Origin of the sequence: Sphingopyxis yananensis (assembly GCF_020687785.1) — a bacterium.
In the GTDB taxonomy this organism is placed as follows: Bacteria; Pseudomonadota; Alphaproteobacteria; order Sphingomonadales; family Sphingomonadaceae; genus Sphingopyxis; species Sphingopyxis yananensis.
In genome coordinates, this window is sequence record NZ_JAJEWI010000005.1 from 911,069 (window position 1) to 966,094 (window position 55,026).

The 55,026-nt window shown below is 56.9% G+C and carries 59 protein-coding genes and 1 tRNA gene (1 of these 60 running past the window's edge); 38 read left to right on the forward strand and 22 right to left on the reverse strand.

The genetic code is table 11. The annotated features are described in order from the left end of the window. From thiS to LKO31_RS06820, 3 genes are all read left to right on the forward strand, one after another. On the forward strand, positions 1–49 hold the end of the coding sequence (thiS, locus tag LKO31_RS06810) for a sulfur carrier protein ThiS (protein WP_227689479.1). Its footprint begins 155 nt before the window's first position; the window shows 49 of its 204 coding nt (coding positions 156–204); the start codon falls outside the window, past its left edge; its stop codon occupies positions 47–49. Beyond that, complete coding sequence (locus LKO31_RS06815) at positions 46–816, forward strand: thiazole synthase (RefSeq protein ID WP_227689480.1); 771 nt, start codon at positions 46–48, stop codon at positions 814–816. Before thiS ends, LKO31_RS06815 begins: the two co-directional genes overlap by 4 nt. A gap of 142 nt (positions 817–958) precedes the next feature. Beyond that, positions 959–1,141, forward strand: a complete 183-nt coding sequence (locus LKO31_RS06820) for a CsbD family protein (RefSeq protein ID WP_227689481.1) — start codon at positions 959–961, stop codon at positions 1,139–1,141. 47 nt (positions 1,142–1,188) lie between these two features. On the opposite strand, the gene LKO31_RS06825 is transcribed toward LKO31_RS06820, so the two are convergent. Next, positions 1,189–1,731 (reverse strand): GNAT family N-acetyltransferase, encoded by a 543-nt coding sequence (locus tag LKO31_RS06825; RefSeq protein WP_227689482.1) that lies wholly within the window; start codon positions 1,729–1,731, stop codon positions 1,189–1,191. A gap of 197 nt (positions 1,732–1,928) precedes the next feature. After that, complete coding sequence (locus LKO31_RS06830; protein ID WP_227689483.1) at positions 1,929–2,345, reverse strand: glycine zipper 2TM domain-containing protein; 417 nt, start codon at positions 2,343–2,345, stop codon at positions 1,929–1,931. Positions 2,346–2,619: 274 nt separating this feature from the next. Here LKO31_RS06830 and LKO31_RS06835 point away from each other — a divergent pair, with 274 nt between their 5' ends. Together LKO31_RS06835 and rarD are read left to right on the forward strand one after the other, a co-directional pair. Then, entirely contained in the window at positions 2,620–2,841 is a 222-nt protein-coding gene (locus LKO31_RS06835) for a hypothetical protein (RefSeq protein ID WP_227689484.1), read from the forward strand. Between the two features lie 65 nt (positions 2,842–2,906). Continuing rightward, entirely contained in the window at positions 2,907–3,827 is a 921-nt protein-coding gene (rarD, locus tag LKO31_RS06840) for an EamA family transporter RarD (RefSeq protein WP_227689485.1), read from the forward strand. An 80-nt stretch (positions 3,828–3,907) separates the two neighbouring features. Here the strand turns inward: rarD and pyrC are convergent, their stop codons facing one another. Further along, positions 3,908–4,930: a dihydroorotase gene (gene pyrC / locus LKO31_RS06845; protein WP_227689486.1), complete on the reverse strand. Its 1,023-nt coding sequence runs from the start codon at positions 4,928–4,930 to the stop codon at positions 3,908–3,910. 69 nt (positions 4,931–4,999) lie between these two features. Here pyrC and ygfZ point away from each other — a divergent pair, with 69 nt between their 5' ends. The 4 genes from ygfZ to LKO31_RS06865 are packed head-to-tail and all read left to right on the forward strand — an operon-like array spanning position 5,000 to position 7,893. Further along, on the forward strand, positions 5,000–5,707 hold the full coding sequence (gene ygfZ / locus LKO31_RS06850) for a CAF17-like 4Fe-4S cluster assembly/insertion protein YgfZ (protein ID WP_227689487.1): 708 nt from the start codon (positions 5,000–5,002) through the stop codon (positions 5,705–5,707). After that, complete coding sequence (locus tag LKO31_RS06855; RefSeq protein WP_227689488.1) at positions 5,704–6,627, forward strand: hypothetical protein; 924 nt, start codon at positions 5,704–5,706, stop codon at positions 6,625–6,627. The genes ygfZ and LKO31_RS06855 overlap by 4 nt, the downstream gene beginning before the upstream one ends. Further along, positions 6,627–7,148, forward strand: coding sequence for a retropepsin-like aspartic protease family protein (locus tag LKO31_RS06860; RefSeq protein ID WP_227689489.1), 522 nt, complete (start codon positions 6,627–6,629; stop codon positions 7,146–7,148). The genes LKO31_RS06855 and LKO31_RS06860 overlap by 1 nt, the downstream gene beginning before the upstream one ends. Positions 7,149–7,200: 52 nt before the next feature. Next, a complete protein-coding gene (locus LKO31_RS06865) occupies positions 7,201–7,893 on the forward strand; it encodes an MBL fold metallo-hydrolase (RefSeq protein WP_320443481.1) in 693 nt (230 codons plus the stop codon). Positions 7,894–7,931: 38 nt separating this feature from the next. On the opposite strand, the gene LKO31_RS06870 is transcribed toward LKO31_RS06865, so the two are convergent. Then, positions 7,932–8,384 carry an MAPEG family protein gene (locus LKO31_RS06870; protein ID WP_227689490.1) on the reverse strand — a complete coding sequence of 151 codons (453 nt, stop codon included), beginning with the start codon at positions 8,382–8,384 and terminating at the stop codon, positions 7,932–7,934. Positions 8,385–8,725: 341 nt separating this feature from the next. Here LKO31_RS06870 and rpmF point away from each other — a divergent pair, with 341 nt between their 5' ends. The 5 genes from rpmF to LKO31_RS06895 all read left to right on the forward strand — a co-directional run bounded on the left by rpmF (position 8,726) and on the right by LKO31_RS06895 (position 12,049). Further along, on the forward strand, positions 8,726–8,905 hold the full coding sequence (rpmF, locus tag LKO31_RS06875) for a 50S ribosomal protein L32 (protein ID WP_227689491.1): 180 nt from the start codon (positions 8,726–8,728) through the stop codon (positions 8,903–8,905). A gap of 22 nt (positions 8,906–8,927) precedes the next feature. After that, complete coding sequence (gene plsX, locus LKO31_RS06880; RefSeq protein ID WP_227689492.1) at positions 8,928–9,962, forward strand: phosphate acyltransferase PlsX; 1,035 nt, start codon at positions 8,928–8,930, stop codon at positions 9,960–9,962. Then, positions 9,959–10,936 (forward strand): beta-ketoacyl-ACP synthase III, encoded by a 978-nt coding sequence (locus LKO31_RS06885; RefSeq protein WP_227689493.1) that lies wholly within the window; start codon positions 9,959–9,961, stop codon positions 10,934–10,936. Before plsX ends, LKO31_RS06885 begins: the two co-directional genes overlap by 4 nt. A 337-nt stretch (positions 10,937–11,273) precedes the next feature. Beyond that, the gene (locus LKO31_RS06890) at positions 11,274–11,567 is read left to right on the forward strand and encodes an integration host factor subunit alpha (protein ID WP_227689494.1); all 294 of its coding nucleotides are present in this window, start codon (positions 11,274–11,276) and stop codon (positions 11,565–11,567) included. 11 nt (positions 11,568–11,578) lie between these two features. Continuing rightward, positions 11,579–12,049, forward strand: a complete 471-nt coding sequence (locus LKO31_RS06895) for a MerR family transcriptional regulator (RefSeq protein ID WP_227689495.1) — start codon at positions 11,579–11,581, stop codon at positions 12,047–12,049. A 198-nt stretch (positions 12,050–12,247) separates the two neighbouring features. Here LKO31_RS06895 and LKO31_RS06900 read toward each other — a convergent pair whose 3' ends face one another. Further along, on the reverse strand, positions 12,248–12,802 hold the full coding sequence (locus tag LKO31_RS06900; RefSeq protein WP_227689496.1) for a SixA phosphatase family protein: 555 nt from the start codon (positions 12,800–12,802) through the stop codon (positions 12,248–12,250). A gap of 27 nt (positions 12,803–12,829) precedes the next feature. Beyond that, on the reverse strand, positions 12,830–15,595 hold the full coding sequence (locus LKO31_RS06905; protein ID WP_227689497.1) for an ATP-dependent DNA helicase: 2,766 nt from the start codon (positions 15,593–15,595) through the stop codon (positions 12,830–12,832). A gap of 230 nt (positions 15,596–15,825) precedes the next feature. Between LKO31_RS06905 and LKO31_RS06910 the strand changes: the two genes are divergently transcribed. Together LKO31_RS06910 and LKO31_RS06915 are read left to right on the forward strand one after the other, a co-directional pair. Further along, positions 15,826–17,445, forward strand: coding sequence for a lysine--tRNA ligase (locus LKO31_RS06910; RefSeq protein ID WP_227689498.1), 1,620 nt, complete (start codon positions 15,826–15,828; stop codon positions 17,443–17,445). 80 nt (positions 17,446–17,525) lie between these two features. After that, positions 17,526–18,008 (forward strand): asparaginase domain-containing protein, encoded by a 483-nt coding sequence (locus LKO31_RS06915; RefSeq protein ID WP_227689499.1) that lies wholly within the window; start codon positions 17,526–17,528, stop codon positions 18,006–18,008. A gap of 15 nt (positions 18,009–18,023) precedes the next feature. On the opposite strand, the gene LKO31_RS06920 is transcribed toward LKO31_RS06915, so the two are convergent. The 4 genes from LKO31_RS06920 to LKO31_RS06935 all read right to left on the reverse strand — a co-directional run bounded on the left by LKO31_RS06920 (position 18,024) and on the right by LKO31_RS06935 (position 21,637). Continuing rightward, the gene (locus LKO31_RS06920) at positions 18,024–19,067 is read right to left on the reverse strand and encodes a fatty acid desaturase family protein (RefSeq protein WP_227689500.1); all 1,044 of its coding nucleotides are present in this window, start codon (positions 19,065–19,067) and stop codon (positions 18,024–18,026) included. Positions 19,068–19,262: 195 nt separating this feature from the next. Continuing rightward, positions 19,263–20,138 (reverse strand): RcnB family protein, encoded by an 876-nt coding sequence (locus LKO31_RS06925; RefSeq protein ID WP_227689501.1) that lies wholly within the window; start codon positions 20,136–20,138, stop codon positions 19,263–19,265. A gap of 158 nt (positions 20,139–20,296) precedes the next feature. Further along, entirely contained in the window at positions 20,297–20,845 is a 549-nt protein-coding gene (locus LKO31_RS06930) for a (2Fe-2S)-binding protein (protein WP_227689502.1), read from the reverse strand. 27 nt (positions 20,846–20,872) lie between these two features. Continuing rightward, positions 20,873–21,637 (reverse strand): class II aldolase/adducin family protein, encoded by a 765-nt coding sequence (locus tag LKO31_RS06935; protein WP_227689503.1) that lies wholly within the window; start codon positions 21,635–21,637, stop codon positions 20,873–20,875. Positions 21,638–22,080: 443 nt separating this feature from the next. Here LKO31_RS06935 and rpsU point away from each other — a divergent pair, with 443 nt between their 5' ends. Together rpsU and LKO31_RS06945 are read left to right on the forward strand one after the other, a co-directional pair. Continuing rightward, a complete protein-coding gene (gene rpsU / locus LKO31_RS06940; protein WP_003047635.1) occupies positions 22,081–22,287 on the forward strand; it encodes a 30S ribosomal protein S21 in 207 nt (68 codons plus the stop codon). 351 nt (positions 22,288–22,638) lie between these two features. Then, positions 22,639–23,151: an FKBP-type peptidyl-prolyl cis-trans isomerase gene (locus LKO31_RS06945; RefSeq protein ID WP_227689504.1), complete on the forward strand. Its 513-nt coding sequence runs from the start codon at positions 22,639–22,641 to the stop codon at positions 23,149–23,151. A gap of 344 nt (positions 23,152–23,495) precedes the next feature. Here LKO31_RS06945 and lepB read toward each other — a convergent pair whose 3' ends face one another. Genes lepB through pyrE form a run of 4 tightly spaced genes read right to left on the reverse strand, consistent with a single transcriptional unit; the run spans position 23,496 to position 26,081 of the window. Beyond that, a complete protein-coding gene (lepB, locus tag LKO31_RS06950) occupies positions 23,496–24,335 on the reverse strand; it encodes a signal peptidase I (RefSeq protein WP_227689505.1) in 840 nt (279 codons plus the stop codon). Beyond that, positions 24,335–24,739 carry a holo-ACP synthase gene (gene acpS / locus LKO31_RS06955; protein ID WP_227689506.1) on the reverse strand — a complete coding sequence of 135 codons (405 nt, stop codon included), beginning with the start codon at positions 24,737–24,739 and terminating at the stop codon, positions 24,335–24,337. The genes lepB and acpS overlap by 1 nt, the downstream gene beginning before the upstream one ends. Next, positions 24,736–25,497 carry a pyridoxine 5'-phosphate synthase gene (locus LKO31_RS06960; protein ID WP_227689507.1) on the reverse strand — a complete coding sequence of 254 codons (762 nt, stop codon included), beginning with the start codon at positions 25,495–25,497 and terminating at the stop codon, positions 24,736–24,738. The genes acpS and LKO31_RS06960 overlap by 4 nt, the downstream gene beginning before the upstream one ends. After that, positions 25,494–26,081, reverse strand: coding sequence for an orotate phosphoribosyltransferase (gene pyrE / locus LKO31_RS06965; protein WP_227689508.1), 588 nt, complete (start codon positions 26,079–26,081; stop codon positions 25,494–25,496). The genes LKO31_RS06960 and pyrE overlap by 4 nt, the downstream gene beginning before the upstream one ends. 230 nt (positions 26,082–26,311) lie before the next feature. Between pyrE and coxB the strand changes: the two genes are divergently transcribed. From coxB to LKO31_RS07015, 10 genes are all read left to right on the forward strand, one after another. Beyond that, the gene (coxB, locus tag LKO31_RS06970; protein ID WP_227689509.1) at positions 26,312–27,385 is read left to right on the forward strand and encodes a cytochrome c oxidase subunit II; all 1,074 of its coding nucleotides are present in this window, start codon (positions 26,312–26,314) and stop codon (positions 27,383–27,385) included. A 15-nt stretch (positions 27,386–27,400) separates the two neighbouring features. Further along, the gene (gene ctaD / locus LKO31_RS06975; RefSeq protein WP_227689510.1) at positions 27,401–29,074 is read left to right on the forward strand and encodes a cytochrome c oxidase subunit I; all 1,674 of its coding nucleotides are present in this window, start codon (positions 27,401–27,403) and stop codon (positions 29,072–29,074) included. Positions 29,075–29,131: 57 nt separating this feature from the next. Next, positions 29,132–30,043, forward strand: coding sequence for a heme o synthase (locus LKO31_RS06980; protein ID WP_227689511.1), 912 nt, complete (start codon positions 29,132–29,134; stop codon positions 30,041–30,043). Next, positions 30,040–30,189 (forward strand): hypothetical protein, encoded by a 150-nt coding sequence (locus tag LKO31_RS06985; RefSeq protein ID WP_227689512.1) that lies wholly within the window; start codon positions 30,040–30,042, stop codon positions 30,187–30,189. The genes LKO31_RS06980 and LKO31_RS06985 overlap by 4 nt, the downstream gene beginning before the upstream one ends. Beyond that, on the forward strand, positions 30,186–30,746 hold the full coding sequence (locus tag LKO31_RS06990; RefSeq protein ID WP_227689513.1) for a cytochrome c oxidase assembly protein: 561 nt from the start codon (positions 30,186–30,188) through the stop codon (positions 30,744–30,746). Before LKO31_RS06985 ends, LKO31_RS06990 begins: the two co-directional genes overlap by 4 nt. Before the next feature lie 83 nt (positions 30,747–30,829). Further along, on the forward strand, positions 30,830–31,705 hold the full coding sequence (locus LKO31_RS06995) for a cytochrome c oxidase subunit 3 (RefSeq protein WP_227689514.1): 876 nt from the start codon (positions 30,830–30,832) through the stop codon (positions 31,703–31,705). After that, positions 31,665–32,069 carry a DUF983 domain-containing protein gene (locus LKO31_RS07000; RefSeq protein WP_227689515.1) on the forward strand — a complete coding sequence of 135 codons (405 nt, stop codon included), beginning with the start codon at positions 31,665–31,667 and terminating at the stop codon, positions 32,067–32,069. Before LKO31_RS06995 ends, LKO31_RS07000 begins: the two co-directional genes overlap by 41 nt. A 21-nt stretch (positions 32,070–32,090) precedes the next feature. Continuing rightward, positions 32,091–32,783, forward strand: coding sequence for an SURF1 family protein (locus LKO31_RS07005; protein WP_265104544.1), 693 nt, complete (start codon positions 32,091–32,093; stop codon positions 32,781–32,783). Between the two features lie 27 nt (positions 32,784–32,810). Further along, entirely contained in the window at positions 32,811–34,208 is a 1,398-nt protein-coding gene (gene thrC, locus LKO31_RS07010) for a threonine synthase (RefSeq protein ID WP_227689516.1), read from the forward strand. Next, the gene (locus tag LKO31_RS07015; protein ID WP_227689517.1) at positions 34,201–35,091 is read left to right on the forward strand and encodes a class I SAM-dependent methyltransferase; all 891 of its coding nucleotides are present in this window, start codon (positions 34,201–34,203) and stop codon (positions 35,089–35,091) included. Before thrC ends, LKO31_RS07015 begins: the two co-directional genes overlap by 8 nt. Before the next feature lie 100 nt (positions 35,092–35,191). On the opposite strand, the gene LKO31_RS07020 is transcribed toward LKO31_RS07015, so the two are convergent. Both LKO31_RS07020 and LKO31_RS07025 read right to left on the reverse strand, forming a co-directional pair. Next, the gene (locus tag LKO31_RS07020) at positions 35,192–36,331 is read right to left on the reverse strand and encodes a GGDEF domain-containing protein (RefSeq protein WP_227689518.1); all 1,140 of its coding nucleotides are present in this window, start codon (positions 36,329–36,331) and stop codon (positions 35,192–35,194) included. A gap of 123 nt (positions 36,332–36,454) precedes the next feature. Beyond that, positions 36,455–37,195 carry a helix-turn-helix transcriptional regulator gene (locus LKO31_RS07025; RefSeq protein ID WP_227689519.1) on the reverse strand — a complete coding sequence of 247 codons (741 nt, stop codon included), beginning with the start codon at positions 37,193–37,195 and terminating at the stop codon, positions 36,455–36,457. 146 nt (positions 37,196–37,341) lie between these two features. Between LKO31_RS07025 and LKO31_RS07030 the strand changes: the two genes are divergently transcribed. Genes LKO31_RS07030 through LKO31_RS07040 form a run of 3 tightly spaced genes read left to right on the forward strand, consistent with a single transcriptional unit; the run spans position 37,342 to position 41,527 of the window. Then, on the forward strand, positions 37,342–39,819 hold the full coding sequence (locus LKO31_RS07030; RefSeq protein ID WP_227689520.1) for a TonB-dependent receptor: 2,478 nt from the start codon (positions 37,342–37,344) through the stop codon (positions 39,817–39,819). A 26-nt stretch (positions 39,820–39,845) separates the two neighbouring features. Then, a complete protein-coding gene (locus LKO31_RS07035) occupies positions 39,846–40,778 on the forward strand; it encodes an oxygenase MpaB family protein (protein WP_227689521.1) in 933 nt (310 codons plus the stop codon). Positions 40,779–40,837: 59 nt separating this feature from the next. Beyond that, positions 40,838–41,527 carry a Crp/Fnr family transcriptional regulator gene (locus tag LKO31_RS07040; RefSeq protein WP_227689522.1) on the forward strand — a complete coding sequence of 230 codons (690 nt, stop codon included), beginning with the start codon at positions 40,838–40,840 and terminating at the stop codon, positions 41,525–41,527. A 97-nt stretch (positions 41,528–41,624) separates the two neighbouring features. On the opposite strand, the gene LKO31_RS07045 is transcribed toward LKO31_RS07040, so the two are convergent. After that, the gene (locus LKO31_RS07045) at positions 41,625–42,296 is read right to left on the reverse strand and encodes an OmpW/AlkL family protein (RefSeq protein WP_227689523.1); all 672 of its coding nucleotides are present in this window, start codon (positions 42,294–42,296) and stop codon (positions 41,625–41,627) included. A 182-nt stretch (positions 42,297–42,478) separates the two neighbouring features. Here LKO31_RS07045 and LKO31_RS07050 point away from each other — a divergent pair, with 182 nt between their 5' ends. From LKO31_RS07050 to LKO31_RS07065, 4 genes are all read left to right on the forward strand, one after another. Continuing rightward, positions 42,479–43,690, forward strand: coding sequence for an HAD family hydrolase (locus tag LKO31_RS07050; protein ID WP_227689524.1), 1,212 nt, complete (start codon positions 42,479–42,481; stop codon positions 43,688–43,690). A 44-nt stretch (positions 43,691–43,734) separates the two neighbouring features. Continuing rightward, positions 43,735–45,051 carry an oxygen-independent coproporphyrinogen III oxidase gene (gene hemN, locus LKO31_RS07055; RefSeq protein ID WP_227689525.1) on the forward strand — a complete coding sequence of 439 codons (1,317 nt, stop codon included), beginning with the start codon at positions 43,735–43,737 and terminating at the stop codon, positions 45,049–45,051. 595 nt (positions 45,052–45,646) lie between these two features. After that, positions 45,647–46,588, forward strand: coding sequence for an ABC transporter ATP-binding protein (locus tag LKO31_RS07060; protein WP_227689526.1), 942 nt, complete (start codon positions 45,647–45,649; stop codon positions 46,586–46,588). Then, positions 46,585–47,352, forward strand: a complete 768-nt coding sequence (locus LKO31_RS07065) for an ABC transporter permease (RefSeq protein WP_227689527.1) — start codon at positions 46,585–46,587, stop codon at positions 47,350–47,352. The genes LKO31_RS07060 and LKO31_RS07065 overlap by 4 nt, the downstream gene beginning before the upstream one ends. Positions 47,353–47,553: 201 nt before the next feature. Here LKO31_RS07065 and LKO31_RS07070 read toward each other — a convergent pair whose 3' ends face one another. Further along, positions 47,554–47,838, reverse strand: a complete 285-nt coding sequence (locus tag LKO31_RS07070) for an integration host factor subunit beta (RefSeq protein ID WP_227689528.1) — start codon at positions 47,836–47,838, stop codon at positions 47,554–47,556. A 208-nt stretch (positions 47,839–48,046) separates the two neighbouring features. Next, complete coding sequence (gene rpsA, locus LKO31_RS07075) at positions 48,047–49,759, reverse strand: 30S ribosomal protein S1 (protein WP_227689529.1); 1,713 nt, start codon at positions 49,757–49,759, stop codon at positions 48,047–48,049. Between the two features lie 443 nt (positions 49,760–50,202). On the opposite strand from rpsA, the gene LKO31_RS07080 reads away from it, so the two are divergent. Next, positions 50,203–51,501, forward strand: coding sequence for an adenylate/guanylate cyclase domain-containing protein (locus LKO31_RS07080; RefSeq protein ID WP_227689530.1), 1,299 nt, complete (start codon positions 50,203–50,205; stop codon positions 51,499–51,501). Between the two features lie 90 nt (positions 51,502–51,591). On the opposite strand, the gene cmk is transcribed toward LKO31_RS07080, so the two are convergent. Together cmk and aroA are read right to left on the reverse strand one after the other, a co-directional pair. Continuing rightward, positions 51,592–52,248 (reverse strand): (d)CMP kinase, encoded by a 657-nt coding sequence (gene cmk, locus LKO31_RS07085; protein WP_227689531.1) that lies wholly within the window; start codon positions 52,246–52,248, stop codon positions 51,592–51,594. Further along, entirely contained in the window at positions 52,245–53,573 is a 1,329-nt protein-coding gene (gene aroA / locus LKO31_RS07090; protein WP_227689532.1) for a 3-phosphoshikimate 1-carboxyvinyltransferase, read from the reverse strand. Before aroA ends, cmk begins: the two co-directional genes overlap by 4 nt. A 125-nt stretch (positions 53,574–53,698) precedes the next feature. On the opposite strand from aroA, the gene LKO31_RS07095 reads away from it, so the two are divergent. Beyond that, positions 53,699–54,025, forward strand: a complete 327-nt coding sequence (locus tag LKO31_RS07095) for a TIGR02300 family protein (RefSeq protein WP_227689533.1) — start codon at positions 53,699–53,701, stop codon at positions 54,023–54,025. Between the two features lie 145 nt (positions 54,026–54,170). After that, a tRNA-Ala gene (locus tag LKO31_RS07100) sits at positions 54,171–54,246 on the forward strand. A gap of 147 nt (positions 54,247–54,393) precedes the next feature. Here the strand turns inward: LKO31_RS07100 and LKO31_RS07105 are convergent. Continuing rightward, complete coding sequence (locus LKO31_RS07105; protein ID WP_227689534.1) at positions 54,394–54,687, reverse strand: GNAT family N-acetyltransferase; 294 nt, start codon at positions 54,685–54,687, stop codon at positions 54,394–54,396. Positions 54,688–55,026 lie beyond the last annotated feature (339 nt).

Genomic DNA, 55,026 nt, shown 5'->3' on the forward strand with positions numbered 1-55,026 from the left:
CGAAAATGATGTGTTGGAAATTGTGCATTTTGTAGGAGGCGGCTGTTGACCGACCAATGGAGCGTTGCGGGACGGACTTTTTCGTCGCGCCTGATTGTGGGCACCGGAAAATACAAGGATTTTGAACAAAATGCGGCGGCGGTCGCGGCGTCTGGGGCGGAAATCGTCACGGTGGCGGTGCGGCGGGTCAATGTGTCGGACCCCAGCGCGCCGATGCTGACCGATTATATCGACCCCAAGAAAATTACCTATCTGCCCAATACGGCGGGCTGTTTTAACGCCGATGACGCCATTCGCACGCTGCGTCTGGCGCGCGAGGCGGGCGGTTGGGATTTGGTTAAGCTGGAGGTGTTGGGCGAAGCAAAGACGCTATACCCCAATATGCGCGAGACGCTCTATGCAACCGAAGTGTTGGCCAAAGAAGGCTTTTTGCCGATGGTTTACTGCGTCGATGATCCGATTGCCGCCAAGCAATTGGAAGACGCAGGCGCCGTGGCCGTCATGCCGCTGGGCGCGCCCATTGGGTCGGGGCTGGGTATTCAGAACCGCGTGACCATTCGCTTGATTGTCGAAGGGGCCAATGTTCCCGTGTTGGTGGATGCCGGTGTGGGCACGGCCAGCGACGCGGCTGTGGCGATGGAGTTGGGCTGTGAAGGCGTGCTGATGAACACCGCCATCGCCGAGGCCAAGGATCCCATTTTAATGGCGCGTGCCATGAAGTTGGCTGTTGAGGCTGGACGCGATGCTTATTTGGCGGGGCGTATGGCGCAGCGCCGTTATGCCGACCCGTCCAGCCCCTTGGCGGGTTTGATCTGAGGCTGGGCAGGCCGCAGCATGGAAGAAATTAGGGAATGGGATGAGCCGTTCCCTTCTGCGGTGAGCCGAGGAACAGTGCCCTTGGGGTCTGCGTTGATTGGATATGAAGCGATTTTGCTTCAGCCAATTTCAGGAGGTCCCGATGGGTGAACTGACAGACAAAGCCAAAGGTTATGCCAATGAAGCCGCTGGTAATGCAAAGCAGGCCATAGGTAAGGCGACCGATAATCAAGAGCTTCAAGCCAAGGGCATTGCCCAAGAAGCCAAAGGCGAGGCGCAAAAGGCCGCTGGCGCCGTGAAAGGCGCATTGGGCGACAAGATTTAGTCTGGCCCTGTCCGATGATAAAAGGCCCCGATGTCGGGGCCTTTTTTTTATGATTTTTTCTGGCCGGGCTGAACGGCTTGGCGTTGTTTCCATTGCTGGGCGCTTTGCATCCACAGGTCGACACGGCTGTCTTGGACTGGCGCGGGAAGCTGTGTGGGGCCGTGGTTGGTCGCGCCCAATCGCTGTGCCAGTGCGATGGAGGCGGCATTGTCGGGGTGGATAGTATGGGCGATTTTGTCCCATTTTAAAATATCGACGGCAAAATCGATGGCGGCCACGGCGGCTTCATAGGCAAAGCCTTGGCCCGCAAATTCGGGACGTAAGCTGTACGCGATTTCGGGTTGGGGCCAACCGTCGGGCCCCCAAGGGCCGACTTGACCAAGCCAGGCGCCGCTGCTGCGTTCGATGATTGAAAAGAGAGAGTAGCCGGATATCTGCCATGCGCCGACTTGGCTGGTGAATTGTCGCCATGCCACGGAACGCGGCACCGCCCCGCCCAAAAAGGACATGGTGTCGGCGTCGGCCCGCATCGCGGCGAAGGCGTCAAAGTCTTGGGCAATAGGGGGGCGCAAGATGAGGCGGGATGTCACAAGAAAAGGTCCGGAAAACATAGGGCGAACTTTCTGATTTAGTGGGCCTTTGGTATGCAAGGGATATCGGCCCAGCGCATCATGTGCGACAACCGATTTTCAAAAGGAAAGGGCGTTGACACCGAAGTGTCAACGCCCTGCCATCCTTGAAAATTGCGCGGGCGGGGGGGGATGCCCGCAGCAGGATGGTTAGCTTTTTAGCGGCAGCGATATTTATCGCGGTCAATTTCGCGGCCCAACAAGGCGCCAGCACCAGCGCCAATCACGGTGCCGAGCAATTTGTCGCCGTTTCCAGCAATGGTGTTACCAGCCAAGCCGCCAACGGCGCCGCCGATCAACAGGCCCGTGGTGCCATTGTCTTTTTTGCAGCGATAGCGACCATCATTGCCGCGCCATATGCGGGTGTTGTTGTTCACGCGTTGGTCGCGCGCATAGCGGCGTTCGCGGTCGCGCTGGCGATCAAATTGCGCATCTTGATTGGTCGACACGCTGATTTTTGTGGGAGCGGCAAGGGTTGTGGCGGGCGTCGCTGCTGACATTCCGGCATGGGCAGGAGCCGCGAAGATCGCGACAGAGAGAGCGGCGATGGTCGCGCCTTTAAATTTGGTCAGCATGTTTATCCCTTCTTTCGATTTTATCCACATGCAGTGAATCAGTTCAAATTCATGGACACTCGGCGCGATCGCAACATGTCATCTGACATATCATATCGATCTTTGCCGGCGGTGCCACATAAATTAGTTGCCTGTGCAACGAAGGGATAATGCCAGCCGTTGCATGAACATTACGCAACAAGATCAATTGCCCCTCAGCGTCGATGAAAAGAATTTTTGAAGCAGCCATCGGTCGCATATTGTGCCGTGAAGAAAGTCATGCAAAGTTGCGGCTATGTTGAATATTTTGTCCCTGATCGTGGGCGCTTGTTCGCTATTTTTGGCGATCTTCGCTTTTATTCCTCTTTTGGGTTGGGCCAATTGGGTGATTATCCCATTTGCCATTTTTGGCTTGGCGCTGGGCGTTTTATCTGACCGAACGTCGGGGCGAAATTTGAATTTGGTGGTGATTGGTGTGGGCACGCTGCGTTTGATGCTGGGCGGCGGTATCTTTTAATCCTATTCCCCTGATGACCTTGCGCCCGTTTTGGGTGCCGATTCCGTTTTATTAAGTGATATGCCGTGACGACTGACGAACCTGTTGCCGCCGACACCCGCAGTGGGGATTTGGCGGGACTGCCCTATGCAGTGATGACCTATTTTATCTGGGGCCTGTTCCCAATTTTTTTCAAATTGCTGGAAAGCGCCCCGCCGCTGGAGGTCATGGTTCAGCGGGTCATTTGGTCGCTGCCATTATGCTTGGCCATTTTATATTTCCGCAAAGAAATGGGCGAGTTTTTCAGCGTTTTTCGCGACAAAAAGGCGTTGCGCTTGTTGGTCGTCAGCAGCTTGCTGATCGGTTGTAACTGGCTGCTTTATATTTATGCCGTGTTTACGGGGCATGTGATTGCCGCCAGTTTGGGATATTATTTGAACCCGCTGATGAATGTATTGCTGGCGACTTTGTTTTTGGGTGAGCGATTGTCGCGGCTGCAATTGCTGGCGGTATGTGTGGCGGCGGTGGGGGTCGCGACCTTGTTGGCGGGCGCGCTGGATACCTTGTGGATCAGCGTGATTTTGGCCAGCAGCTTTGCCTTTTATGGTTTGCTGCGCAAAATTATGCCGGTCAATTCCTTGCCCAGCTTGGCGGTCGAAACCACTATTTTGATGCCCATTTCTTTGGTGGTTGGCCTTTATTACATCGGCCTTGGCGATGGGCGCGGATTTGGTAGTGATGCTTGGATGACCGGACTGATGATCGCATCGGGCGTGGTGACGGCCTTGCCGCTGCTGTCTTTTGCCAAGGCGGCGCGGTTGATGAATTATACCACGCTGGGCTTTGTGCAATATTTGGCACCGACTTTGCTGTTTTTTCTGGGTTTATTCTTGTTCAAAGAACCGCTGAAGCCGGTGCAGATTTTCTGCTTTGCGTTGATTTGGATCAGCATTGCGATTTTCAGCTTTGATATGTGGCGCAAGCGTAAACAGGCGTTAGCGGGATAAGCCAGCGTGAAGGAATGAAAAAAAAGGCCGCAGGGGATGTCCGCTGCGGCCTTTTTTTGTTTGGGAAGGTGGGCGGTCGTTTAGACCAGCTTCCAGCCGATGGTTTCGCCAGCATGGAAGGGTACGACGTCGCCGATCATGTCGGGCACGGTTACGGGGCTGCGTTCCAGCGTGATACTGCCTTCGTTCAAGGGCAGGCCATAGAAACGCGGGCCATTTTCCGAGGCAAAAGCTTCGAGTTTATCCAGCGCGCCGTCGGCGTCGAACGCCATGGCATAGCTTTCAATGGCATAAGGCGCGTTGAACAGGCCAGCGCAGCCGCATGAGGATTCCTTTGCGCCCTTCACATGCGGGGCGCTGTCGGTGCCGAGGAAGAATTTCGGCGAACCGGATGTGGCGGCAGCGCGCACGGCGAGGCGGTGCTGTTCGCGCTTGGCAACTGGCAGGCAATAAGCGTGCGGACGGATGCCGCCGACCAACATCGCATTGCGGTTGATGTGCATATGCTGCGGCGTGATGGTGGCGCCGACATATGCGGGGGCGTCAGCGACGAACTGCGCGGCTTCGGCGGTGGTGATATGTTCGAACACAATCTTGAGTTCGGGCATGTCGCGGACCAAGGGCGCGAGCGTGCGTTCGATGAACACGGCTTCGCGGTCGAAAATATCGACATCATGGTCGGTGACTTCGCCGTGGATCAGCAAGGGCATGCCGATGTCTTGCATTTTTTCCAGCACGGGGCGGATAGCGGCAATGTTGGTGACGCCATGCGCGCTGCCGGTGGTGGCATGGGCGGGATAGAGTTTGGCCGCGGTGAACACGCCTTCGGCATGGCCACGCGCCATTTCGTCGGGGCTGCTGCTGTCGGTGAGGTAAGCGACGATCAGCGGCGTGAAATTCATGTCCGCGGGGACGGCGGCGTTGATACGGTCGCGATACGCGCGGCCTTCTTCGGCGGTGGTGACGGGCGGCGACAGGTTGGGCATCACAATGGCGCGGGCGAATTGGCGCGCGGTATAAGGTGCGACATGATCCAGCATCGCGCCATCGCGCAAATGGACGTGCCAATCATCGGGGCGGCGGATGGTGATACGATCAGTCATGGCAAACTCTTGTGGCTATATGATGCGATAGGGCTTGGGATTTACTGCCTGCCGCCCTAGATTATAGCCATGTCCAATACCACCCTTCTTAACCGTGCGGTAATCCGTTTGTCCGGCGATGATGTTCGCGGATTTTTACAAGGCCTTGTGACCAATGACACCAGCGGCGACTTGCCCGTTTGGGCGGCGTTGCTGACGCCGCAGGGCAAAGCGATGTTCGACTTTTTCCTGTGGGCGGACGGCGAGGACGTGCTGGTGGATTGTGAGGCCGGAGCGGCGGACGCCTTGGTGAAGCGGCTGACGCTCTATCGCTTGCGCCGTCCGATCAGCATAGCCGTGGAACCGGCCTTGGCTGTGCATTGGGCGAAGGATGGCGAGCAGGGCGTGTCGGACCCGCGTTTGGCCGCCATTGGTCGGCGCTGGTTGGCGGCAGCAAGTAGCGAAGTTGCGGGCGCGGATGCTGCCTATTTGGCGCATCGTTTGTCTTTGGGCGTGACCGAGGGGCAGGCGGAGTTGGGCGATATTTTGTGGCTGGAAACCAATGCGGCGGAATTGAACGGCGTTAGTTTTACCAAAGGCTGTTATGTCGGCCAAGAGAATACCGCCCGCATGAATTGGCGGCAAAAGATCAACCGGCGCTTGATTGTCGTGCCCTTGGCGGACGCGAATGAGAAGCGCCAACGTGTGGCCTATCCCGAACTTGGCCTGTCGGTGGAACATTTGCGCGTCGAGGATGTGCCTGTGGATAAAATGCCAAGCTGGATGGCCGCTGAGTGAGGTTGCGGGCACTCCTTTTGCCAGTGTTGCTGCTGGGCAGCGCGGCGGGGGCAGGGGGCGTGGCTGTTGCTGCGGATGCGCGGGATGCTCGTGCAGGGTCTTGCGCTGTTGTCAGCGTGGCAGAGGCGTTGAATGGGGTTGTGGGGGATTGTTTTACCATCACGGCCTATGCGCTTGATGGCCTGTTGATCGATGATGGGCTGCATATTTATGCCCAGCCTAGCCGCTATAATGATCCGTCGAGCAGCGGGGTGCAATTGGGCCTTGCGGGATGGTCGGATGATAGCGCGGGGCAGGGCGCGGCGGATCTGCGGGTGACGGGGGTGCTGCGGCAGTGCAGCGACGTGGCGGGGGGCAATTTGCTGCCCAGCGCGCAATATGATTTTTGTGACGATCATCGCGGCCTATATCTGGATGTGCAAAGCGCGGAGGTGTTGCGGCGCTCGGCAGTTCGGCGGGCGGTGCGGGCGGATGGGGCGAGCCTTGGTAATTTGGTCCCCTTGGCGCAAGGGCCGGTCCGCGAGGCTTTGTTGGCGGAGTTTCGAACAGTCTTTGCAGGACATCGCGCTGATGGCGGCAAAATGCTGCGGGCGATGATGGGGTTGCCGCTTGGCGCAGAATTTTCGGCCCAATCGGCGTTGGCGGACGATGCTGTGATAGAGGTTTTTGGCTGGCGCATGCCGGCTTGGGCTGGCGCGGCGGAGCAGGCTGTGTTGAGCGGCCAAGGGCAAGCGATGCCGGAAGCCATTGCCTGTGTGATGGATGCGCGGCGGGCCACGCAAAATTTATGGCCCATATCGACGCGGGATATCGGCCTAGCGGCAACGCGCCCTTATATTTGCATAGGCGCGGCGCAGCAGGCCGATGGACGTGTGGCGTTGCGATATAGCATGGATAGCAATCCGGCGGTGGAGGGTTGATGCGGCTGTTGCCTTTATGTCTGTTGCTGGCCTTTATCGCTTTGATTGCTGTGCAGGGCGTCAGCCATGAAAAGCCGCGCCGCGCGCAATTGGACCCCGCCCATATGCCGATGGTCACCGAAGCCAAGCGCGATTCGACGGGCAATGTCAGCGTCACGCTGCGCCGCGCGGCGGATTCGCATTTTTATGCGGATGCGCGGATCAATGGTCGGACAACGCGGGTGATGGTGGATAGCGGGGCGTCGTTGGTCGCGCTGCGCCGCCGTGATGCCGAGGCCATGGGTATTCGCATCGAAGATTTGCCCATTGCTGGCGAAGCGCGCACCGCAGGGGGTGTGGTGCCGATGCGGATGGTGACATTGGATGAAGTGGATATTGGCGGCATTCGCGAACGGGATGTGCGCGCCGCCATTTTGGATTTGCCGGACGACCAAGATATGCCCGCTGCTTTGCTGGGGCAGAGCTTTTTGGCGCGGCTAACGAGCGTTGAGATTCGCGGTGATGAAATGGTGATGCGCTAGGGGGCGCGGCTGGGGCTTGCCAAAAAGCGCGGCTTTGCCCACATCATGCGGCATGACACAGCAAAGCGCATCCCAAAATCCTCCGCCAACGCCGCCCATGAAGGCGGCGATTATCCCCGTCACCAACTTTGAGCAAAATTGCACGCTGATGTGGTGCACCGAGACCAATAAGGCGGCCTTTATTGACCCCGGAGGGGACTTGCCGAAATTGCTGGATGCTGTGCGTCAGACGGGCGTTGAGGTGGAAAAAATCCTCGTCACCCATGGGCATATGGACCATTGCGGCCAAGCGGGTGTGCTGGCCAAGCAATTAAATGTGCCCATTGAGGGGCCGCATAAGGATGATTTGTTCTGGCTGGAACGCTTGGGCGAGGATGGCGCGCGCTTTGGGATGCAGGGTGAGTTTTTCGAACCCGACCGTTGGTTGGAAGATGGCGACAAGGTGACGGTCGGTAATTTGGAAATCGACGTGATTCACTGCCCCGGCCACACGCCAGGGCATGTGGTATTTTACCATGGCCCGTCGAATTTGGCCGTTGTTGGCGACGTAATTTTCCAAGGGTCGATTGGCCGGACGGACTTTCCACGCGGAAATCATCAGCAATTGCTGGATTCGATTACACAAAAATTGTGGCCGCTGGGCGATGACACTATTTTTCTGCCGGGGCATGGCCCGCACAGCAGCTTTGGTCAGGAACGGCGCACCAACCCCTATGTCAGCGACACGGCGATTGGCGCGGCCTAATTATACGGGAATATTTGAATGAAGGCAGGGCCGCTGGATTAGTCCAGCGGCACGGCTTCATTGCTGATGCCCATTTCCATATCCATCTCGGTTGTGGTCGATGTGGGCGTGGCATAAGTGATATATAAAGCGGTGATGGCCAGACCGAGCAGCGTCACCATGGTGGTTAATGTGCCGATCATGCGCGCCCATGACAGGCCGTCCATACCAAAGCTGTGGGCGATACGGCCCAGCAGATAGAGGAAGCCCGCTGCCCATAGCCACATGGACGATCCAAGCGCCGATTCCGTCAGAAACAACAGAATCAGGACAAAAGGCGCGCTTTCGATATAATTGCTGTGGGCGCGCATGCGGCGCAGCAGGCGTTCATTGCCGCCGTCACCAACAGAGATTTTTTCTTGTGTGCGGACGCGGCCGACGCGCATCATCAGCCATATGTTGATGAGCGCGGCGCCAGCAGCGATGCTGAGGCTGATTGGATAAATGAACATAGTTTCTCCCCCATCTGGGCAAACGGCCGGACAAAGCAATGCCGTGCCTGTCATCAGACTGCCATCTTCTTGTGGCTTCGTCGATGGCAAGTCGCGAGCATGTTGAGGATAAGTTCCGTGGTTTCGACGCCTGTAGGGCTTGCCTTTGTACCGAAAAAGGGTATAGCCCCGCTCCAACCGGCACCCGACACCGTTTTGGCGTTGAGGCACCTTGTGTATGAAAAGCATCGCCCTTTCTGAGGGAGCGCGGTTTCAGGCACGAAGGCGGGCCAGTCTGAGCTATTTGGTTTGGACAAATCCGGGTATGCCGATTCGTTAAACTTTGGAATGCAGGAAATATCATGGCCGTCCCCAAGCGAAAAACCTCGCCCTCGAAGCGTGGCATGCGTCGTAGCCACGACAGCCTGAAGGTCGAAGCCTTTCAGGAATGCTCGAACTGTGGTGAGCTGAAGCGCCCCCACAATCTGTGCAATGCCTGCGGCCACTATAATGGTCGTGAAGTCATTTCGGCGGAAGCTTGATCGCTAGCCGGAGGGCTTATTGATGAGCGTTACGCCGCGAATCGCTATTGATGCGATGGGCGGTGACGTTGGCGTGCGTGTCATGCTGGAGGGCGCTGCAAAAGCGCGCTACCAGCATGATCGACTTCGGTTCTTGCTGGTTGGTGACGAGCAGCGAATCAAGGCAGCGCTCGACAATCACCCCAATTTGCGGGCTGCGTCGGACATCATCCATACGGATGGTGTGGTGTCCGGTGAAGACAAGCCAAGCCAAGCTTTACGCAAAGCGCGCAATAGCTCGATGGGTCTTGCCATTGATGCTGTGAAGCGTGGTGATGCAGGTGGTGCGGTGTCCGCTGGGAATACCGGTGCGCTGATGGCGATGGCCAAAGTGGCGCTGCGCACGATGCCGGGCATTGATCGTCCGGCTTTGTCGGCCCTGATGCCGACCCTTGGCGATCATGACTGTGTGATGCTCGATTTGGGTGCCAACACCGATTGCGATGCCAATAATTTGGTCCAATTTGCGGTGATGGGCGCGGCTTATGCGCGCACAGCCATGAAGCTGGAGCGGCCCCGTGTGGCCTTGCTGAACATCGGCACCGAAGAGCAAAAGGGCACGGATGAAATTCGTGAAGCCGCTGTGCGTTTGCGCGCAGCCGCGCATTTGCCGATGGAATTTGTCGGATTTATCGAAGGCGACAAATTGTCGCGCGGCGAAGTGGATGTGATTGTGCATGATGGATTTTCAGGCAATATTGCGCTGAAGACCATGGAAGGCACGGCGCGCTTTGTCACGGATTTGCTGCGCGAAGCTTTTACGTCGTCGCTGCGGTCGAAAATTGGGTTCTTGATTTCGCGGCCAGCAACCGAATTGTTGCGCCACCGCTTGGACCCCAATAATCATAATGGTGCGGTATTTTTGGGCTTGAACGGCGTTGTGCTGAAAAGCCATGGCAGCGCGGACGCGAAGGGAGTGGCCCATGCGGTTCACCTGTGCGCCGAGCTGGTAGAGAAGGATATCACTCGTCAGGTGACTGAGGATCTGGGTAATTTTCGCCGCGGTAGCGACCAATGACGCTGCGCTCCCTTTTGGTTGGCACAGGTTCGGCCTTGCCCCGCACAGCCGTTTCCAACGCGGAACTGGCTGCACGCGTCGACACCAGCGACGAATGGATTGTCGAGCGGACGGGTATTCGCAATCGCTATATTGCGCAGCCGGATGAAACCACCGCGACTTTGGGCGCAGAGGCGGCGAAGCGTGCCTTGGAAGCCGCTGGCCTGACGCCCGCTGATATCGGCTTGATCATTGTCGCGACGGCGACGCCCGACAATACATTTCCTGCGACTGCGACCAAGGTACAAGCCTTGATTGGCACGCCCAATTGCGTGGCCTTTGATGTGGCAGCGGTGTGCTCCGGCTTTCTTTATGCCGTGACGGTGGCGGATTCGATGTTGCGCACGGGCGCGGCCCAACATGCGCTGGTCATTGGTTCGGAAACTTTTAGCCGGATTTTGGACTGGGAAGATCGCACCACCTGTGTACTGTTCGGTGACGGGGCAGGGGCGATTGTCCTGTCCGCGCAGGATGTTGATGCGGTTGGCCATGAAGGCCCCGGCATTTTGACCACCCGCCTGCATGCCGAAGGACAATATGGCGATATGCTCTATGTCGATGGCGGACCATCGACGACGGGCACAGTCGGCCATTTGCGTATGCAAGGCCGTGAAGTGTTCCGCCATGCCGTGACCAATTTGTCATCGGTCTTGGGTGAGGTGATGGCCGATATTGGTATTGCGCCTAGCGAGATTGATTGGGTGGTGCCGCATCAGGCGAACCGCCGGATCATTGATGCCACCGCCAAGAAATTGGGCCTGCCCGCCGAGCGCGTGGTGGTGACGGTGGATCAGCATGCCAATACTTCGGCAGCATCGGTGCCCTTGGCGCTTGATCAGGCTATGCGCGATGGACGCATTCAGGCCGGTGATCTGGTCGTATTGGAAGCGATGGGTGGCGGCTTTACGTGGGGCGCGGCAGTGGTGCGTCTGTAAAGACGGCGATTGTTTAATTTTCCAACGGTCATTTTTGCAATTGGAAATCGGCTGAAGATGATTCGAATTTGATTCGTCTCATTTTCGGTCGAAACCTTGTTAATCTGCATTGAATTTTTGCGGGAGAAAGCGCGATTTTCCGCCTGCTATGTTCATGCGCGATTTTAAGTTATTGAAAATAAATGATTTAATGATATTTGGGCCGCGAAATTTCGAAAATGGCTGCCATCCATTTCATATTGGCGGATTTATTTCCTTTTGTTACACCTTGTTCATGGACATTCAGCCTTGATGGGTGGGTGGTCCTAACCTGATAGGTTTCAGGAGGGGGATATTTATGACGGCAGGAACGTTAACGCGTGCAGACATTGCAGCCCGCATTAATCAGCAGGTCGGGCTGTCGCGCAATGAAGCGGCAGGCATTGTCGAGTCCATTTTGGACCATATGACCAACGCTCTCTCTGACGGAGAGAATGTAAAAATTTCGGGTTTTGGTACATTTGTTCTGCGCGATAAGGCAGAGCGTATTGGCCGTAACCCCAAGACCGGCGTCGAGGTGCCTATTTTGCCCCGCCGTGTGATGACATTCCGCGCGAGCCAAACCATGCGCGCACGCGTTTCAGGTTGCTGAGTAACGAAAATATGACTGATAGTGTGAATAAGAAAGCCGCGAGCAAGGCGGAGGGCGCCTTGCTGTCTATTGGAGAGTTGGCCGAAAAAATCGGGGTTCCCACGCATGTTCTGCGGTATTGGGAAACACGCTTTCCACAATTGAAACCGCTTCAGCGGTCGGGTCGCCGGCGCTATTATCGCACCGAGGATGTCGCATTGGTTACGCGCATCCATGAATTATTGCATGTTCAAGGCTATACGGTGGACGGGGCACGCAAGGCTTTGTCGACCCGTGCGGGGCGTAAAGCTGCGCCGCAGCCCGAGGTGAAGGCGCAAGACAGCGCATCCATCACGCCCGCCGAAGCCGAAGCTTTGGCCCAGATCGACATGGGCGCACAGCCTTTGGCGATTGGTACCAAGCCCGAGCCTGTGTCGGCGCCGAGCGTAGCTGTTGAAAAATTGGTTGGTTTGCGCGACCGTTTGGAAGCCGCGCTGAATTGATCATCACATAATTTCGCCTGTGCGGGCTTCGCTATTTTTGCGGCGCGGCACGGGTGAGTGGAGATAGAAAAAGGGGCGATCAAAGCCCCTTTTTTTGTGCCCGTTTGCATCGGCTTATCCGCTGGTTGTTCGGATTGGCTTGTTCCGCATGAATGGCGGTGCATGACGACGCGCTACGATTGTCGCCGCCATTGTCGATTAATCATCTACATCCATGGCTGGCGATAGGGATGGGTCGAGGTCGCGCGGGCGAATGAAGCTGGTGAAGCGGGCGCTACGCTCTTCGAGGTCATTCCAGTCGTCGATGTCCAATTCCAGACGGGCGAGCGCCGCTGTGGGCAGCTTTTCGTCAACCTTGGCGCGCAGTTCGTCATTGGCGTCGGCGGGAACCAGCATGAGAATCAAATCTTCTAGGCCTGGATTGTGCCCGCTGATCATCAGATGCGTCACGTCATTGTTGGTTTCGCGCAAAACGTCCAGCAATGTGGCGGCGGACGCCAGATAGATGCGGCGATCAAAATGGACGGGAACATCGGCCAAGCCAGCGGCGGGTTGGAAAATGTCCAATGTTTCTGTGACGCGAACAGCCGGTGAAGCGGTGATTTGGTCCAATGGGAAAGTCTGTCGCTTTAACCACTGGCCGACCAATTCGGCCCCGCGCCGTCCTCTGGCGTTAATGGGGCGGTCAAAATCCCGTTCGACAGTGGCATCCCAGCCGGACTTTGCATGTCGCAGGATGGTCAAGCTCTTCAAAATGTCTCTGCCTCTCATTGCCTTCGCTCAGGCTGTCCTTGTGCCGGAAACTGTGGACGGTGAAAAGGCAGGAGTTACGCTTTTTCGCTGAATTTCATTTCTTTCGGTCACGCGGCGCACCACGTCGTCCAGCGTCATGCGGTGGATGGGCGTGCCGTCCGGAAAGGAGGTCAACAGGCGGGACGGGAAACTGGGTGAGAGCATGACAAATTGCCCGAAATCATCGGCGCGGCGGATGAGCCGACCAAAGGCTTGGGCGATGCGGGCGCGAATGACGCTGTCGTCATAAGCGCTGCCGCCGTGGGCGGCCTTGCGCGCGGCGTGCAATATGGTGGGGCGGGGCCATGGTACCCCTTCCATCACCACCAAGCGCAGCGATTTGCCCGGAACGTCCACCCCGTCACGAAGCGCATCGGTGCCCAGCAAAGAGGCGTGCGGGTCGGCGCGGAAAATATCGACCAAAGTGCCGGTGTCGAGCGGGTCGACATGCTGGGCATAGAGCGGCAGGCCCGCGCGGGCCAAACGGTCTGCGATGCGGGCATGGACAATGCGCAAACGGCGAATGGCGCTGAACAGGCCGAGCGCGCCGCCGCCCGATGCCTCGATCAAGCGGCTATATGCGCCCGCCAGCGCGGGCAAGTCGCCCTTGGCGATGTCGGTGACAATCAGCACTTCGGACTGCTCGGCATAGTTAAATGGGCTGGAGACGCCGAGATGATGGACGCCGCCGTCCATATGCCGTGCGCCGGTGCGGATGTCGGCATCGTTCCAGCCGTCGCCGCTGCGCAGGGTGGCGGAGGTGACGAGCACGCCGTGGGCGGGTTTATACACCGCCTCGGCGACCGGACGGGCGGGGTCCAGCCAATGGCGGTGGAGGCCGCAGTCAAATTCGCGACCATCGACGCGGTCAATTGCTAGCCAGTCAACGAAATTGGGGTCGGCTGGGCCGCCGACGCGCCCGAGCAGCGCCAGCCATGCACCCAAGGTTTCGATGCGCGACGACAGGCTGTGGCGAGCGCCATCAATGCGGGCGCGGGCTTGGGCGTCCAGCCAATCGGGCGCTTCTTCGACTACCGCTTCAAGGCGTTTGCTGAGGGTCAATAAGGGGCGTTGGAGGGCGTCAATCGCGTCGCTGGCCTCGGCAGCGGCGCTGATCAGGGCGGCGTCGGGGTCGGCCAATTCGGTTTCGAGGCCATAGCCGCTGTCTTGGCCTGCGGGGCCAGCGCAGCGGGCATAGACTTGGGCGCGGACGGCGCTGAGCAATGTTTCCACCGCGCCAAAGGGAGCGTCTTCGGATAGGCGGCCCAGCCAACCATCGGCAGGAAGGTCACCCGCCGCTGTGATGGCGGCTTGGATAGCCCGTTCGCCCGCTTCGTCATAGCTGGCGACGTCGGCCAAGCGCGCGGCCAAGCCACGGCGTCGGCCACGGGACTTGCCCTCTGGTCCCATCACCCAGCGGCGGATTTCAATCGCCTCTTGGCCGGTCAGGGCCGCGCTGAACATGCTGTCGGCGGCGTCCCACAAATGATGGCCTTCGTCGAAGATCAGGCGGGTGGGGGCGGGCGCACCATTTTCGCGGGGGCGGGCGGCTTGCACCATCGTCAGGGCATGGTTGGCGATGACGATATCGGCATGGGCCCCCGCACGGGCGGAGCGTTCGATGAAGCATTTGCGAAAATGTGGGCAGGCGGCATAAATACATTCGCCCCGCCGATCCGTGAGGGCGGTGGTGCCGTTGCGGCGGAAGAGGGCGGGCAGCCAGCCGGGCAAGTCGCCGCCGATCATATCGCCGTCGCGGCTATAGGCGGCCCAGCGGGCAACCAATTGCGCCAAGATCGCCGCCCGTCCCGCAAAGCCGCCTTGCAGCGCATCCTCGAGGTTGAGTAGGCAGAGGTAATTTTCGCGTCCCTTGCGGACCACCACTTTTTCGCGGTGTTCCGCTGCATTGGGGTAAAGCCGTTCGGTTTCGCGGGCCAATTGGCGTTGCAGCGCCTTGGTATAGGTAGAAATGCAAACGCTGCCGCCGCTTTGGTTGATCCATTGCTTGGCGGGGGCCAAATAACCCAGCGTTTTGCCGATGCCGGTGCCAGCCTCTGCCACCAACATATGCGGGCGGCCCGATTGTTCGCGCGGCGCAAAGACGATGGCGGCGGATGCGGCAAAATCACGCTGGCCGCTGCGGCGTTCGGCGCCCTCGCCCGTCAGCTTTTCTAGGCGGTGGAGAATATCCGCCTCGGCCACGGTCGTGGTGCGCGGCATGGGGCGGGGGGGCTGATCTTCCCATTCTGGCAGGCGGGAATAGAGCCAGCGTTCTTCGCGTGATGGTTTGGGCAGGTGGGGGGTGATGAGTTCCGCCCATGGCCAGCGTTGGCGCGACAGGCTTTGCAGGCCATGCCATGCCCCCTCGCGTTCTGGCCACGCAGGGTCAGCCAGACAGGCCAGCATGGCCGCCGCGGCGCGGGGCAGAAAGGCTGCGACATCTTCTTCGCGGGTTGGTGCATCCAGACCCAGCACGGCGGCAAAGCCCGCAGGGGTCGGAACAGCAAAGCGTGCGGGATAGAGGAAAGCGAAACATTCCAGCAGGTCGAGGCCGGATAATTCGGGATAGCCCAATCGGTCGCCCGTTAGCGGTGCGCCCAGCAAGATATGCGGCGCGCCCGCCACGGCGGAAATCGCCTGACCACGGCTGACCCGTTCCACATGGCCCATTTTGTCGGATATCCAAATGCCAATATGGCTGGCGTGGATCGCCGGATAGGGGAGGGCCGGAAAGGGACGAGCAGGCGCGGACATGCTATATCGCTAGGGACAAAGGGCGAACACCGCAACTCTTTGCCAACAGGCGGGGCGGAAAAATCATGATGATATGTGGCGCAAGGGCGGGATGGGTGGACATCGCGCAGCGGGGGTGACGAGGCGTTGGGGTGCCTGCGTCCGTCTTTTGGGAAGGATTTGACCAAGGGGGCTGCAAGAATTGGGAATTTACCCTTTCGATTCGGGCGCGAATGAAGCTATGGGGCGGCATGACCAAAATTCATCTTGAACCATCGCTGTGCGCTGCGGCGCAAACGTCCAAAGCTTGGCCGTTCGAGGAGGCACGAAAACTGCTGAAACGCATGCCCGATGGCAAGGCGGATGGCGCGCCTGTCTTGTTTGAAACGGGCTATGGTCCGTCGGGCCTGCCGCATATTGGCACGTTTAACGAAGTGCTGCGCACCACCATGGTTCGCCGTGCCTTTGAAACGCTGACGGCGGAAAAGACCGGTTCGGCCATGCCGACCCGTTTGGTAGCGTTCAGCGACGATATGGACGGCCTGCGCAAGGTGCCGGACAATATTCCCAATGGCGATATGCTGCGCGAACATTTGGGCAAGCCGTTGACGGCGATTCCCGATCCGTTCGGCAAGTTTGAAAGCTTTGCCCATCATAACAATGCCATGCTGCGCGAATTTTTGGACCGCTATGGCTTTGATTATGAATTTGTCAGCAGCACGCAGCAATATCGCAGCGGCGCTTTTGACGATCAGTTGAAGAATGTGCTGCGCCATTATCAGGCGATTATGGACATCATGTTGCCGACTTTGCGGGCCGAACGCGCCGCGACCTATTCGCCGATCATGCCGATCAGCCAAAAGAGCGGCATTGTGCTGCAAGTGCCCGTCACGGTGGTGGACGCGGAAGCTGGCTTGGTATCGTTTGACGATGAAGGCGAAACCATCACGCAATCGATCTTGAGCGGCGGCGCGAAGCTGCAGTGGAAGGTTGACTGGGCGATGCGGTGGGTCGCGCTGGGCGTTGATTATGAAATGTATGGCAAGGATTTGACCGACAGCGGCGTGCAGTCGGGCAAGATCGCCAAGGCGCTGGGTGGCCGCAAGCCAGACGGCCTGATTTACGAAATGTTCTTGGATGAAAAAGGCGAGAAGATTTCCAAGTCCAAGGGTAACGGCCTGTCGATGGAGCAATGGCTGACCTATGGCAGCGAAGAAAGTCTGGCTTTCTTTGCTTATCGTGAACCCAAGGCCGCCAAGCAATTGCACATTGGCGTCGTGCCCAAGGCGATTGACGAATATCTGCAAATGCGCGGCAGCTATCCTGCACAGGAAGCGGATAAGAAGCTGGGCAATCCGGTGCATCATGTGCATGTGGCGCGGGGCGAAGACATCCCTTCGGACGTATTGCCCGTGACTTTCGGCTTGTTGCTGAACTTGGTTGGCGTGATGGGCGCGGATGTGACCAAGAACCAGATTTGGCGCTATTTGGGCCGTTATGTCGACGGCGCAGATGCCGCGACTTATCCCGAACTCGATAAGCTGATCGACAATGCCATGGCGTATAACCGCGACTATGTGGCGCCGACGCTGAACCGCCGCAAACCCGTGGGCGGCGAAGTGGCGGCTTTGCAAGAATTGGATGCGCGTTTGGCCGGTGTGGCGGAGGATACGCCTGCTGATGAATTGCAGAACATCGTTTATGAAATCGGCAAGAATGAAGCCTATGGTTTTGAAAATCTGCGTGATTGGTTCAAGGCCTTGTATGAAACCTTGCTCGGTTCTTCGGCTGGTCCGCGCATGGGCAGCTTTATTGCGCTGTTCGGCATTGCCAACAGCCGCCGTCTGATTGCCGAAGCTTTGGCAGAATAAGGCAAAGGGCGGGGCTGATCGGATCGGCCCCGCTTTTCACATCTGGGGGGATGGGGACATAGGCTTGCAAGGGCAAAGCAATGATTGATATCTTCACCACCGGCGGCACCATCGACAAAGTTTATTTTGACGCTTTGTCAGAATTTCAAATCGGCCCCACAACGTTAAGCCAGATTTTGACGGACAATGGGGTGCATGCGGCGCACCGCGTTACCGAATTGCTGCGCAAAGATAGTCTGGATATGGATGATGCGGATCGTCAGATCATCTATGACGCGGTGGCGGCCAGCGATGCGGCGCATATCTTGATTACCCATGGCACCGACACAATGGTCCAGACGGGGCGATTATTGTCGCAAATTTCGGGCAAGACCATTGTGATGACCGGCGCGATGCAGCCATTTCGGGTGCGTGGGTCGGACGCCGAGTTTAATGTCGGCTTTGCCTTGGCGGCGGTGCAGACATTGCCGGCGGGGGTTTATGTAGCGATGAACGGCATGATCTTTGACCCCGTAAGGGCCGAAAAAGATCGGGCGGGTTCGCGCTTCGTGGTGCGGGATTAACCGTCGAGCAGGATTTTACCCCTTGCTGGTCGCTTGGCGTAAGACGGTGCGGTAATTGGGGGCGATAATCATCGCGTCATATTTGCCTGCCTTGCCAAGCTGGGCGTGAACCTGTGGCAATCGGTAACAGGGCACGCCCATGAACAGATGATGTTCGCTGTGATAATTCACATAATAAGGCGCAACGGTCGCCCGCGCTAGCAGGCCCGCTTTGGTGGTGCGGGCATGGCTGAAGGGATCTTCGCTTCCCGTGGCGGTGCAGGCATGTTCGGCAATGTTGCGAATGCGCAAATAGGCTTGAAAGGTCGTCGCCAAGGCGGCCAACCACAGCAAATAGGGCGTCCAGCCATAAAGGATGAGCGACGCCGTCAGCAAAATCGCCTGCATCACCAAGAAGCGCCCCGTGGCTTTGGTCACGGAAATGGCGCCCGCAATATCTTTGGTGGGGGCTGAAATAGCGGCCCCTGCTTCCGATTCTGGTGCCTTGTTAAACAATGTGCCGCCCTTGGTGGCTTTTTGCTCGGGGTCGGGCTTCGTGCCGCGCAGCATGGCTTTTAGGCCGATGGCGGCAAAAGTGAATTGGGCCGCCCGCTGTTTGAAAAAGGTTTGCCCCGTCAAGTCGCGTATGATTTTACGGCGCAGGCTCGCCCGCGTGGTTGGAAAAGGTTTGGACAAGGATAGGTCGGGGTCTTCGGCTTGCTGCGTATATTTATGATGTTGCAGATGGTAGGTACGATAGGCGATCAGGTCGCTGCCCACCGTCGCGCCGGTCAGCCACTGACCGACGAAATTATTGACGCGCCGATTGGAGTGCAATGCGCCATGCGCGGCGTCGTGCATCAAAATGGCAAAGCCCAATTGGCGGCCACCCAAAAAGATGACCGCGGCCAACCATGCCAGCGGATTGCCCGACCATGCAGCGAGGCCCATCAGGGCGATGGTGACAATCCAACAATGGGCGACCAGCCACAAACCGCGCCACGCGGATGGGCGCGTGATGGCAAGCCAAGATGCGCGATCAAAAAATTGATCCGGCGGAAATAAACGCACGGCGGGCATAGGACATCCTCTCATCATGCTATATTTGCATGTTCATGGGGATGATGCGGCGATTGCCCGCGCTTTGCAAGTCGCTGAGGGGTATGGACCCTATTGGGGGCAGAGCTGATTTGCTTTTGCATAGCCCAAAGAAAAAGGGGCGAGAAAACCCGCCCCTGATGAAGTTTTGATTGGTGATGGCCTTGCCGTATCTGTTTACCAGAAAAAGTCGTACAAGACGTCAACCACGCGGCCACGCCGCACATCGACCAGCAAGGCGTCATCATAATAGCGGACCCAGCGGTAATTCCCATAAGCGGGGGGCAAGCGGTAATAGCCGGGGTTGTTGATCCAATAACGCTGGCTGTAAAAGGGCGAGCCTAAGGAAAAGCCAATGTTAAAACGGCTGTAGCTGTGCCCGCGATAGGGGGCCTGATAGCGGGGCATGCGGTAATAGTTGCGGTTGTTGTTGCGATAATCGCGCCAGTCATAGCGGCGGTCATTGCGCCAATCGCGGTTCCACTCACCACGACGATTGTCCTGATAACGGCGGTCGCCATAGCGATTGTCCCCGTAACGACTATTATCATAACGGTTGTTGTCGCGGCGGCTATTGTCATAGCGGCGATCATCGCGTCCGTAACGATCTCGTTCTTGGCGTTCGCGTTCTAGGCGTTGACGTTCGTCGCGTTGGCGTTGTTCCATGCTGCGGCGGTCATTGTCGCGGTTTTGGTTGTTCCAGTCGGGACGCTGGCCGCGCTGATCATTTTGGCGTTGCCATTGCTGGCGCTGAGCGTCGCGGTTTTGCCATTGACGGCTGCTATCAGCAGACGGACCACGATTTGGCCGGCTGCTATCAGCAGACGGACCACGATTAGGCCGGCTGCTATCAGCAGACGGACCACGATTGGGTCGGCTGCTATCAGCAGACGGACCGCGATTGGGGCTGCCACGGTCCGCTGATGGGCCGCGATGGCGGTTATCGCTGCGTTCCATGCGTTGGGGATGCTGGTCGCGCGTTTGTGCCGCAGCCGAGGCCAAGGGGGTTAGGATGGTTGCGGCCATCAACAAGCCGCCGACAAGCGTTTTCATAGCTTCAACTCCGCTCGCGATCTGGACGGTCCAGCAGCGAGATTATGATGCGCTTTTACCATCGACTGGCTGAGGCGATTCTGAACCAAGCTGTTGGCTGGCGTTCATCTTTAACTATATCGTCGCAGGCGGTGCGGGGCTTGTCACCCACGGGGATATCAGTCGCTGTTGCTGGGAATATTCAGCGCGGGCACGGCGGCGGCGGCGTCTTGGGGGTTGATGCCCGGTGGCGGGGCGGCGGCGATCACTTCGTCACCGCGCATCACACGGGCGGCATGGGCGATGGCGGTGCGGATACGCGGATAGCTGCCGCAGCGGCAGATGTTGGTCATCGCTTCGTCAATATCCGCCGCGCTGGGGCGTTTATTTTGGCGCAGCAACGCCTGTGCGGCCATGATCATCCCGCTTTGGCAAAAGCCGCATTGTGGGACTTGTTCGGCCACCCATGCTTGTTGCACGGGGTGGCTGCGGTCCTTGGATAGCCCCTCAATGGTTGTAACAAAGCGTCCCTCGCATTCGGCGATGGTGACAAGGCAGGACCTTATAGCTTCGCCGTCAATGTCCACCGTACAGGCGCCGCAATCCCCCGTGCCGCAACCATATTTGGTGCCGGTTAAATTGGATGCGTCGCGCAGCGCCCATAGTAAGGGCGTGTCCGGTTCCATCCGATATTCCACCGGACGGTCATTGACAGAGAATCGGGTCATGCCTCGCCTTAGCCGCGATGGCGGGTATTAGTCACGCCAGCTTGTGTCGATTTTGTCGATGCGGCGCACCATCGCGTCAAATTCCGCCCGGCCCGCGCCGCCTGGGATTTGCACTTGATGCAGGTCGCGTTGGTGCACGGCCACCACGTCGGGCGGCACGATGATCGGGTCGCCCATCGAGCAAGTGGCCAGTTGAATTTCACAGGCGCGCTGCAGCACCCAATGTTTCAGAAAGGCTTCGGGCAAAGTGCGGCCCATCACCACAGGGCCGTGGTTTTTCAGCATGAGAATGCGCTTGTTGCCCAGATTTTCCAGCAAGCGCTTGCCTTCTTCTTCGCGCACCGTGACGCCTTCGAAATCATGATAGGCCAGTTGGTTTTGAAAATTGCAGGCATAGAAATTGGTGGCGCGCAGACCGCCTTCGACGCTGCACACCGCCATGGTCGCGGTGGTGTGGGTGTGGATGATCGCATGGGCATCGGGCAATTCGCGGTGGAACAGGCTGTGCTGGACAAAGCCCGCTTTGTTGACATGCCACGGATTGTCTGTGTCCACCTTGTTGCCGTCGATATCGATTTTGATGAGATTGGAGGCGCAAACCTCGCTGAAGTGGAGGCCGTAGGGATTGATCAAATAGCTGCCATCTTCGTCGGGCAGTTTGACCGTGATATGGTTGAAAATCATTTCATCCCAGCCCAGCATCGCAAATATGCGATAACAAGCGGCCAGTTCTTGGCGAGCGGTCCATTCGGCTTCGCTATATTTGCTGTTGGCTTTTAATGCTGTGGCCATATTGTTCATCCTTATTCCCAGTGCGGCGCTGGTGGGACACGGTGTGGCCGGTCCGACTGGCCATATTTTCTAATTTATAGGCGAGTATGACGAAGGCTTGGCCTTTCTTCAATGTGCAATTCATGGCCCGAAGGGGGATGAGCGGCGATGAACTAATCGCACGGATTCGGGGCACGGATAGGTCGATGCAGCCTGTGGATAAGTTGTGGATAAGCGATGCGCGGGGCGGGGAGCGAGAAGACCGAAATGCTCCGCCCACGGCGGATTTCTGCCCGTTTTTCGATATGGGCTTGCAATGATAGGCGAATCCCTTTAGGAGCGCCGCATTCGATCGTCGCCATTCCGCGACTTTCTTTCTTATTGCCCAATTTAATCGGCGGCTCAAGACAGTCCGGTCAGAAACCGGAATGGGGTCGTTCGACGGAACGGAGACGACACGGCGTATGCAGATTATCGTTCGCGACAATAATGTCGACCAAGCCCTTCGCGCGCTCAAGAAGAAGCTGCAGCGTGAGGGCGTGTATCGCGAAATGAAGCTGCGTCGTCATTACGAAAAGCCCAGCGAAAAGCGCGCACGTGAACGTGCAGCTGCTGTTCGCCGCGCTCGTAAGATGGAGCGTAAGCGCATGGAACGTGACGGTATCAAGTAAGTCACGTTACAGCTGATATTCGAAAGGGCGTTGCCAAATGGCAGCGCCTTTTTTGATTCTGGGCCATTCTGTTCTGGCGTATATGTTCCAGAATGACTGGTCTGGAACGCCTGCTTTGCGCCGGGGTGGGCTGTGAATATTTGCGGCGCTGCGAGTCGGTGGGGGCGGGCGATGCCCATTAGCGCGGCCGGTTGGACGGGGCACGGCATAGGCGATGTGGGGTGAAAACGCCGCTACAAGCGCCGTAAATCCCGCGAGGGCGCATTTCTCGCTGGACCATTTGGCCCTGCTCCACCTATAGGACGCCAGATATTTTTGCCCCGTGCGCGCGGCAAAGGGAAGGATCTGACGATGAGTGTGACGACGGTTCCATTGCGCCCAGTCAACAAGGGCGGACTGTGGATTTTGTGGCTTGGCATATTGGCGCTGCTCGGGGCTGGTGCGGCGTTTGCCATGAATGTTACCCCGCGCATTGGCTTTGAAACGGTAAAGGCGGGCACTGGTCCCAGCCCAACGGCGGCCGATGTTGTGTTGGTGAAATATGAAGGCCGTTTGGCCGATGGCACGGTGTTTGACGCCAATGAACAAGCGCCGATGCAGGTAGCACAGGTTGTGCCCGGCTTTGGTGAAGCGCTGACCCGTATGCAAAAGGGCGGCAAATATGAAATCACCATTCCGCCTGCCTTGGGCTATGGTGATCGTGCGGCTGGCCCCATTCCGGCAGGTAGCACCTTGCATTTCACGGTCGAACTGCTCGACTTTAAATCAGAAGCCGAAGTTCGCGCGTTGCAGCAAATGATGCAGCAGCAAATGCAAGCACAGGGCGGTCCGCAGGGCGCACCGCAAGCGGCTCCGCAGCCTTGATCTGACGGTTTTGCGATCGGATGCGATCGCCTAGGACCTAAAAGCGGCCCTGCCAATGAATGGTGGGGCCGCTTTTTTATGTCCTGTTCCTCGGCCATGGGATGGATTGCTATGCGAGCGTAGCGCGGCTGCGGGGCAGGCCGTGGAGAGCGGCAAGGCTTGAGGGGCGCGGACTTGCGCCGATGAGAAGGCCGGCGCTGCACAGCACAGCACAGCACAGCACAGCACAGCACAGCACAGCACAGCACAGCACAGCACAGCACAGCACAAAAAAAAAAGGGGCCTAGCGATGACGCCAAGCCCCTTGGATAGTCTTTGTCAAAATGGCCTAAGGCGGAAGCGACCTAGGGTGCAGGGCTGGTTTGGCCGCGCAGGTTCATACCCGCCCGTTCACCGCGCAGGGCGTTCCACCAGCTGATGGGGTTCAGCCATTGGGCGCTGCCATCCGTGGAAAAAGTGATAAATTCGGCGCGCCCTGAAATGGCGTCAAAAGGCACGGGGCCACCCAAGCCCTTGCTGCTGGTCGGGAAGCGGCTGTCCGCGCTGCCATCGCGGTTGTCGCCCATCAAGAATAAATGATCGGCAGGAACGATGATTTCGTCGAAATTATCGCCCGGATAGCCATTGCCCATGTCGATGGTGTCAAAGCTTACGCCATTGGGCAGGGTTTCGCGGACAATCGGCACCTCGAGCATCAACTGGCCTTGGGCATCGCGCGTGACAAAGCGTGACAGGCTGCTGTCGGGGCTGGGCACATTTTGGTCGACTTTGATGTGGGAAAGGGGTTGGACCTCTTGCCGAACGGCCTTGCCATTGATGCTCAGTACCCCATTTTTCATCGACAGACGATCACCGGGCAAGCCGATTACGCGCTTGATATAATCGATCCGAAGCGTGGGATGTTCCAGCACCACCACATCGCCGCGTTCCGGCAGGCGGCCAGCAATGCGGCCCGACCATTTGGGGGCCAGATGAAAGCTGATGGACGCATAGGACCAGCCATAGGGATATTTGCTAACGACCAAGCGATCCCCGCTGTGCAGCAGGGGCATCATGCTGTCCGACGGAATGTAAAAAGGCTTGGCAACAAAGCTGTGAATGCCCAGCACGACCAAAATTATCACAATGATATCCCGCAGCATTTTCATTGTGCCGCCGTTTGCCTCGGCGCTTTTCCTCGCCATTATTCGTCCTTGATTGCTTCGATGATGACGAACGCCTGAGCCCAGGGATGATCGTCGGTCAATGTGAGGTGGATATGAGCGCGGTAACCCGCGGGTGTTATGGCGGCTAAACGCTGTGCAGCGCCGCCGGTCAAGGACAATGTTGGCGCACCCGTTGGCGCATTGATGACGCCAATGTCTTTCATAAAGACGCCATGGCGGAAACCTGTGCCTAGCGCTTTGGAAAAGGCCTCTTTTGCGGCGAAGCGCTTCGCATAGGTTCCGGCGCGGGTGAACGGGCGCTTGGCGGCTTTTGCGCGCTCTATGTCGGTAAAGACGCGCTTTTCAAAACGCTCGCCATAACGGTCAAGCGAATTTTGAATGCGTTCGATATTGCACAGGTCCGAGCCAAGGCCGATGATCATGACCAGCCGCGCGCTTCGTCCATCAGGGCGCGCATTTTTTGCACAGCGACGTCCAGTCCGGTGAAAATAGCCTCGCCAATAAGATAATGGCCGATGTTGAGTTCCGCCAATTGCGGAATGGCGGCGATGGGTACGACATTGTCATAGGTCAGGCCGTGACCCGCATGGGGTTCGATGCCATTTTTCCATGCCAAGGCGGCCGCGTCTTCGAGGCGGCGCAATTCAACTGCGCGCGCTTCGCCGTCCAACTGGGCATAACGGCCCGTATGAAATTCGACGACAGGGGCGTTCAGCCGCATCGCGGCTTCGATTTGGCGGGCATCGGGTTCGATGAACAGGCTGACGCGGATGCCAGCGTCGGACAAGCGCGCGACAATGGGCGCCAGTTGATTGTGCAAGCCAGCGGCATCCAGCCCGCCTTCGGTGGTTCGCTCCTCGCGCTTTTCGGGCACAATGCACGCCGCATGCGGTTTGTGACGCAAGGCGAAGTCCAGCATTTCTTCGGTTGCAGCCATTTCAAAATTGAGCGGCAAATTGGTGGCGGCCTGAATGCGCGCCACATCGGCGTCGCGAATGTGGCGGCGATCCTCACGCAAATGGGCGGTGATGCCGTCACCGCCAACCGCCGCGACGATTTCTGCGGCGCGGACAGGATCGGGGTGATCGCCACCACGCGCATTGCGAATGGTGGCGACATGGTCGATGTTGACGCCCAGCCGCAAACGGGCTGGGCGGTCAAAGCTTTGGGCGCTGGTCACGCGCCTTCGCTCCGGCTGCCGGGCTTGACGGCTTTGGTCGCGCTCAGATGCTCTGGCAGTTCATCGGGGGCATAGGTGGGGAAGTTAATCGCGACCAATGGGTAAAAGGGCACGCCCAAGTCCACATTGCCGCCCGAACGGTCCACCAAAGAGGCTTCGGCCACCACATCCCCGCCAGCAGCGCGCACGGCTTCCATCGCTTCACGCGACGACAGGCCGGTGGTGACCACATCTTCGACCATCAGAATTTTGGCGCCTTGGGGAATGGTGAAGCCGCGCCGCAATTCGAAGGTGCCCGTGGGGCGTTCAACGAAAATGGCGGGCTTGCCAAGGGCGCGGCCCATTTCGTGGCCGATGATCACGCCGCCCATGGCGGGGGACACGACCAAGTCGATGCTTTGGCGCAGGTCGCGCGGCAGCTTGGTCGCCAGCGCCATCGCCAGACGGCCAGCGCGTTCGCTGTCCATCAAGACGCGGGCGCATTGCAGATAATATTCACTATGTCGTCCGGAGGAAAGCAGGAAGTGACCTTGAAGGAGAGCGTCAGCAGCCCGGAATTCAGCCAGGATATCGTCGTCAGTCATGAGCTAGTCGGTCTTTTCTATTTGAATGGCCTATAAATAAGCGTCTTTTGACCCAAAGGATCATGCACTTTGGAAAATAGTGTTAGAGATGCTTGAGGCAAGCGGCAAGCGGGTCTATAGCGCCCGCAAGGTCCAGCCCGTCGCCGGCTGCCCGGACGCCCGTCCGGCAATAGGGGGAGGATGGGTGAGGATACGAACTATAACAATAGGCAACGGGCGGCATTATTCTTATGAGAAGCTTGAAAACCCTTGTAATAGCAGCGGCTTTTTCTCTTGGCATCGTCGGCGCTTGCCAAGCGACAACCTATGCTCAGACCGCAGATGCGGCTGCACAAAGTGCAGCAATTTCTGCGAATCCTGATTCCACTGCTGCTACGGCAGATGCAGTTCCGGCGGCCGATACGGCAAATAATAATCAAGCCTCGCCCGCCGGTGATGCAAATTATGTCCCTATGAAGCCTGTCGCAGGCGTGGGACAGCCGGTCGATGCCGGTATCGATTTCCAAACACAATATTCGACCAATGGCAAAACAGCCTATTGGTTCACCAACTCTATTTTGCTGCCCATCATCGTGGCAACATCCTTGTTGGTGCTGGGATTGTTGATGTGGGTGGTTGTGCGCTATCGCCGTGCTGCCAATCCGGTGGCGTCGAAGACCGCGCATAACACGCTGATCGAAGTGATTTGGACGGGTGTCCCCGTGCTGATTTTGGCGATTGTTGCGGTGCCCTCCATTCGTTTGCTGGCACAGCAATATGAACCAGCGGGCGAAGATGCGCTGACCATCAAGGTCACTGGCTATCAATGGTATTGGGGTTATGAATATCCCGACCAAGGCATTGGTGAATATGTTTCCAAGATGCTGAGCAAAGATGAAGCTACGGCTTCGGGTGAGCCGCATCAGCTGGCTGTGGATAACCGCATGGTTGTTCCCGTTGGCCGTGAAGTGAAACTGATCATCACCGCCGCCGATGTGATCCACAGCTTTGCTGTTCCGTCCTTCTGGACCAAAATGGACGCCGTTCCTGGCCGTGCGAATGAAGTGACCTTCACGCCGGAAAAGGTTGGCGTATTTTATGGCCAATGTTCGGAACTTTGCGGTGTAGATCATGGCTATATGCCCATCGCCGTAGAAGTTTTGCCAGTCGATCGTTGGGAAGCATGGGTTCGCTCGCGTGGCGGCAACCCTGCTGGTGAAGAAGCCGTTGTTGCTGCGCCTGCCGCTGTAACGCCCGCTGCTTTGCCTGCTGCTGCAACCACCGAAGCTGCGGCGCCTGCCGCCGCACCGGCTGCTCAGAATTAAGAGGGGGTCCGACAGATGACCGATATTGCAGCGACTGCATATTCCGCGCAGGATCATGATGATCATGCGCATGATCATGACCATGATACGCCTGGTTTCTTTACCCGTTGGTTTTTGTCGACCAACCACAAAGACATCGGCACACTTTACCTGATTTTTGCAATTTTGGCCGGTATTATCGGTGGTGGCATTTCGGGTTTAATGCGTTTGGAATTGGCCGAACCCGGCATTCAATATCTGACCGGATGGGCCCAATTTTTCGACCCCAATGCCGGTGATGTACAGGGCAAGCATTTCTGGAACGTGATGATCACGGCGCACGGCCTGATCATGGTGTTCTTCATGGTGATGCCCGCCATTATTGGCGGCTTTGGTAACTGGTTCGTCCCGCTGATGATCGGCGCGCCGGACATGGCGTTTCCGCGTATGAACAACGTGTCTTTGTGGTTGACTACGGTGGCCTTTGTTCTGTTGCTGTCGTCGATGTTCGTTCCGGGTGGCAGTGGCCTTGGTGCTGGCACGGGCTGGACCATTTACGCACCGCTTTCCACCTCTGGTTCGGCGGGTCCGGCTGTTGATTTGGCCATTTTCGCTGTTCACCTTGCTGGTGCATCGTCGATTTTGGGCGCCATTAACTTTATCACCACCATCTTTAACATGCGTGCACCGGGCATGACCCTGCACAAAATGCCGCTGTTCGCTTGGTCGGTACTGGTTACCGCTTTCTTGCTGCTTTTGTCGTTGCCCGTTCTGGCGGCCGCCATCACCATGTTGTTGACGGACCGCAACTTTGGCACGACCTTCTTTGACCCTGCTGGCGGCGGTGACCCCGTTTTGTATCAGCATTTGTTCTGGTTCTTCGGTCACCCGGAAGTGTATATCATGATTTTGCCGGGCTTCGGCATCGTCAGCCAGATCATCTCGACCTTCAGCCGTAAGCCTGTCTTTGGTTATTTGGGCATGGCTTATGCGATGGTCGCCATTGGCGTTGTTGGCTTCATTGTGTGGGCTCACCACATGTTCACGGTCGGCATGAGCGTGAATTTGAAGATGTACTTCACCGCTGCGACCATGGTGATCGCGGTTCCCACCGGCATTAAGATTTTCAGCTGGATTGCCACCATGTGGGGCGGTTCGCTGAGCTTTAAAACGCCGATGATGTGGGCATTGGGCTTTATTTTCATGTTCACCGTAGGCGGCGTGACCGGCGTTGTGCTGGCCAATGGTGGCGTGGACCAAAATCTGCATGATACTTATTATGTGGTGGCCCACTTCCACTATGTGTTGTCGCTGGGCGCAGTTTTTGCTCTGTTCGCTGGTTTTTATTACTGGTTCCCGAAAATGTCGGGCCGTATGTACAGCGAAGTGTTGGGGCAGTTGCACTTCTGGATTTTCTTCATCGGCGTGAACGTCATGTTCTTCCCCCAGCACTTCCTGGGTCAGCAAGGCATGCCGCGTCGTTACCCTGACTATACAGAAGCTTATGCCTTTTGGCATCTGATCAGCTCTTATGGTTATGTGATCATGGCCGTTGGCTTGCTGTTCTTCTTCATCAACATTGCATGGTCGCTGGTTGCTGGTAAGAAGGCCCCTGCAAACCCCTGGGGTGAAGGTGCAACGACGCTGGAATGGACTTTGTCCAGCCCGCCGCCCTTCCACCAGTTTAACGATCTGCCACGTATTAGCTGATCATGTGTACCCCCTGTCATTAAGACAGGGGGTGCCCGTTTTTGGCTTGGAGTGAAAATGGCTCAGAGCCCGACAATGTCCCCACTGTCTTCATCCGCCGACTGGCGCGACTTATATGCGCTCACCAAACCGCGCGTGATGACATTGGTTGTCTTTACAGCTCTTTGTGGGCTGCTTGCTGCACCTGGACATATGCATCCCGTGCTGGCTTTCTCTTCTATTTTGGCCATTGCCTTGGGCGGCGGCGCATCGGGTGCGCTGAACCAATGGTATGAGGCCGGTATCGACGCCAAAATGAAGCGGACACAAGATCGTCCGCTGCCTGCTGGGCGTTTGGATCCACGGACGGCGTTGCAATTTGGCGTTGGTCTGGCCGCTTTTTCTGTTTTCCTGATGTGGTTCGCGTCCAATTGGCACGCTGCATTATGGTTGACGGCATCTATTCTTTTTTACGTGTTTATTTACACGATCTGGCTGAAGCCACGCACCCCGCAAAATATTGTGATTGGGGGCGCGGCTGGGGCCTTTCCGCCGATTATCGGCTGGGTGGCAGTCACCGGCACGTTGGACGTGTATCCTGTGCTGATGTTCTTGTTGGTGTTCATGTGGACGCCCCCGCATTTTTGGGCTTTGTCATTGTTTGTGCGCATGGATTATGCTGCCGCCGATATTCCCATGATGCCGGTTGTGGCGGGCGAGGGGCCCACGCGGAAGCAGATTTTGCTCTATGCTATTTTGATGGCGCTGGTGGCTTTGGCGCCTTGGGCGCTGGGCTATGCGGGCTTGATTTATGGCGTGGTGGCGTCTGTCATGTCGCTGATCTTTGTTGCATTGTCGGCCCATGTTGGATTGCGCCGTACGGTGACTGATGACAAGATGTTACCGGAAAAGCGTCTTTTCGCCTTTTCTATCCTATATTTGTTCCTTGTTTTCGGGGCCATTGTGGCTGATCATTGGTGGAAATTATGAGTGTGAATCCGGATGATCCGCAATTTGACATTGTGGAATATCGCAAACGTCAGGCGTCCCGCGCCAAGGTGATGGCGGCGCTGCTGGCTGCTTTTGCGGTTCTGTTCTTTTTCATTACCATCGCTAAGATGCAGTTATACGCATGAAAAGCGTGATTGGCCCCAAAATGAAGACCGCCAGCATGGCTGGTTTTATGGCGGTGGCGATGGTGGGTGTCGGCTTTGCGGCCGTGCCCTTATATGATTTATTTTGCCGCGTGACCGGATTTGCCGGCACCACACAGCGGGCGGATGCCTCGGCTATGGTGGGCGAGCCGGTGATTCTCAACCGCACAGTATCGGTGCGTTTTGACGCCAATGTGTCGCCGAAATTGCCTTGGTCTTTTCGGCCAGAACATCCGCGTGACACCGTCAGCATTGGCGCGCGCGATATGGCAATTTATATTGCGGAAAATAATTCTTCGCAGCCGATTACCGGCACGGCGTCCTTCAATGTGACGCCCGTTACGGCGGGGAAATATTTTACCAAGATTCAGTGTTTCTGCTTTACAGAGCAACGACTTGAGCCTGGACAGCAGATGCGAATGCCGGTGTTATTTTATGTGGATCCCAAGATTATGGATGATCCTGACACCCGCGATATTAAAGAAATTACCCTAAGCTATACTTTCTACCCTGTGGACGAGGGGAAAAAGCCAAGCTAAGGCGCGCTTGATAAAGAGTCTTAATCAAAGAGACCGGCGGCGGTGGGGAATCGCTGGCTGGGGCAAAAAATGGGAAGTGTGACATGGCCGGTGCCAAGAATCATGATTATCACCTTGTAAACCCCAGTGTCTGGCCAATGGTCGGCTCAATTGCTGCCATGATATTATTTGGCGGACTGGTGATGTGGATGCACGACGATTATTTCGGTGCATCGGGTAAATTTGTATTTGCGGCCGGCGTCGCGATGCTGATCCTGACATTTTATAAGTGGTGGGCGGACGTTATCACCGAAGCACAAGGCGGCGATCACACACCTGTTGTGCAATTGCACCTGCGTTACGGCATGATCTTGTTCATCGCTTCCGAAGTGATGTTCTTTGTGGGCTGGTTCTGGGCTTGGTTTGACTATTCCTTATTCCCTGTGCCGTTGGAATTTGCCGACGGTGCGATCACCAGCTTGTTCGGCCAAGAAGGTGCGGCACAAATCGCACAATGGCCGCCAAAGGGCATGCACGTCATGGACGCATTCTCTTTGCCACTGCTGAACACCTTGATTCTGCTCTGCTCGGGTACGACCTTGACTTGGGCGCATCACGCGCTGATCAATGGGGACCGCGAGGGTCTGAAGAAGGGTTTGTGGGCGACCATCATTTTGGGCGCGATCTTCACCAGCATTCAGGTGTATGAATATGGCGTTGCGCCATTCCCCTTTGCCGGCAGCAACTATAGCTCGGCCTTTTATATGGCCACTGGTTTCCACGGTTTCCACGTGTTGGTTGGCACCATCTTTTTGATCGTGTGCTTGGGCCGCGCCTATAAGGGTCATTTCACGCCGACGCATCACTTCGGTTTTGAAGCGGCTGCATGGTATTGGCACTTTGTGGACGTGGTGTGGTTGTTCCTGTTCATCGTCATCTATGTATGGGGTGGCTGGGGCGCGCCGATTGCCGCGCACTAATTCTCCATCGCATGAGCCGCCGACCATCGGGCGTGCGGCTCTTCACGGATTGTGCCCCCGCTGCGGGGCACAAACTGTTTTTGAAGAACTGGTTCGTTTCCAGCCACGATGCAGCAGATGCCAATTGAATTTTGCGGCTTATGAAGCGGGCGGGCGTTTTGCGGCCCTTGTCACCTTTTTGGTCGTCATGTTGCTGACGCTGGCGTCGGTTGTGGTGGATAGCGCGCTGAACCCGCCTTTTTGGATGCAGATATTGTTATGGGTTCCCCTGACCATGGCGGGCGTGATATTTTCCGTGCGCTATGCCAAATCGGGGTGGCTGGCGCTTCGATACGCCAAAGAACAGATGAACCGCGAAAGCTGACCCCACGGAAAGGACCGCCGCTTGTCCCAGCCCCCTGAGCCCGTTTTTGATCCTGTTTCTGAGCCTGTCCCTGTGACGGAGGATGCCACCGCACGGCGCAAATACCCTGTCATCCCAACGATCATTGTGGCGGTGGCTGTGGTGACGATGCTGGTGTTGGGGTTTTGGCAATTGCAGCGCAAAGCGGAAAAAGAGGCGCTGATTGCGCTTTTTGAACGCAATATGGCCAGCGACCAGCCCGTCGCTTATCCAGCCTTGCCGCCGGTGGCCGACGAATTTTTATACCGGCGCAGCAGCGTCAATTGCTGGGATGTGGTTGGTTTCAAGCCGCGCGGTGGTTCGGACCGCAACGGAAAGGCCGGTATCCGCATGGTGGCGGAATGCCGAACGGGTGCCGAGGGGCCGGGCGCATTGGTGGATATCGGCACGGCGGATGATTTCACCGTGCCGGATTGGGGCGGCGCAATTGTGACCGGGCGGGTTGTTCCGGGGCCCGAGCAGCCGACCATGATTCAGCAATTGCTGGGGAAATCTGTTCCGGCCCGCCCGATGTTGGTGGCCGATGAAGGGCAGGCGGGCCTGCGCGCCAGCGCCGTTCCCAGTGCAGCAGACACGCCGAACAACCATATGGCCTATGCGGTGCAATGGTTCCTGTTCGCGCTGGCAGCGACGGTCATATATATTTTGGCGTTACGTCGCCGCTTGCGACCTTGAGCGAGGGCGGCTAGGCGGATTCTCGTCATGGAATATATCAGCACCCGCGGCTCTGCGCCGACCCTCGACTTTCGTGCCGCCACGCTTGCTGGGCTTGCCAGCGACGGGGGGCTTTATGTGCCATCCTCTTGGCCGCAATTTACGCTGGATGAGATACGCTCGCTTCAGGGCCTCAGCTATGTTGAAACTGCGGTGCGGGTGATGACGCCATTTGTGAACGGCGTCCTGAGCGAAGAGGAATTGCGCGAATTATGCCAAGCGGCCTATGGCCGTTTCAGCCATGATGCCGTGACGCCGCTGGTGCAGTTGGATCATCAACATTGGCTGTTGGAATTGTTCCACGGCCCGACCTTGGCGTTTAAGGATGTGGCCCTGCAATTGCTGGGGCAATTGTTCGCGAAATTTTTGGCGGGCGGTGATACCGACATCACCATTGTTGGGGCGACGTCGGGTGATACCGGTTCGGCGGCGATTGAAGCTGTCGCGGGCCGCGAGCATATTCGTATTTTCATGCTGCATCCCGAAGGCCGCGTCAGCGATGTTCAGCGCCGCCAGATGACCACCGTGTTGGCCCCCAATGTTTACAATGTCGCGATTGACGGCAGCTTTGATGACGCGCAAGCGATGGTGAAGCGTTTGTTCGGCGATGCCGAAGTGCGCGAGAAAATCACGCTGTCGGCGGTGAACAGCATCAACTGGGCGCGTTTGATGGCGCAGGTTGTCTATTATTTCTATGCCGCTGTGCGTTTGGGCGGGCCGGACCGCGAAGTGGCGTTCAGCGTACCGACCGGTAATTTTGGCGACGTGTTTGCGGGCTATGTCGCATCGCGCATGGGCTTGCCGATCAACCGTTTGATCGTGGCCACCAACGTCAATGATATTTTGCACCGCGCCCTGAGCAGCGGGGATTATAGCGCGGGTACGGTGACCCCCACCGCGACCCCCAGCATGGACATTCAGGTCAGCAGCAATTTTGAACGCTTGTTGTTCGATCTGGCCAGCCGCGACGGCGCGGAGATCAATGGCTTGATGGCCGAGTTTGAAACCAAGCGCGCCATGCAAATTCCCGAAGATATGGTAGCTGGCGCACGCGGGCTGTTTTCCAGCGCCAGTGTTGACGGCGATGCGATGACCTTGGCGCTGCGCTGGGCGCAGGAACATGGCGGCCAGATTATCGACCCGCATAGCGCGGTTGGCTTGGCTGCTGCCCGCGCCAGCGATGTGGCGAGCGACATTCCTGTCGTGACCTTGGCGACCGCGCATCCGGCAAAGTTCCGCGAAGCCGTGGAACGCGCAACGGGCGTCCGTCCGGCATTGCCAACCCGTCTGGGCAATTTGTTCGACCGTGAAGAACGGTATGAAAAATTGGCTGGCGATTATGACACGGTAAAGGCCTATATTTTGTCGGTGTGTGAACATGGCTGAGCTGCTTCCTCTGACCAAGCTGGTGGGGGAAGGCTGGGACGATTATGGGCTGATCGACAGCGGTGCTGGACGCAAATTGGAACGATATGGAAAATATCGTTTCATTCGCCCAGAACCGCAGGCGATGTGGCAACCGGCCTTGCCCGATTCCGAATGGGACAAGGCGGACGGCGAATTTATACCCGCATCGGATGATGATGGCGGTGGCCGTTGGTATTTCAACAAGCCAGTGCCCGCCGAAGGGTGGCCCCTGCATTGGCGCGAGGCCGCCTTTCAGGCGAGCTGCACGCCGTTTCGCCATTTGGGATTTTTTCCGGATATGGCACCGGTGTGGGATTGGCTGCGCGATAAAGTCAGCGACAAGCCGGAACCGTCGTTCTTGAACCTGTTCGGCTATACGGGCGTGGGCAGCCAAGCCTTGGCCGCCAAGGGCGCGGCGGTGACCCATGTGGATGCGTCCAAAAAATCCGTGGCACAGGCCCGCAAAAATGCGGAACTCGCGGGTTTGGCCGATCGGCCCATTCGCTGGATTGTCGATGATGCGGGAAAATTTGTGGCGCGTGAAGTGCGGCGCGACCGCCGTTATGATGCCATTTTGCTGGACCCGCCGAAATTTGGCCGTGGGCCGGATGGCGAGCGGTGGCAGTTGGAAGAAGGCTTGCCCAATTTATTGGCCGATATCCGGCATTTGCTGGACGATGATAGCCGCGCTTTGTTCCTGACGGTTTATGCCGTGCGCCTGTCGGCTTTGGCGATTGGTGAATTGTTGAGGCAGACTTTGGCGGACTTGCCCGGACAGGTGGAGTGCGGCGAACTGGTGGTGCGCGAGGAAGCGCGGGGGCTGTTATTGCCCACGGCCATTTTTGCGCGGTGGAGCCGGTAAGCAGCTAGCTTCTGGCCATTGGCCCGAACGAATATGAAATATTTGCGGCGGATTCCCATGGGATAACCGCCGCATTTTTATGGGTGAGAAGGTGCGGCGGTCAGGCAACCTCGATACGGTTCCGGCCATGTTCCTTGGCGCGGTACAGCGCTTCGTCGGCGGCGCGCAGGGCATCGCGTTCATTGGCATATCCGAAAATATCGGCCACACCGCCCGAAAAAGTGACTTGGCCAAAGGGCGTGTCGGTTTTGCGGTTGATCAAGGTACGCTGGGCCATATGTTCGCGCGCATCATTTAATAATTCGGCGGCTTGGCTGGGGGTGTGGCCCCGAAACAGCATCACAAATTCTTCGCCGCCATGGCGGGCAACATGGCAACGGTCGTTGGAAATACGGGCCAAAGTTTCGGCCACCACCTTAATCACACGGTCGCCAGCATCATGCCCATGGACATCGTTAATCCGTTTGAATTCGTCGATGTCGCAGATCGCCACGCTGAGCGGGTCGCATTGCGCCCGTGCTTCCTGACGTTGCTGGGTCAGCAGGGCTTCGAAAGCGCGGCGATTGGGCAGGCCGGTCAAATGGTCAATTTCCGCATCGCGCCGCGCGCGCACCAGATTTTTGCGCAGTTCGCGTACTTCATCTTCGCTGCGGCGCATATCTTGTTCGGCGCGTTTGGTGCGATCGAGCATCGTTTGGGCTAGGCGTGCGAGGTCGCTGACCAGATCGCCTGTTTTGTCGACCTCTTGTAGGTCATCGACATGTTGTTCCAAGGCGCTGCCATATTGAACCGTGATGGTGCGGGCTTGCTTGGTTTGTTGTTGGAAACTGTCAACCTGATCGGCGAGGCGCGCCATCATATTGTCCATGTCATGCGCATCGGATGGCGGCGCATTGATGGAGTGAATATGGTTGAGCCATGTCTGGCTGATCGGTTCCTGTGCCTGTAGGCGGGCGTTGATTTCCCGCGCCAAACAAGGGTGTGCCCCAGAAAATGCGGCATGGGCAATCGCCAAATTTTCGGGCGACATGTCCAAATCCTGACCCACCAGAAAATCGACAATCGTCTGGCCCAATGCCCGCCGTGCGTCGCGCGATATATTGCGGCGTTTGGTATCATGAAAGGGATGATCTGCACCTTGTTGCGGATCATCATGGGCAGCGTCCGCTGCTTTCTTTAGGCCAAGCCATGAAAACAAACGTCCGGTTGGTTCCGATTTCTTGTCGCTGTGGGTCTGCATGGCTGTGAGCGTAACGGTAAATGGTTACTGAATTGAACACAGACCCGATATTTTGCAGGGGATTTAAAACATCACTTTGTTTTTCATTATGAATATTTATGCTCGATACTATCCATTTCGGACTTAAACGGCGCCAATGAAGCCCAATCCGGCCGCCAATTGGATGGATTGGGTGCGGCCCGTAGCGCCCAATTTGCTGGCGGCGTTGCGCAGGTGAAAACGAACGGTAGAGATCGACAGGTCGAGAATAATTCCGATTTCGCTGTCGGTTTTCCCCGCAGCGGCCCAGCGAAGGCATTGCGCCTCACGCCGTGTCAGCCGCTGTAAAATAGGAGCATTGCGCGGGCGGCCACGTGCTTCATTATGCGTCGAAATGAGTTGCACCGCCAGATATTGGAGCCGAGCGGCATGGTGCCGAAAAATATCCTCTACGCCGACAGCGTCTTTGGCGCACCAAATGATCGTGCCTAACATGCTGCGCGGTTGGTGAACCGGCACGATGATGGCCTCGCTGGACAAAATGCTTTCGTGAATATGCGAGCAATCGATGGAGGAAAGAAGGTGCGATGCGCGATTCATATGAAATTGACCGTCGCGGAAATAAAAAGGTTCAGCCGATAAACGGCAGGCGTTCAGAAAAGGTTCGCTGAGCGCCAACTTGCGATCACGATAATATTCGCTGTCTGGGTTGATCCAGCGAAATGTCGACAGGGCATAAGGGACACCCGCTTCGTCGGACATAGGATTCGGATCAGCCAAATCGGCCTGAGCCGCGATATAGGGCATGCCAATTTCGTCACCAATGTCTTGAACTTGCGCGATAAACTGGGATGTTTGGGCCCAACATTGCGCGCGATGATCCATATTAACCTATCCACCTTTTCTCTTATATCCTGACATAGATGCCAGCTTGTTCACGGCCCCGTAAAGAGGTCCTTTCATAGGGTAGTTTGTTTGGAGTGCAGTGCAAGACGACACCGCGCACAATCAAAGATTTTGAGGGAGGATATATGAAAAAGGCACGCCTATTCCTGTTGGCCACGACGGGAGTTGCCCTTTCGGCAATGGTACCAACCTTTGCTCAGGCGCAAAGCAGCGGTGCATCCAATGCAATGGACGGCGAAATCATCGTGACGGCCCAGCGCCGCGCCGAATCAATGAATGACGTGGGTATGGCCATTCAGGCCGTTGACGCAGGCACGCTAGAAGCCCTGAAGGTGACCGATGTCCGCGATCTGTCAGCGGTGGCGCCGAGCTTGTCGGTGTCGCAAAGCTATCAGGGCGTTCCCACCTATACGATGCGCGGCATTGGCTTTAACACCATTAATATTTCTTCGACCTCGACCGTCGGTACCTATGTCGACGAAGTGGCTTATGCCTATCCGATAATGAACACGGGTCCGGTTATGGATTTGGAACGTGTCGAAGTGCTGAAGGGGCCACAAGGGACGCTATATGGCCGCAACACCACGGCTGGTCTGATCAACTTCATTACGGCCAAGCCCACCGACGAATTTAAGGGCGCGGTGAAGGCGGAAGTTGGCAATTATCAAACCTATAATTTCGAAGGCTATTTGTCGGGCCCGCTGACCGAGGGCGTATCAGCCCGCCTTGCGGTGCGCAGCGAAAATAGCGACAAAGGCTGGCAGATCAGCAACTCGCGTCCCAATGAACGTCAAGGAAAAGTGGACAAGTTGGGTATTCGCGGATCATTGGCGATTGAACCTAGCTCGTCGACCCAAATTAATCTGGGCGTAACATGGTGGCAGAATAAATCGGATACGGTTTCGGCGCAGGGCATTGGATTTACGCCAACAACGACGCCCGGTGCGAACTTGACCAATTCGACCGGCAATATGCCGGGGTTGGCCGATTATTTGGCGAATAATCGCCCGACACGCGCTAGTCAGGCCGATTGGGCGCCCCGCGCTTCACGCTCGGCGGATGTTGGTATCGGTGCCGGTCTGCCTGGCGATTTGGCCGAAAATAATCGTTTTTGGGGCCTGAAGCTGCGTCTGGATCAAGATCTTAGTGACACGGTGAAATTGGTTAGCCTGACCAGCTATAATGATTTCAAACGTGACGCCATTTCGGATTGGAGCGGCGCACCTTATGAAATTTTGTTGCAGTCGATGAATGGCCGCATCAAAAGCTTTGCACAAGAACTGCATTTCGAGGGTGAAACCGGCAAGGTGAACTGGTTGGTCGGTGGCTATTTCGCCCGTGATAAAATTTTCGACGGCAGCCGAAATCTGCAAGGCGAAAATGCCAACAACCGTTATGTTCGCCAGTTCATTCTGGACCGGAACCTGCTGCTGAGCCCTGTGTTGAACGCGGCAGGCTATACGGTCGATGATGTTAAAACATCCTTCCGGACCTTTACCAATAATGCGCGGATGACCACGAAGACGTGGAGCATTTTCGGAAGTGCTGATACCGAATTGACTGACAATTTGAAGCTGACGCTTGGCCTGCGTTATACGCAGGACAAACAGGATTATTTTGGCTGTACCGCCGACTTTAACGGAAGCATGTTGCCGAACGTTAATCTCTTTACCCGCGCTGGCGCAGGTTTGGTGGATGGTAAATATCCCGAAGCTTTGAAAATCAATGGATGTAATACACACCATACCGACACGCATAGCTTCGGTCCAACGGCCCATAAATTGGATGAGGACAACGTGGCTTGGCGCACCGCATTGGACTGGTCGCCCAATGATGATACCTTGGTCTATGCTTCCATCTCGCGCGGTTATAAGTCGGGCACAACGCCAGTGAACGTGGCGAGCAAGGCAGACCAAAATAATCCCGTGACCCAAGAAGAACTGACATCCTATGAAGTCGGTGTGAAGGCGACGCTGGCGGATCGTTTGTTGCAGGCGAATTTCGCTGCTTTCTACTATGACTATAAGGACAAGCAGATCAGCACCTATTTTGCTGACCCTGTTTACAAGGCATTGTCACGTTTGGATAATGTGCCCAAGTCCAAGGCCTATGGTTTGGAAGGCGAACTGACGCTGCGTCCGACGCGGGGCGTGTCTATTTCGGCCAACGGCCTGTGGCTGAAAACCAAAATCATTGGCTATGAGGGCACGAACGCCGCAGGCAATAGCCAGAATTTCGACGGTGCCGAATTCATCTATAGCCCTCGTTTCCAAGGGAGCATGATGGTCGCTTATGACGTACCAGTCACGTCGAATTTGGACCTGAATGGTGCCGTAAACATGCGCTATCAAAGCAAATCCAGCAGCATATTCTATGATGCATCGCTGACGGATGAAACGCGTGCGCTGTACGACGTGGATGCCTATGCTTCGGTCAACGCCAGCATTGGTGTAAAGAGCCATGACGGTTGGTCGGTGTCATTGTGGTCCAAGAATTTGTTTAACAAATATTCCTGGTCTGCCGTCACCAGCAATGCCAACGTGGTGGTGCGTTTTGCCAATATGCCGCGCACCTTTGGTATGACAGCAGGATATAGTTTCTAAATGGGTATGAACTGAAAGGTTTAGCTATGGCGCAGCTTGTGCAGGATCAATATCTGGGAACGAAGATCGACTTTTCGGGCCCAGCGGGAGAAGCTGCACTGGTTGCGCCAGATAGTGTGCGATGGCGGGTTTTTAAGAACCAAATTGCCTTGGGTATCGGCGGTATTGCAGCGGTTTTGCTGGAATTTGCCGACCCACGCATCCGGTCGGGGGTTTGGGACCATTCGACCTATAAACAAGACCCCATCAGCCGATCCAAACGGACGGGGTTGGTGGCCTTGCTGGCCTGTTATGGGCCAGCCAGCACCGCCAAAGAAGTCATTGGCCATGTCAATCATATGCATGGCAAGGTGAAGGGGAACACCCCCGATGGTCAGGCCTATCGGGCGATGGACCCGGTGTTGCTGGACTGGGTGGCGGCCACGGCGTCTTTTGGCTTTGTCACGGCTTATGACCGTTTTGTGGCCCCGCTGAGCAAAGCCGAACAGGACCAGTTTTTACGGGAAGGGGATAGTGTAGGCCGCTTGTTTGGCGCGCTGCATACGCCCAAGACCATTGATGAATTTATGACCATGATGCGGGGGCTGGAGCCGAATTTTGAACCGCATCCGATTGTATTTGAATTTCTGGATATTATTCAGTCTGGGCAAGCCGCGCCGTCGGTTCCGCGCTTTTTGCATCGGGCGATTGGCCGTGCTGCCGTGTCGTTGTTGCCGCCCCATATTCGCCAGATTTTGCAATTGGGCCGCAAATATGACCTGACCGTGGTGGACAAGTGGATGCTGCGCCTTGCAGGCCGTGCGGCGGATCGGCGTATGGACCCGCAATCGCCGCCTTGCTTGGCCAGTGTGCGCATGGGATTGCCGCAGGATTTCCTTTACCGCTCGCCCGCGCAGCAGCAAAGCTTGATGGCCAGCCGTGACGATTTTCGCGGCGAGGAAGCCACAGTGGCCGGATAAGCGGCAAATTACCGGCTCTGCCTATTCCCTTGGCCGTCAGGCCACGCTAACGGGCATATGTGTCTGACTGTTCTGCCTGTATCGTGCGCAACCGCGCCATTTGTTCCGGATTGCAAGCCGATGAGCTTGTAATGTTGGGGAAGATTGGCCGCCGGCAAAAGATAAAGGCTGGCCATGTTTTAATGTGGGAAGGCGATGAAGCCCCTGTTGTGGCCAATGTGCTGGACGGTGTGTTGAAAATGGTCGTTTCTGCGGCGGACGGACGTGAGCAAATTGTTGGCGTGGTGTTTCCATCGGACTTTATCGGGCGGCCCTTTGGCAAAGAAACCCCCTATAGCGTGACCGCGATGACCGATGCCGAAATGTGCATTTTCAATCGCAAGGCCTTTGATGAATTTGCCAGCAGTCATCCCGATTTGCAGCAGAAATTGCTGCGCCGGACGTTGGACGAATTGGACCGAGCGCGCCATTGGATGATGTTGTTGGGGCGCAAAACCGCATCAGAGAAAATCGCGTCTTTCTTGTTGGAAATGTCGGAACGTTTGTCGGGGCAGGGGTGTGAAGCGGGCGTGCGGGCAAGCTTTGAATTGCCCTTTGGACGCCAACAAATTGCCGATATTTTGGGCCTGACCATTGAGACGACCAGCCGCCAATTAACAAAAATGCGTGCCGACGGTTTGTTGGACCTGCCGTCCCGCCGCGAGATTGTGATCCAAGATCGCAATGCATTGGAATTGTTGGCAGGCTGAACAACAAGCGTCGGCACGAGGATGGGCCACAAGGTTCGGAGAGAGGTAGCCCATGAGGAGTGGACCTAAGAAGGCCCAAGGGATGGGGTGGCTGGCCTTAGAAGCGGAAACCCAGACCCGCGCTGATCAGCCACGGGTCGAGCCGCTGACGGGTTTTTAACACCATCGTCTCGCCTGCATGCCATGTGGCGGTGGGCCGCATAATATAGCGTTTGGCATCCAGACTGAGCGTCATGCCTTTGGTGTTTAACGGCACATCAATGCCAGCCTGAAAGGCGGCGCCCAGTGTGTCGTTCACTTTTAACCGCGATGCGCCCATGGTTTGGGTGGTGCTGCCCGATTTTTCGTCGATGAAGATGAAATAGCTGGGGCCTGCGCCAACATAGGGGCGGACACCACCGTCTGCGCCGAAATGATATTTCACCGTCACGGTGGCAGGCAAGATTTTGACATTGGATGCCAATTCGGTGCCGCCCAGCGCGCCTGCGCCGTCAATATCATGCTGGGTCAGTCCAGCGATGGTTTCCAGCGAGATATGGTCGCTGACGAAATATTGCAGGGCCATGGTTGGCGTCACATTGTCATTGGCCTTGGATGCTGTGCCGGCAGGCAGGCTGAGCCCGTCATATTTGACCGAATCGATTTTGCCATCGGCCGCGACATAGGTGGCGAAAAGCTTGATATCCAAATCGCCTGCTTTGGCTTGCGCCCCCTGAGGAACGGCGAGCGCCGCCATAAGTGCAAAGAGGGGGAGGAGAGGCTGTTTCACAAAATTACCCTTTGTTTCACTATATTTGGTCGTGATGCCCCTTGAATGGCGCAAGCTGACCACCGCTTCATTGATCTGGCGCAAAAGGAAATTTGATCTGGATCAAGGAAAGGCCATGGCCAGCCTCACATGGTCCCTGCGCAGGGCAGAAGCCCTGAAAATATGCGGGGGGAAGGGCGGCGATGTCGCAGCATTTGGGGGTCCATCAATCGGGGGCACTACACGGAAATTCGCATGATCGGCGGGCACCGTCGTCCGGACGCTGGGGCCACATCTTGGGCAGCGGCGATGCGCGCTATATATTGTGCGTCTGTTTTCTGGCGGGGTTGCTGGCCGGTGCCGCGATGCTGATGGACGGGTGGGCGCATGGCTTTTGGATAAAAGCTGCGGGTGCTTTGGCTCTCTCTATTCTTTTATCCGTCATGGTGCTGAACGGCGTGATTTGGGCGGTGTTTCGGCGGCGGGTTGCGGGATTTTCGGCACAATGGGTGGGCGGGGCGATGCGCAACCTGTCTGGTGCGGACCTGTTGTTGATTGACGATCCGATGGTGCTGCGCCGGTCGGGGCGCTGTTTGGCGGCGCAGCAGCCCCGCTTGGACCCGCGCTTGGCCCCTGTGATGTTGGGGCTGGCGAAGCATGGCGACCACCCTTTGACCATTGCTTTGGCCAATTCGCTGGAGGGCAGCGGAGTGGCGGAGGAAATGATCAGCAAATTGGACGTTCAATCTTCCGGTCATCTGCGGGGCGAGTGGCGCGGGCATGATATCATACTGTTTGTGCAGCCCATTGGCTATGGCCATACAAAGCTGGTGATCCATTTGCATATGGACGGGGAGCCTGCGGCGTCGGCAGTATTTGACGAAGATATTCGCAGCGATGCGCCGCCGATGTTGCGGGCGCTGCGCCGTGCGGGCGTGGTGCCCGTGCTTTATGCGCCGGACAGCGCGCAGATGTTGGGGCCAATGGCGCGGCAATTGGGCCTGATGGCGCAAGGCTTTATGAGCGCGCCGGACAAAGACGCCGCCATTGCACGGCATTGCGCGGCTGGCCATGTGCCATTGATCTTGTCGCTAGCGGCCGGACGGGGGGCATGGATGCTGCGCAGCGGCGGAACGGGCAGGGCGTTGTTGATGGGGCAGGATATGGCCGCCATTCCGGCTGCCATTTTATGGGCGCGTGACCTGCGGGCGCTGAAGCATCATGGAATGCGGATATTGGGCATCACCCATTTGGGGGCCTTGGCGATGATGATGAGCGGTTGGACGATGCCCATCATCGCGGCTCTGACATGGGGCATTGGCGCAGGCGCGATGTGGTGGATATGGAGCCAGCATATCCATGGCCCAGATAAGCCAGCTGCGGCGGACCGCCTGAAAAAGAGAGCGGCAATTTGATCTAGGTCAATGTTTCAGGGTTAATGGAATTTTAATGAGCCTTTATGTGGACTTACCTTCCTGAATTGCTCGACCGCCCTGTGCCGCGTTACACCAGCTATCCCACCGCTATGGAATTTTCCGACGCGGTGGGCGCGGGGGATTTTGTTGCCGCCTTGGACGATGTTGCGCAGGGCACGCCGATTTCCCTTTATGTGCATATTCCCTTTTGTGAGCAGATTTGTTGGTATTGCGGGTGCAACACGGGCGCGGCGGGGCGCAAGCAGCGTTTGTCCGATTATTTGGATGCGCTGAAACGCGAAATTACCATGGTGGCGCGCCGTTTGGGCGGGCGCGGCAAGGTGCAGCGTATCGCCTTTGGTGGGGGCAGCCCCAATGCCATTGCGCCGGTCGAATTCATCCGCTTGTTGGACCATATCATAACGATCTTTGATGCGGGCCAGCCCAATATTTCGGTTGAGCTGGACCCGCGCGGTTTTACGCCGGAATGGTCGATGGCGTTGAGCGCGGCGGGCGTGGATCGGGTGAGCTTGGGCGTCCAGACCTTTGCGGCGCATGTGCAGCAGCGCATTGGCCGCATTCAACCCAAGGCGGATATCGAAGATGCGGTCGCCAGCCTGCGCAGCCATGGCATTGAACAGGTAAATTTCGATCTGATGTTCGGTTTGCCGGGGCAAAGCCTGACGGATTTGGACGACACGCTGAGCCAGACGATTGATCTGGCCCCCAGCCGGATTTCGCTGTTTGGCTATGCCCATTTGCCCGCTTTATTGCCGCGTCAGCGCCGTATCGATGGCAGCAACTTGCCTGATCATGAACTGCGCTTCCGTCAAGCGCATCGGGGCTATCAACGCCTGACCGAGGCTGGATATCAGGCCATTGGGTTCGACCATTTTGCGCGGCCCGAGGACGCATTGGCCAAAGCATCGATGCGCGGAAAGGTTCGGCGCAACTTCCAAGGATTTACCGAAGACCAAAGCGATGTGCTCATTGGTTTTGGGGCCAGTGCGATTAGCCAATTTTCGAGGCTGATTTGCCAGAATGAAAAGCGGGTGGGCGTGTACCGTGACCGTGTCAACGCCCGTGACTGGGCCGCTGAACGGGGTGTGAAAATTAGCGCGGACGACCAGCAGCGCGGCGAAATTATTCGTGGCATCCTGTGTCAGGGACGCGCCAAAATTCCCCACGCTATGCTCTATTCCGCCCGCGATGCCTTGGTGAAATATGAAGTGCATGGCCTGATGATGTGGCGTCAAAATGAACTGATTTTGCCGTCTTATGCTTTGCCTTATGCCCGCCTGATCGCGGCGGAATTTGACCGATTGCGGGGCAATGTGACCAGCGAATATCAAATGGCCTGAGGGCGCAGCGCATAGAGATGGACCGGTTCCCGCTTGGGGGGGCAGGTAGCTGGGCGATCTTTGCTGGTGGATTTTCATCGGCGGGTCGTCCGGCTGCCTGTTTAGCATATGGGCCAGATGCACAGGGTGCCGGAAGTTCTGGATGGTGGTGCGGGCGGGGGGACTCGAACCCCCACGGGCAGAGCCCGACGGATTTTCTTACCTTCTACGGCTTTCGCCGCCGCTGGTCGAAACCAGCGTTTGGGGTCTGGACTATCCCTTCACCATGCCCATCGGTTGCCCTGTGGGTTTAGGTGCTGCCCGTCTAGTCTCTACACCTTCCGTAGTTTCCTACGGCTTGGCTCGGGATTACCAGTTAAAAGGCTTCCCCGAATTTGAGCAGTTCTACTTCGGCGATTTCCCGCCGAGCACTCAATTTGGTTTAAGTCCGTTGCGTCTACCATTCCGCCACGCCCGCACACCGAGGGGCGTTATAGGCAGGAAGTTTTCATAGGCCAAGACTGATAAAGCGGAAAAAATGGAAAAATATTCTGGTCCATTTTCATCCTGACAAAAGCCCCTTTCGTGCGAGCAAGTGCAAGGTTACAGGTGGCGCATGGACAATATTCTGGACATTCGTGGGCTGGGAAAACGCTATGCTGGTGGGCATCGGGCGTTGGACGATGTCAATTTGCAGATTCGCAAGGGCGAGATTTTTGCCTTGCTGGGTCCCAATGGGGCCGGAAAATCCAGCTTGATTGGCATTTGTTGCGGTATCGTCACGCCCAGCGAAGGACAGGTTTTGGTGGGCGGGCATGACCATCAAAAACAATTTCGCGCTGCGCGCAGCATGATTGGCTTGGTGCCGCAGGAATTGCTGACCGATGCATTTGAGCGGGTGGTTGTGACGGTCAATTTCTCGCGCGGGTTGTTCGGCAAGCCTAAAGATCCTGCCTATATCGAGCAATTGTTGAAGGACTTGTCCTTGTGGGACAAGCGCCACGCCAAAATGATGGAATTGTCCGGCGGTATGAAGCGCCGTGCGATGATCGCCAAAGCCCTGAGCCATGAGCCGGATATTTTGTTTTTGGATGAACCAACAGCGGGCGTGGATGTCGAACTGCGCCGCGATATGTGGAATATGGTGCATCGTCTGCGTGAACGCGGCGTGACGATTATTTTGACCACCCATTATATCGAAGAGGCCGAGGAAATGGCCGACCGTGTGGGGGTGATTACCGGCGGTAAGCTGATCTTGGTCGAAGAGAAACAGGCGTTGATGCAAAAATTGGGGCGCAAAACGCTGACCCTGAATTTGGCAGAGCCTTTGGAACGGGTGCCCGATGCGTTGGCCCCATGGAATGTGCGGCTGGGGGCTGGCGGTTATGAGCTGATTTATGATTTCGACAGTCAGGCCGAGGCAACGGGCGTACCGTCTTTGCTGCGCCAGATGAGCGATATGGGCATGGCGTTTAAGGATTTGCATACCAGCCAAAGTTCGCTGGAGGATATTTTTGTCGGCTTGGTGCATCAAGACCGCCATGGGGGTGATGCATGATGATGAATTTTCGTGGTATGTCGGCAATCTATGCGTTTGAAATGGCGCGTTTTGGGCGCACATTTTGGACCAGCTTGATGTTGCCAGTGGTCACCACCGCGCTCTATTTCATCGTATTCGGTTCCGCAATTGGCAGCCGCATGTCGGATATTAGCGGCGTTCCTTATGGCGCGTTCATTGTGCCTGGTCTGATGATGCTGACCATGTTCAGCGAGGGGATTAGCAACGCCAGTTTTGGCATTTATATGCCCAAATGGACGGGCACGATTTATGAAATGCTGTCGGCGCCCCTGTCGGCGACGGAATTGCTGATGGCTTATGTTGGGGCCGCCGCAACCAAGGCAGTGCTGATTGGCGCGATTATTTTTGGCACGGTCCATTTTTTTGTGGATGTTGAAGTGGCGCATCCGGCGGCGATGGTCGGGTTCATGCTATTGCTGGCGGTGACCTTGTGTTTATTCGGTTTCATCATCGGCCTGTGGGCGCAAAGCTTTGAGCAATTACAGGTGGTGCCGATGCTGATCGTTTATCCGCTGACCTTTTTGGGCGGGGCCTTTTATTCCATTGATATGTTACCGCCTTTTTGGCGCAGCGTGGCGCTTTTCAACCCCGTGGTTTATTTAATCAGCGGATTTCGCTGGACCTTTTTTGGACAGGGCGATGTGTCCCCCATGGCCAGTATGGTGGCGGTGGCTCTGTTCTTGATTTTGTGCCTGAGTGCAGTTTTCTGGGTGTTTCGGACCGGATATCGGTTGAAACAGTGATCACTAGCCTATGGCGAGCGCACGGCTGTATGGAGGCTAGATTGCCCCCCGTACAGGGTGCAGCCCAAATGCGCGCGAAAGATGCCGTATTGAGTAGGCTGATGCCGTTCTGACTGAACAAGGGTTTGAGCGCGTAAGACCGTGAACATGCGTTGGCGGCACGGCGTGCCGCCAATCGAAAAGCGCATGATGAAAAGGCGGTTAAACGCTTTGGTTTAAGCGTTCGCGCATTTCCTTACCGGGCTTAAAATAAGGGACTTTTTTAGCGTCCACATCGACGGATTCACCAGTGCGGGGGTTGCGACCCGTCCGTGATTCGCGTGCGCGGGTCGAAAAAGCACCGAAACCGCGCAATTCCACGCGGCCACCATCAGCAAGTTGTTCAACGATGGAATCGAAGAATGTGTCGACAATCGTTTCGACTTCTTCGAGACGCAAATCGCTGTTTTCGTTTGCAATTTTTTGAACCAGTTCAGACCGGATCATTGTGTTCCCCTTATTTTACGGACAGGCGAGACAGCAACTCATGGTATTGCTTTCTTCATCTGTTCGTTTCCCCTTCCAGATGAGGGTAGGGCTAACACGATTTATAACAAGCGCAAAATAAAAGTGATCGCAAAATTTTGTAACGAAAAGAGAAAGGCCCGCGCAGCATAGCTGCGCGGGCCCCTGAATTGGGTCGGGAACCGAAGGATTAGTCCTTCTTGGTGGTTGCCTTCAAAGCTTCGCCAAGGATGTCGCCCAGCGATGCACCCGAATCTGACGAACCGTACTGCGCAACAGCTTCCTTCTCTTCAGCGATCTGAAGAGCCTTGATCGAGAAGCTTGGCTTCTTCGAACGGTCGAAACCGATGACCAGTGCGTCGAACTTCTGACCAACTTGGTAACGCTCTGGGCGTTGCTCGTCGCGGTCGCGGCCAAGGTCGGCGCGCTTGATGAAGCCGGTCGCACCATCTTCGCCAGCTTGAACTTCGAGACCATTGTCGCGAACTTCCAATACCGTAACGGTGGTGGTTTCGTTCTTCTTCAGCGTGCTCGTCGTCGTGGTTGCGCCAACAGCTGGTGCGCCCTTTTCGAGTTGCTTGATGCCCAGGCTGATGCGTTCCTTTTCGACGTCAACGTCGAGAACAACAACCTGTACGCTTTCGCCCTTGCGGTGCAAGTGAAGCGCTTCTTCACCCGAGATGCCCCAAGCGATGTCCGACATGTGAACCATACCGTCCACGTCGCCAGGCAGGCCAACGAACAGACCGAATTCGGTTGCGTTCTTGACTTCGCCTTCGACGACCGAACCAACTGGGTGTGCGTCTGCGAAGGCGCCCCATGGGTTCGATTGAGCTTGCTTCAGGCCCAGCGAGATACGACGCTTGTCGCTGTCGACTTCGAGAACGATAACGTCGACTTCTTGGCTCGTCGAAACGATCTTGCCAGGGTGAACGTTCTTCTTGACCCACGACATTTCGCTGACGTGAACCAGACCTTCGATGCCGGGTTCCAGTTCCACAAATGCACCATAGTCGGTGATGTTCGTGACGGTGCCCGACAGCTTCGCGCCCACTGGATATTTGGCTGCAACGCCTTCCCAAGGATCGCTTTCCAGTTGCTTCATGCCAAGGCTGATGCGCTGCGTGTCGCGGTTGATGCGGATGATTTGAACCTTCACGGTGTCACCAATGTTGATGACTTCGCTTGGGTGGTTCACGCGCTTGTAGCTCATGTCGGTGACGTGCAGCAGGCCGTCGATGCCGCCGAGGTCAACGAACGCACCATAATCGGTGATGTTCTTAACGGCGCCTTCGATGATCTGACCTTCTTCCAGATTCTGGATCAGGCCCGAACGCTGTTCTGCACGGGTTTCTTCGAGGATCGCACGACGCGAAACAACGATGTTACCACGGCGGCGGTCCATCTTGAGGATTTGGAACGGCTGAGGCAGATCCATGAGCGGAGCAACGTCGCGCACAGGGCGGATGTCGACTTGGCTGCCAGGCAAGAAGGCCACGGCGCCGCCGAGGTCAACGGTGAAGCCACCCTTAACACGGCCAAAGATAACACCTTCAACGCGCGTTTCTTTGTTGAATTCTTCTTCCAGACGGTCCCAAGCGGCTTCGCGGCGAGCACGGTCGCGCGACAGCATGGTTTCACCGTTGGCGTTTTCGACGCGGTCGACATAAACTTCGACTTCGTCGCCAACCTTGATGTCGGCTTTCTGGCCAGGCATGGCGAATTCGCGCAGTGGCACGCGGCCTTCGCTCTTCAAGCCAATGTCGATTACTGCCAGATCATTTTCGATGTTGGTGACAGTGCCTTTTACGACGCGACCTTCAAAGCCGCCGTCTGCACCGCCCAACGAGTCATCGAGCATCGCGGCGAAATCGTCGCGTGTCGGAAATGCCGTTGAGGCCATGGGATTATCCTTACTTCATTTGTTCCGGCCAAGCGGTTGGTTCCGCTGGTCTTGTGGCCGATCCGTCTTACCCGCCGAATTGCGGATAAAACATTCGTCTGAACCATGGCGGGCGGCATGCCGTAAGCAACGGAAATATCAGCAAAACCATGTGAAAAACATAGTCGCGATATGGCTTGATTAGGCCATATTCCATAGCGATAGCAGCCAGACCAGAGTCCGACGAACGCGCCGCCTATAGTTTTGATGGGGCGCAATAGCAAGAAAATAGCGATTTTCGGCCCAGTCTATGCGGCCGAACTATCACCGAGTGATCTAACGCACGGGCGCATGGTTCCGGTTTGTTTAGATTTACCGAATAAGCCGTAACGGCTGGCGCGTGATGATGGGCGACATAGGGTTGCCGTCACAAGATTATGGGCCGTGGGGCGCAGGGGGTGAATATGAGTATATTTGGCGTAGGCCGCTTTGATGACCCAGCGGTGGAGCAACGGTTCCAGACGACGGCCCGTCAATATCGCCTGCCTTTTGTGCGCCTGTACGGCGTGATGTTCATGCTCGTGTCACTGGCTTATAGCATTTTGAACCCGCTTTTTGTGTCACCCGATGATATGGTCAGTCTGGCGATTTTGTTTGGCGTCATGCTGTTGATTAGCGGGGCCTATATCTGTCTGACCTTTTGGGATGGATATTTGGCGCGGCCCCATATTGATTTTACGGCCTTGTTGATGCTGGTTTTTCTGTTGGGGCGGGTGAATTTAATCCTGTTCGACGAATTGATTATGCAGGAACAGGAAATGCACGCGGTGGGCGTGATGAACCGGCTGGCGATCAGCGCCTTTGCTGCCGTGGTATTGGCTGGGCGGCCCAAGGCGTTTTTGCTGTGGCTGATGCTGGATTTGTGCATGTTTTTGATCACGGTCGTGCCGCTCCAAAGCCATGGGGCGGGCTTATATTATGCGCTGCTCAGCTATGTTTCGGGCGCGACCATCATGTTGGCGATCAACCTAGCGATTGAGCGCACCAGCCGTGCGGCCTTTCAATTGGCGCAGGCGCTGGAGGTGGAGCGCCAGCATAATGAGGAACTGGTCTATAATATGCTGCCGTCCGGCGCGGTGGAGCGCATCAGGGGCGGGCATGTTGTCGCCGACAGCTTTGCCGACGCCAGTGTGATTTTCATTGATATGGCGGGTTTTACCGCGCTGACCAAGCGGATGTCGCCGGGGCATTTGGTCGATGTGCTCAATTGTTTTTTCCGCCATGCCGATGAATGTGCGGCGCGGCATGGGGTGGAAAAGGTCAAGACGATTGGCGATGGATATTTGGCGATGGCGGGCGGCAATGTTGCCGCCAATAATAGCGCGGATGCCGCCATTGCCTTTGCGCATGATGTGTTAACGATTGTGCCAGAGCTGCGCCGTATTGCAGGCGTCGACCTGGGCTTGCGAATTGGCATTCATAGCGGGCCGGTGGTCGGCGGGGTGATTGGCGCGACGCGCATGGCTTATGATTATTGGGGGGAGACGGTGAATATGGCCTCCCGCCTTGAAAGCTGTGCCCAGATCAACGGTATCGCCATTTCGGAAAGCTGTTGGCTGCGCACCAATAAGCGCGCGGAATTTGGGCCCGTGCAGCAGGAATTGCTGAAAGGTGTGGGGGAGACTTGCGTGTTTCGTTCCGTCCCCAAGGCAGCGGCAGAGGCTGTCGAGGATGATATGGCAGGTTTTGGACGCGTGGCCTAATGGCAGCGGCTTGGCGGGATGAACGCAAAGCCCCCCTTTGATCGGGTGCCTTGCTAGTCTCTTGGCCAAAGCGGGGCTTCGCTGTGCCCCTTAGGCGCTGTGCAATTTGCTGGTGACAAAGGCGATGGCAGCGGCCAGCGCTTGTTCCCGCGACATATCGCTATTGTCCAGCAGCATGGCGTCCGGCGCTTGGCAAAGCGGGGCGTCTTTGCGGCCGGTGTCGCGCGCGTCGCGGGCGCGGATGTCGGCCAATATCTCTTCATAGCGAACGGGGACGCCGCGCTGGGTCATTTCGCTATATCGGCGCTGGGCGCGCACGTCGGGGCGCGCCGTGACGAATAATTTGGCATCGGCATGGGGCGCGATCACCGTGCCTATGTCGCGGCCATCCAGCACCGCGCCGCCCACTTGGTTGGCGAAATCAACCTGTCTGGCCAGCAAGGCCGCGCGAACTTGCGGGTGGGCGGAGATCTGACTGGCCAATGCACCGGTGCTTTCCAGCCTAAGGTCGGGATGGGCCAGCAAGGCGTCATCAAATCGACAGGCGGCCAAGGCGTCGTCGGCACGGCTGGCATCGCCGCCATTTTGGGCAAGCTGATACCCCACGGCGCGGTACAGCAAGCCCGTGTCCAAATAGGGCAGGCCGAAATGCGCCGCCAATTGCCGTGCGATGGTTCCTTTGCCCGATGCGGTGGGACCATCAACGGCAATGATCGGGCCAGCAGGATGTGCGCCCGCTGGCGTCATTGTTGAAGGCCCGACAATAATATTTCGAAATTGGGGAAGCTGGTTCCAACCGGCGTCATATCGTCGATGGTGACCGCTTGACGGGATACCAGCCCAGCGATCGCAAAGCTCATGCAGATGCGGTGGTCCAGATGGCCTGCGATGGTGCCGCCACCCGCCAGCAATTCGCCGCCGCTGCCGTCGATGCTAAGCCCATCTTCGCTTTCGCGCACCGTAACGCCAATGGCTGCAAGGCCGGTTGCCATCACCGCGATGCGGTCGCTTTCCTTGACGCGCAATTCATCAAGGCCGGTGGTGTTGGTCGTGCCTTGGGCCATGGCGGCGGCGATGAACAGGACGGGGAATTCGTCGATCATGCTGGGGGCCAGCGCGGGGTCCACGTCAATGCCGGTCAAAATGCTGTGCTTGATGTGCAGATCAGCCACCGGTTCGCCGCCGACTTCGCGGGGGTTTAATTCTTCGATATGGCCGCCCATTTGGCGCAGCACGGTCACAATGCCGGCGCGTGTTTCGTTCAGGCCGACATTGGTGATGATGACATCGCTGTCTGGCACGATCAGCGCCGCGACGATGAAGAAAGCGGCGGACGACGGGTCGCCCGGCACGATGATATTTTGGGGTTGCAGCTCTGCTTCGCCGCGCAGGCGGATGATGCGGCTGCCGTCGCTGTCCAGATCGACCGTCAAATCAGCGCCAAAGCCACGCAACATGCGTTCGCTATGGTCGCGGGTGGGGATGGGTTCGATAATTTCGGTGATGCCGGGGGTGTTGAGGCCCGCCAACAGAATCGCGCTTTTCACCTGAGCCGAGGCCATGGGCAGGCGATAGGATAGCGGCACAGCAGGGGCGATGCCGCGCACCATCAATGGCAAGCGGCCGCCAGGGCTGGCGGAAAATTCGGTGCCCATTTGGGCCAGTGGGTCCATAACGCGGCCCATTGGGCGGCTCGACAGGCTGGCATCGCCCGTGAAGGTCACATGAATCGGGTGCGTCGCCACCAAGCCCATCAACAGGCGGGTGGACGTGCCGCTATTGCCCATTTCCAACGCATGTTGGGGTTGGAGCAAGCTGCCCACGCCCACACCGTGAATGACCCATTCGCCATTGTCTTGGCGGGTGATCTGCGCCCCCATCGCCCGCATAGCGTCGGCGGTTGCCAGAACGTCATGGCCTTCGAGCAGGCCGGTGACTCGGCTTTCGCCGACCGAAAGAGCACTTAACATCAGCGAACGATGCGATATGCTCTTGTCACCCGGAATGGTGATCTTACCTTTCAGGGAAGATGAGGTGGAGAAGCGGCGAGGGGAAATAGGATGTTCGATCATGACGAGCGGCTTTTGACAGCGGCTCGACAATCTGGCAAGGCGCACGCCGATTTAACGGACAGCGTTCTGCTGCCGTTCTTCTCGTGATGAATTTTCACCCGACTTTTCGGAAAAACGAGGCTGTTATGGTTAAGGCTGAATGGGGCACAAAGCGTAGCTGCCCGAAATGTGCGACACGCTTTTACGATCTGACGAAGGAAGATCCGGTTAGCTGCATCAGCTGCGGCTATGCATGGATACCGGAATCGGTGCTGAAGTCCAAGCAACCCATGCCATTTGAGCAGGTTGTGAAGGTCGGCAAGGAAGCCGCAGATAGCGAAGCGGATGATGATTTGGATCTGGACGTCGATGTCGATGAAGACAGCGATTCGCCAGACAATGACGTTGATCTGGGCGGCGACGACGATTTGGGCGTTGCGACCGGCGACGATGATGTGGAAATTGAAAGCTGATTCTTCAGCGCTGTTTTTGCAAATGATGATGGGCAAGGGCCAAAAAATGCAGAAAGTTGCGTTTGGCCCTTGCATCAACAAGCCAGCCTGTTAAATGCGGCGTCCCGATCACAACAACCCAGTGTGATTGGCTTGAAAATGGCATGGGGCCTTAGCTCAGCTGGGAGAGCGCTACAATGGCATTGTAGAGGTCAGCGGTTCGATCCCGCTAGGCTCCACCATTTCACATTTTCTATGATTTTCTGATGGATAACCACCCGCCGCCTTGCTTGGTCTGCGGGATTTTTTGTGCGTGAATCTGGTCGCGGCAAATTGATGCAAGCCCTGCAAGGTGCGAGTTTGCATCAATTCCTGTGTCCGCCGTTGCGTTATGCAGAAACAACGTCCGCCCAATCGGGGTGCCGTGGTCCGCGCGCCTTGACGAAGGGGCAGAGCGGAATGATTTTATAACCATTTTCTTTGGCATCGGCGATGAAGGTGGCGAGCAAGGCTTGGCCCACGCCAAGGCCGCGCATGGAATCGGGGACGGAGGTTGAGGAGGCGATCACCAAAGTGGGCGAGGTGGTGGACCAAGCCAGCGTCGCTGTGTCGCCATGTTTGTTGTATGTGAAGCTGCCGCCAGTCGCGGTGGTGTTTTTGCTGATGTCGGCTGGATTGATCAAGATAGGCTCCAATCATATGGGGATGTGCTGGGTAACGGGTGCGGACAAAAGGAGTTCCGTGAGTTGGCCGAAACAGGCGGTGGTGCAAAAGTAACATAGGCTCGCCATGCTTGCTGGATTAGCGGCGCGGAGGGCCACACGGCCCGCAGCGGCGCGATGAGGGGAAGTGCGCTGGCTTCCATGGGATGGAGGTTCTGGTGGGCCGCGTTTGAATGGATTTTCGATCGCAATTTGGCAAAATTGAAAAAAAATTCAAAAACTCTGTAAACCCCTCTTGCATCAAAGAAATAGCCTGCTAATTGCAGCCCCACGGACGCAGTAACCCAGTGCGGTCCGCTT

What these genes read in the sequence shown, in the direction of transcription:
- LKO31_RS06820 (WP_227689481.1), top strand. Translation starts at nt 959, where the DNA reads ATGGGTGAACTGACAGACAAAGCCAAAGGTTATGCCAATGAAGCCGCT.
- LKO31_RS06830 (WP_227689483.1), bottom strand. Translation starts at nt 2,345, where the DNA reads ATGCTGACCAAATTTAAAGGCGCGACCATCGCCGCTCTCTCTGTCGCG.
- LKO31_RS06835 (WP_227689484.1), top strand. Translation starts at nt 2,620, where the DNA reads ATGTTGAATATTTTGTCCCTGATCGTGGGCGCTTGTTCGCTATTTTTG.
- pyrC (WP_227689486.1), bottom strand. Translation starts at nt 4,930, where the DNA reads ATGACTGATCGTATCACCATCCGCCGCCCCGATGATTGGCACGTCCAT.
- ygfZ (WP_227689487.1), top strand. Translation starts at nt 5,000, where the DNA reads ATGTCCAATACCACCCTTCTTAACCGTGCGGTAATCCGTTTGTCCGGC.
- LKO31_RS06860 (WP_227689489.1), top strand. Translation starts at nt 6,627, where the DNA reads ATGCGGCTGTTGCCTTTATGTCTGTTGCTGGCCTTTATCGCTTTGATT.
- LKO31_RS06865 (WP_320443481.1), top strand. Translation starts at nt 7,201, where the DNA reads ATGACACAGCAAAGCGCATCCCAAAATCCTCCGCCAACGCCGCCCATG.
- LKO31_RS06870 (WP_227689490.1), bottom strand. Translation starts at nt 8,384, where the DNA reads ATGTTCATTTATCCAATCAGCCTCAGCATCGCTGCTGGCGCCGCGCTC.
- rpmF (WP_227689491.1), top strand. Translation starts at nt 8,726, where the DNA reads ATGGCCGTCCCCAAGCGAAAAACCTCGCCCTCGAAGCGTGGCATGCGT.
- plsX (WP_227689492.1), top strand. Translation starts at nt 8,928, where the DNA reads ATGAGCGTTACGCCGCGAATCGCTATTGATGCGATGGGCGGTGACGTT.
- LKO31_RS06885 (WP_227689493.1), top strand. Translation starts at nt 9,959, where the DNA reads ATGACGCTGCGCTCCCTTTTGGTTGGCACAGGTTCGGCCTTGCCCCGC.
- LKO31_RS06890 (WP_227689494.1), top strand. Translation starts at nt 11,274, where the DNA reads ATGACGGCAGGAACGTTAACGCGTGCAGACATTGCAGCCCGCATTAAT.
- LKO31_RS06895 (WP_227689495.1), top strand. Translation starts at nt 11,579, where the DNA reads ATGACTGATAGTGTGAATAAGAAAGCCGCGAGCAAGGCGGAGGGCGCC.
- LKO31_RS06905 (WP_227689497.1), bottom strand. Translation starts at nt 15,595, where the DNA reads ATGTCCGCGCCTGCTCGTCCCTTTCCGGCCCTCCCCTATCCGGCGATC.
- LKO31_RS06910 (WP_227689498.1), top strand. Translation starts at nt 15,826, where the DNA reads ATGACCAAAATTCATCTTGAACCATCGCTGTGCGCTGCGGCGCAAACG.
- LKO31_RS06915 (WP_227689499.1), top strand. Translation starts at nt 17,526, where the DNA reads ATGATTGATATCTTCACCACCGGCGGCACCATCGACAAAGTTTATTTT.
- LKO31_RS06920 (WP_227689500.1), bottom strand. Translation starts at nt 19,067, where the DNA reads ATGCCCGCCGTGCGTTTATTTCCGCCGGATCAATTTTTTGATCGCGCA.
- LKO31_RS06925 (WP_227689501.1), bottom strand. Translation starts at nt 20,138, where the DNA reads ATGAAAACGCTTGTCGGCGGCTTGTTGATGGCCGCAACCATCCTAACC.
- LKO31_RS06930 (WP_227689502.1), bottom strand. Translation starts at nt 20,845, where the DNA reads ATGACCCGATTCTCTGTCAATGACCGTCCGGTGGAATATCGGATGGAA.
- LKO31_RS06935 (WP_227689503.1), bottom strand. Translation starts at nt 21,637, where the DNA reads ATGGCCACAGCATTAAAAGCCAACAGCAAATATAGCGAAGCCGAATGG.
- rpsU (WP_003047635.1), top strand. Translation starts at nt 22,081, where the DNA reads ATGCAGATTATCGTTCGCGACAATAATGTCGACCAAGCCCTTCGCGCG.
- LKO31_RS06945 (WP_227689504.1), top strand. Translation starts at nt 22,639, where the DNA reads ATGAGTGTGACGACGGTTCCATTGCGCCCAGTCAACAAGGGCGGACTG.
- lepB (WP_227689505.1), bottom strand. Translation starts at nt 24,335, where the DNA reads ATGGCGAGGAAAAGCGCCGAGGCAAACGGCGGCACAATGAAAATGCTG.
- acpS (WP_227689506.1), bottom strand. Translation starts at nt 24,739, where the DNA reads ATGATCATCGGCCTTGGCTCGGACCTGTGCAATATCGAACGCATTCAA.
- pyrE (WP_227689508.1), bottom strand. Translation starts at nt 26,081, where the DNA reads ATGACTGACGACGATATCCTGGCTGAATTCCGGGCTGCTGACGCTCTC.
- coxB (WP_227689509.1), top strand. Translation starts at nt 26,312, where the DNA reads ATGAGAAGCTTGAAAACCCTTGTAATAGCAGCGGCTTTTTCTCTTGGC.
- ctaD (WP_227689510.1), top strand. Translation starts at nt 27,401, where the DNA reads ATGACCGATATTGCAGCGACTGCATATTCCGCGCAGGATCATGATGAT.
- LKO31_RS06980 (WP_227689511.1), top strand. Translation starts at nt 29,132, where the DNA reads ATGGCTCAGAGCCCGACAATGTCCCCACTGTCTTCATCCGCCGACTGG.
- LKO31_RS06985 (WP_227689512.1), top strand. Translation starts at nt 30,040, where the DNA reads ATGAGTGTGAATCCGGATGATCCGCAATTTGACATTGTGGAATATCGC.
- LKO31_RS06990 (WP_227689513.1), top strand. Translation starts at nt 30,186, where the DNA reads ATGAAAAGCGTGATTGGCCCCAAAATGAAGACCGCCAGCATGGCTGGT.
- LKO31_RS06995 (WP_227689514.1), top strand. Translation starts at nt 30,830, where the DNA reads ATGGCCGGTGCCAAGAATCATGATTATCACCTTGTAAACCCCAGTGTC.
- LKO31_RS07000 (WP_227689515.1), top strand. Translation starts at nt 31,665, where the DNA reads ATGTATGGGGTGGCTGGGGCGCGCCGATTGCCGCGCACTAATTCTCCA.
- thrC (WP_227689516.1), top strand. Translation starts at nt 32,811, where the DNA reads ATGGAATATATCAGCACCCGCGGCTCTGCGCCGACCCTCGACTTTCGT.
- LKO31_RS07015 (WP_227689517.1), top strand. Translation starts at nt 34,201, where the DNA reads ATGGCTGAGCTGCTTCCTCTGACCAAGCTGGTGGGGGAAGGCTGGGAC.
- LKO31_RS07020 (WP_227689518.1), bottom strand. Translation starts at nt 36,331, where the DNA reads ATGCAGACCCACAGCGACAAGAAATCGGAACCAACCGGACGTTTGTTT.
- LKO31_RS07025 (WP_227689519.1), bottom strand. Translation starts at nt 37,195, where the DNA reads ATGGATCATCGCGCGCAATGTTGGGCCCAAACATCCCAGTTTATCGCG.
- LKO31_RS07030 (WP_227689520.1), top strand. Translation starts at nt 37,342, where the DNA reads ATGAAAAAGGCACGCCTATTCCTGTTGGCCACGACGGGAGTTGCCCTT.
- LKO31_RS07035 (WP_227689521.1), top strand. Translation starts at nt 39,846, where the DNA reads ATGGCGCAGCTTGTGCAGGATCAATATCTGGGAACGAAGATCGACTTT.
- LKO31_RS07050 (WP_227689524.1), top strand. Translation starts at nt 42,479, where the DNA reads ATGTCGCAGCATTTGGGGGTCCATCAATCGGGGGCACTACACGGAAAT.
- hemN (WP_227689525.1), top strand. Translation starts at nt 43,735, where the DNA reads ATGTGGACTTACCTTCCTGAATTGCTCGACCGCCCTGTGCCGCGTTAC.
- LKO31_RS07060 (WP_227689526.1), top strand. Translation starts at nt 45,647, where the DNA reads ATGGACAATATTCTGGACATTCGTGGGCTGGGAAAACGCTATGCTGGT.
- LKO31_RS07065 (WP_227689527.1), top strand. Translation starts at nt 46,585, where the DNA reads ATGATGATGAATTTTCGTGGTATGTCGGCAATCTATGCGTTTGAAATG.
- LKO31_RS07070 (WP_227689528.1), bottom strand. Translation starts at nt 47,838, where the DNA reads ATGATCCGGTCTGAACTGGTTCAAAAAATTGCAAACGAAAACAGCGAT.
- rpsA (WP_227689529.1), bottom strand. Translation starts at nt 49,759, where the DNA reads ATGGCCTCAACGGCATTTCCGACACGCGACGATTTCGCCGCGATGCTC.
- LKO31_RS07080 (WP_227689530.1), top strand. Translation starts at nt 50,203, where the DNA reads ATGAGTATATTTGGCGTAGGCCGCTTTGATGACCCAGCGGTGGAGCAA.
- cmk (WP_227689531.1), bottom strand. Translation starts at nt 52,248, where the DNA reads ATGACGCCAGCGGGCGCACATCCTGCTGGCCCGATCATTGCCGTTGAT.
- aroA (WP_227689532.1), bottom strand. Translation starts at nt 53,573, where the DNA reads ATGATCGAACATCCTATTTCCCCTCGCCGCTTCTCCACCTCATCTTCC.
- LKO31_RS07095 (WP_227689533.1), top strand. Translation starts at nt 53,699, where the DNA reads ATGGTTAAGGCTGAATGGGGCACAAAGCGTAGCTGCCCGAAATGTGCG.